Below are 57,671 nucleotides of genomic sequence, written 5' to 3'. Positions count from 1 at the left end.
CTGTACCGCTTTCGGCAGAAATGAACAAGACTAGATATGATTTGGAGGATCCGCTGCATGAGGATGAGGATTCCCCTGTTCCAGGATTGACGCATCGTTATCCGGATCGTGTTCTCTTCCTTGTAACGAACCAATGCTCCATGTACTGCAGATATTGTACACGACGCCGTTTTTCAGGTCAGGTTGGCATGGGTGTTCCCAAGAAACAGCTTGACGGGGCGATTGAATATATCCGGAACACTCCGGAAGTGAGGGACGTCCTGATCTCTGGCGGTGACGGCCTGTTGATCAATGATAAGATCCTTGAATACGTATTGAGTAACCTGCGCGCCATCCCGCATGTGGAAATCATCCGGATCGGCACACGTGCACCGGTCGTTTTCCCGCAGAGGATTACGGAAAATTTATGTAATATTCTGAAAAAGTACCATCCGGTTTGGTTAAATACGCATTTCAATCATTCACTTGAACTGACGGATGAAGCGAAAAAAGCATGTGATATGCTCTCGATGGCAGGCGTGCCGCTTGGTAATCAGGCAGTCATCCTGGCTGGTATCAACGATAGTGTCCATATCATGAAAAAGCTTATGCATGACTGTGTAAAAGCAAGGGTAAGACCTTATTACATTTATCAATGTGATCTATCTGAAGGGATTGGCCATTTCCGGGCGCCGGTTTCAAAAGGACTGGAAATCATTGAAGCGCTGCGCGGCCATACATCAGGATATGCAGTGCCAACCTTTGTGGTGGATGCTCCTGGCGGCGGCGGAAAGATTGCCTTGACCCCGAATTACCTTCTTTCGCAAAGTCCGGATAAAGTCGTTTTACGGAACTTTGAAGGAGTTATCACTAGCTATCCGGAGCCGAAGAACTATGTTGCCGGCAGTGCGGATGCTTACTTTGATGAAGTATATGGTACTGCGGATAGGAAAGAAGCCGTCGGGATTTCCGCGCTCATGACGGATGAGAAATTCAACTTGGTGCCAGAGGGCCTTCGTCGTCTTGACAAGAGAAAAGCGTATGAAAGCACTGATGAACATGCTTCCTTGAAGGATCGCCGTGATAAACGGGATGAAATGAAGGAAAAATTAAGGTTGGCCCAAGAAAAAAAGTTGGCCGCTAGCGGCTCGGTGAAATCTGATGGCAAGGAGGAATGAAGATGGACTGCTTATGGTGCAATACCCCAAACGTAGAAGAAAGTGAAAAGAAGGATTGTTACTGGATCATGCCTGACGGGAAACGCTCAATAAAAGTCCTTCAAGTTCCGGCCATAAACTGTCCTGAATGCGGAATCTATGTGTCTGATTCAATGAATCAAAAGGTGGATGAAGCCTTATCCATATATGATGTGAGTGAATATCCTGATGAGTTTACGTATGAACAGCTTCTTCAGGCACCTGTCAAAAAATTATTCAATTGGAAATAGAATGCCGGGAGAAGCGGATGTTAGGCATCTCTTCTCCCGAATTCTTTAAATAAGGGGGATACATGATGCCTGTTCAAAAGCTGCCTTTTTTCACCCAAATGGAGACCGGGGATTGTTATACGATGGAGCTCTATCATGATCATGCCAATCAGCGCTTGCGCATGGATGATTATCGGGGAAATATCAAAAAAGCGATCGATCGGGCCCTTGCCATCGCAAAGGAGCAGGGCTTTACAAAAGTGATACTTAAAGCAAGGAATGAAGATTTATCAGCGGCGTTGGGTCAGGGATTCATGCTGGAAGGAATATTGAGCAAGTATTTCAAAGGGAATGATGCCTATTGCATGGCCTTCTATTTAACGGATGAAAGGCGGACTAGCGACTTTTGGGTCAAGGAAGATATGGTCATCCAAGATGTAACCAAGGTTTCTAGACCGATTGAATCCCAGCAAATACCTGACGGTTATATCCTCCGGTCTGCTGCGGAGAAAGATGCACAAGAGCTGGCGAAGCTATATGGTGCCATTTTTGAAACCTACCCTACACCGATGAATGATGAACGGTATATCAAGAAAGTGATGGAGGAAGGGACGATCTTTAGTGTTATCGAATATGAAGGAACCATCGTGAGTGCTGCATCCGCTGAAGTGAATGAAATGTATCATAATGCTGAAATAACGGACTGTGCAACAATTCCCCAGCATCGAAAGCATGGTTTCATGAAGGTGCTCATCTCCGCATTGGAACAAGAATTATTCAGGAAAAACATTTATTGCTCATATTCATTGGCCCGATCATTGTCAATGGGCATGAACGCCGTCTTTCATCAGCTGGGTTATGAATATGGAGGCAGATTAACGAAGAATTGCAATATTTGGGATAAGTATGAGGACATGAATATTTGGGGTAAAGATTTATCCCTCAAGTAGGAGGATTTTTCTATGGCTAAATACACATGGGTTGATAAAGAAACGTGCATTGCGTGCGGGGCGTGCGGTTCAACAGGTCCTGAGATTTATGACTATGACGATCAAGGGATCGCTTTCGTCATCTTGGACGATAATCAAGGGATTGCCGAGGTTCCTGAAACCTTGCATGATGACATGCAAGATGCTATGGAAGGCTGCCCTACAGAATCCATCCTGATTCAGGATGAGCCTTTTAGTCTTTTAAGAACGTAATAGATTAATAGATAATGTGTACGAACGTTAAAAGGAGAGATGACATGACACGCAATTATTTGATTAAGCCTACTTTAGATCATGACTATCCCACTATCTCTCATGGGAATGGAATTTATCTTTATGATATAGATGGAAATCAGTATATAGATGGATCATCAGGAGCGGTCACAGCAAGTATTGGCCATGGTGTATTGGATATTGTCGAGGCAATGACTGAGCAGGCCCGCAAAGTTTCTTTTGCATATAGGTCTCATTTTACGAGTGAAGCCGCAGAGGCATTGGCCAAAAAGCTAAGTGAGTTGGCTCCAGGGGATTTGAATTGGTCATTTTTCGTGAATAGTGGATCGGAAGCGACCGAAACGGCGATGAAGATCGCGATTCAACATTGGCAAGAAAAAGGGTTTGAGCGAAAAAACCGCATAATCTCCAGGTGGACGAGTTATCACGGGATCACGATGGGCGCTTTATCGATGTCAGGCCATGTACCAAGAAGAAAGCGTTTTGTGCCGCTATTGGAGGATTTCCCTAGCATTTCGGCTCCATACTGTTATCGCTGTCCTTATAATAATGAAACTTCCGGATGCAAGCTTCAGTGTGCAAATGAACTGGAGACAGCCATTCAAAGGGTCGGATCCGAGAATATCGCCGCCTTCATCGCAGAACCGATAATCGGGGCATCCGCTGGTGCTGTAACACCGCCGGATGGCTACTATCAAAGGATTAAGGAAATCTGCGAAAACTATGACATTCTTTTTATTGCCGATGAGGTAATGACGGGAATCGGACGGACAGGAAAAATGTTCGCGATGGAACACTGGGGAGTCACTCCGGATATCATCGCATTGGGTAAAGGAATGAGCGCAGGCTATACTCCAATGGCAGCCACAATGGTTACTGACCGTGTCATGGAGCCCATTTTAAAAGGCTCGAAATCAATTATGGCTGGACACACATATAGTGCAAACCCTCTATCGGCAGCCGTTTCATTGGAAGTGCTTTCCTACATTGAGGGAAATGACCTGGTTCAGGCAGCGGAAAAGAAAGGTCAATATCTGTTTAAGAAGCTGCAAGGATTGGCTGAGAAATTCGACATCATTGGTGATGTAAGAGGGAAAGGGCTGCTCCTTGGGCTTGAGTTTGTCTCCGATCGGATTTCAAAAACTCCATTCGACTTGCAAATCGGCCTGACTACAAGGCTTGTAAATAAGGCTTTTGCGAAGGGGTTGTTAATCTATCCTGCTGCAGGTGCGATTGAAGGAATCGCTGGCGATGCGGTTATTTTATCTCCGCCATTAATCATTACGAATGAAGAAATCGACCGCCTCGTCATGATACTGGAAGCTTCCCTCGATAAGTTGCAGCAAGAATTGCACGCGGAAGGTTTGATTGAGGACATGCAGGCTATTTAGGAGGAACGGTATGAAGCAGGTCATTACGAAGAAAAACAAAATTGTGACCATGGAAGAAGCGCTGGAGCATATTTCCGATGGATGCACACTCATGTATGGCGGATTTGGTGGAGTGGGGACTCCTCCGACACTTGTACAGGGTATCCTTGACAAGGGCGTTAAGGAATTGACGTTGATTGGCAATGATACTGGATTTCCTGACATTGGCATTGGCCGGCTTGTGACAGCTGAAAGGGCAAAGAAAGTGATCGCCTCGCATATCGGATCCAATCCTAATGCCGGCAAGCTCATGACTGAAGGAAAGCTGCAAGTCGAATTTTCACCGCAGGGTACATTAGCCGAACGGATTCGTGCCGGAGGTGTAGGCTTAGGCGGGATTTTTGTCGATGTCGGGATTGGTACGATAGCCGAAGAAGGCAAGGACAAGATTGTGATAGAAGGAAAAGAATATTTGGTGGAAACCGCTTTGACGGCTGAGGTCAGCATCGTCCATGCCAAAAAGGCCGATTCACTTGGGAATTTAATGTACGACAAGACTGCATGTAATTTCAATCCGCTGGTAGCGATGGCAGGGGCCTTCACGATTGCGGAAGTGGAGGAAATCGTTCCTGCAGGCGAATTGGATCCGGAATGTATTGCCACACCAGGCATTTATGTAGATATGGTGATTCCGACAAAAGGGGTGAATTGGAAATGGGCATGGCAGTAGATGTACGAAATCGCATCGCGAAACGCGCCGCCAAGGAAATCCATGACGGGTTGATCGTCAATTTAGGCATCGGCATCCCTACCTTGGTGGCAGATCATATTCCTCAAGATATCCATGTGCTGTTCCATGCGGAAAATGGGGTTCTCGGTACAGGTCCAAGTCCTGATCCCGGAAAAGAAGATCCTGCCCTCTGTAATGCGGGAGGTTTCCCAATCACCACTGTAATGGGAGCTTCTTACTTTGACAGTGCAACGGCATTTGGGATGATCAGGAAAGGATACATCGACATCACCATCCTTGGGGCCCTGGAAGTCAGTGAAAAAGGGGATTTGGCGAATTGGATCGTCCCAGGAAAGCGGGTGCCGGGTATGGGGGGGGCAATGGAGCTTGCCCAGAAAGCTAAAAAGGTGATCGTCCTGATGAATCACGTGAATAAGCAGGGTGAATCTAAGATCTTGAAGACATGTACGCTGCCATTGACGGCAAGAAAGAGTGTGGATTTAATTATTACGGATATGGCTGTCATGGAAGTTTCAGAAGAGGGATTGGTGCTTAAGGAAGTCATGGCGCCATATACCGTGGATGATGTGATAAGGAATACGGAGGCAACGTTGAAAATCCATGCTGCTGTCAACACCATTGAATAGGTAAGAGGAGGAAAAGAGCTTGAATGAGGTTGTCATCGTTGCTGGGGCACGAACTGCAGTTGGAACTTTTGGAAAATCACTCAGGAATGTTAAAGCTACCGAATTGGGCCGTCAAGTATTGGAAGGTTTAATGGAGAATTCCGGTTTGGGTAAAGAAAAAGTCAATGAAGTGATTTTCGGACACGGCTATGTCCACGGAGGCGGACTTAACTCGGCACGAATTTCGTCGCAGCTGGCATGTTTCCCATACAGTGTTCCAGGACACGTTGTAATCAAAGCATGTGGATCAGGTTTAAAGGCCATTACCAACGCCGCTTTAACTATCGCTGCTGGTCAAGAAGACGTCATCATTGCTGGCGGAGTGGAGAGCATGAGCAATGTGCCTTATATCGTGAAAAATAGATGGGGCGGTAAATTTGGAAACGTAACGATGGAGGATGCTTTGCTGGCAGATGGATTAATATGTTCCTTGGAAAATGATCATATGGGAATCACTGCCGAGCGCTTGGCTGAAAAATATGGTATCCGTCGTGAAGAACAGGATCAATTTGCTTATCAAAGCCACAAGAAGGCTTGGAAAGCTATAGAAGAGGGTCGCTTTAATAGAGAAATTATTTCACTTAAAATCAAGGATCGAAAAGGTCTTCAAATCTTCAACCATGACGAAGGGGTACGCGAAGACATTCATCTAGATCAACTAGCCAATCTTCAGGCAGTATTCAAAAATGAAGGAACCATTACGGCAGGAAATGCCTGTCCTATGAATGATGGGGCGGCAGCTGTACTTTTAATGTCCAAGCAGCAAGCAGAAGAAAAGGGATTAAAACCGCTCTTGAAAATAAAGGCTTTTGCCAGTGCAGGAGTGGAACCTGGAGTTATGGGGATTGGACCAGTACCCGCTACTCGAAAGGCATTGGAAAAAGCAGGTCTATCTTTACGGGATATCGGACTGATTGAACTTAATGAAGCCTTTGCTGCCCAAGCACTTGCAGTGATCAAGGAGTTAGATTTGAATCCGGATATTGTCAATGTCAATGGGGGGGCAATTGCACTTGGTCACCCTGTAGGAGCAACAGGTGCAAAATTGACAGTCACACTGATGCATGAAATGTTGCGTTCACAAGTTAAGTACGGAATGGTAACGTTGTGTATGGCAGGCGGAATGGGACTTTCAGTAATCTATGAGAATATGTGTAATTAAGGAGGATAAACGTGCCGGATATACAAAAACGGATAAACCAATGGATCAAGGATCATCGGGAAGAAGGAACAAACCTATTGCAAAAAATGGTACAAGCCCCGAGTACACAAGGAAATGAAGCGGGGGCACAGGCCATCGTCGCCCAAAAGCTGCAGGAAATGGGTTTGCAGATCGATAGTTGGGAACCAGACGGCGGCGAGCTGAAAAAGCATTCTTATTTCTATTCACCGCGCAGTGAATTTTCCAACAGCCCCAATGTGGTGGGTATCATGAAAGGGACTGGAGGCGGACGTTCCATCATTTTGAACGGACACATCGATGTCGTTCCGGACGGAGACCGAGATCAGTGGGACGACGACCCATATAGCGGAGCGATTAAGAATGGAAGGATGTTTGGACGCGGCGTAACCGATATGAAGGGTGGAAATGTTTCGCTAATCCTGGCGATGCAGGCTTTGAAGGAAAATGGCATCCAATTAAAAGGAGATGTCATTTTTCAAAGTGTGATTGAAGAAGAAAGCGGCGGTGCCGGAACATTAGCGGCTGTCCTGAGGGGATATAAAGCCGATGCCGCCCTGATCCCTGAACCGACGAATATGAGGATCTTCCCGAAACAGCAGGGTTCGATGTGGTTCCGAATCCATGTTAAAGGTCGGTCAGCCCATGGCGGAACGAGGTATGAAGGCGTTAGTGCGATTGAAAAAAGCATGACCGTCATCAATCATATTCGTGCATTGGAAGAAAAGCGAAATGCACGTATCAGTGATCCGCTTTATCAGAACACGCCCATTCCGATTCCAATCAATCTAGGCGTCATTGAAGGCGGTAATTGGCCGTCATCCGTTCCCGACCTTGTGAAAGTCGAAGGAAGGATGGGTGTTGCGCCGGAGGAAACGATGGAGCAGGCGAAAGACGAAATGGCGGCCTGGTTATTGCAGCTCGGGGAAGCGGACCAATGGTTCAAGGAAAACCCGCCCGTATTGGAATGGTTCGGGGCACGCTGGGTTCCAGGGGCAATTGATGTAGAGCATGAACTGATGAATGCACTTGTTCATCAATATCGGCAGGTTGCCGGACAGGACCCGGTCATTGAAGCCTCCCCTTGGGGAACGGACGGGGGATTGCTGACACATGTCGGTGAAACGCCAGCAATCGTTTTCGGACCGGGAGTAACCGAGGTTGCCCACTATCCAAATGAATACATCCTGCTCGACAACGTGTTCTCCACAGCCGAAATCATTGCGCTCACTCTAATTCAATGGTGTGGAATGGAGAATGAGCAGGATGGGGTCACCCAATCCGGGAAGAGAGAGACTATACCGGGAAATGGCAATTGAACTGGATGGCATCCCAGCAAGTGAAGCGAACGATTAAGTCTTTCACAAAGCGGTTGTTAAAAAACTCTTTTATTCTTGAACTTTTAACTTTAAAAGAAAATGAGGTAGGAACCTTATGGACATGAATCTCATTGATAATGAAGAACCGACAGTTAAAAGGAATCCCATTGATAATCAAGAACCGACAGTTAAAAGGCAACTGAAAGCAAGACATATGACCATGATTGCCATTGGCGGTTCAATAGGAACCGGATTATTCCTGGCGAGCGGGGCAACCATCCAGAGCGCAGGGCCCGGCGGTGCCCTCGCTGCCTATGCCTGCATTGGGATCATGGTTTATTTCCTGATGACGAGCCTAGGGGAAATGGCGACATATATGCCTGTGTCGGGATCCTTTTCCACCTATGCCACACGCTTTGTTGATCCCGCATTCGGCTTTGCACTTGGCTGGAATTACTGGTTTAACTGGGCAGTCACCCTTGCCGTGGAAATAGCTGCAGCAGCCATCATCATGAAATTCTGGCTCCCTGATGTACCCAGCCTGATTTGGAGTGCCTTATTTCTTGGAATCGTCTTCACCCTCAACGCCCTATCCATTAAAAGCTATGGTGAATCTGAATATTGGTTTGCACTAATAAAAGTCATTGCCATCATTTGCTTCATCATTATTGGTTTATTGACCATATTGGGGATTTTTGGCGGAAAGGTGATCGGATTTGAAAACTTCACCATGGATGAGGCACCATTCAAGGGAGGATTTTTATCGATCATCTCAATCTTTCTAATCGCGGGATTTTCTTTTCAAGGCACAGAACTGGTTGGTATTGCTGCCGGGGAAAGTGAAGAACCCGAAAAAAATGTTCCGAATGCAATCCGCCAAGTATTTTGGCGCATCCTATTATTTTACATCGGGGCCATCCTGATACTTGGTCTCTTAATACCGTATACGAGTCCAAGCTTGTTGAACGGAAATGTCGAAAACATTTCTGTAAGCCCTTTCACGCTTGTCTTTGAACGGGCAGGGCTGGCATTCGCTGCATCCGTCATGAATGCGGTCGTGTTAACCTCCTTACTATCCGCCGGGAACTCGGGGCTATATGCATCAACGCGGATGTTATGGTCGATGGCAAAAGATCATCAAGCTCCCAAATTCCTGGCCAAAGTCAACCGCAGGGGGATCCCGATGAATGCCTTGATCATGACATCCATAATTGGGGGATTCGCCTTCTTGACCTCCATTTTCGGGGACCATGTATTTACATGGCTATTGAATGCATCCGGGCTGACTGGCTTCATCGCCTGGATCGGAATCGCCATAAGCCATTATCGCTTTAGACGAGCCTATGTTGCACAGGGTGGTGACCTAAACGAACTCAAATATAAAGCAAAATGGTTTCCATTCGGTCCGATTCTTTCATTCACCCTGTGCATACTCGTCATAGCAGGACAGAACTATGGAGCATTCCTAAGCGGCAGCATCGACTGGTATGGCGTCGCCGTCTCCTATATCGGATTACCGATATTCCTGGCAGTCTGGTTAGGATATAAGTTTTATCACAAGACCAAATTAATAGCATTAAAAGATTGTCAATTCGATAAATCAGATGTGGCTTGATACCACTGGAAAAAACCTGAGCTCCCCTTCGGGACTCAGGTTTTTTTATGAAAATTTGTATCGAAATCGAATTATATCTGCGAAAAAACGGAATATATTTGCGGAAATCGAATTATATCTGCGAAAATCGAATTATATCAACGAAAATCGAATTATATCTGCGAAAAACGGAATATATCTGCGAAAATCCAGTTATATCTGCGAAACGGCAATTATCTCATCTCAAATGATTTTTTTATAGCTGAATAATTGGGGAAGTGGTGCAATATTATTCTATGTACGATTATACTGTGGATGAAAGGAAACTGATGATGAAAGAGGCGTTTCGCGGTTCTGGAATTGGAGTCATTTTCATGGCGGTCTTCGGAACACTGTGGGCGGGTACCGGTGTAATGGGATTGCAGGGGTGGGGGTTTCCCTACGTGGAACTCGCAGCCATATTCGTGGGAATCATCATGGTTATCGTTGGCATTTCATTAATACATGCTTCACAAAAAGTGTCCAATCAAGTTTCAGGTGATGGGGCAAGACGTCTTAAGCGTATCGGATTTTTGTTTAATATGGTCTTCATTGCCGAAGGTTTGCTGATTGGGATTGCCATTGCCATCTGTAACTTGATCAACCAGACCGATCTTATACCGGGAGTCATCGCCATTATTGTAGGGATTCATTTTTTACCATTGGCGTCACTTTTCCAAATCAAGGTTTATTATGCAACAGGTGTGCTTCTCTGTTTATTGGCGCTTATTACATGGCTGATTGTGCCAGACATCGTCATGGTTGGGGAGCACCAAATCCTTGCACCGTTATCATTGCTCGGCTTTGGATGCGCGCTAATACTCTGGACCACTGGACTTACGCTATGGCTCGGAATAAAGAATTCAAGCCGAACGATAACCGATGAAGAATGAATCAATGAAAAAACCCGTCATGGTGAACGGGTTTTTTCATTTAATTTTTCATCCAGGTCAAGAGCCTGACAATTTGAAATGGTTCATTCCAAACGAGAATGAAACTTAAAAGAAAGAATGCAGCCACAGCCAAAAATTTCGACATTCCCCTTTCATTTTTATACATGGCCCCTAAGCTGCATAACAAACCAATTAGCAACGCACCGAATCCTGAAATCATAAGCAGCTCGGAGGCTTTTGAAAAAGCTAGGGAACAGGAAAATGATAGGATACCAATCACTGCAAATACGATTGACCAATTGCTTAAACGTTTCATAGAGACTCCTTTTTTACTAATTATACCAATTTGGTGTTAGTAATGAAATGAAAAAAATTGAGGTTGTCACTTATGGGAATATATTGTAATATATATAACAATATAAAATTTTAGAAGCATTGATAAGGACATGAATCATTTTTACGGTCTGCAGAGAGGGAAGGGCAGCTGCGAACTTCCTGGCTTAGGAAACTGATTTACCGCCTTTGAGCTATATCGGTGAACAAGAGTAACTGATATCGTCTAAGCTGCGTTACAGCTCCAGAGCCATGAGTATTTTTTGCTTATGGGAAATTGGGTGGAATCACGGGTAAACGCACTCGTCCCTTACATAGGGATGGGTGCGTTTTTTATTATTATAATTATTGCCATGATAAGGACATGAATCATTTTTACGGTCTGCAGAGAGGGAAGGGCAGCTGCGAACTTCCTGGCTTAGGAAATTGATTTACCGCCTTTGAGCTATATCGGTGAACAAAAGTAACTGATATCGTCTAAGCTGCGTTACAAGCTCCAGAGCCATGAGTGTTTTTTGCTTATGGGAAATTGGGTGGAACCACGGGTAAGCGCACTCGTCCCTTGCATAGGGATGTGTGCGTTTTTTTCTATATAAAAATATGGCGATGATAAGGACATGAATCATTTTTACGGCCTGCAGAGAGGGAAGGGCAGCTGCGAACTTCCTGGCTTAGGAAACTGATTTACCGCCTTTGAGCTATATCGGTGAACAAAAAGTAACTGATATCGTCTAAGCTGCGTTACAAGCTCCAGAGCCATGAGTGTTTTTTGCTTATGGGAAATTGGGTGGAACCACGGGTAAACGCACTCGTCCCTTGCATAGGGATGTGTGCGTTTTTTTATTATTAAAAAGGGGTGTTTATGTGATGGATGAAAAAATGATTAAAGTACAATTCCCGGATGGGCAGCAAAAGGAGTATCCGCAAGGGATCACAGTGGAAAGTGTGGCAGGCTCAATCAGCCCAAGTTTAAGGAAAAAGGCAGTAGCTGGAAAACTGGATAAGCAATTGGTTGATTTAAGTCACAAGCTTATTCAGGATGGTGAACTGTCGATCTTGACTCTCGATTCGGTTGAAGGATTACAAGTATTGCGACATACATCGGCGCATGTTTTGGCACAGGCTGTGAAAAGAATTTACGAAAATGTGGAATTAGGGATGGGACCAGTCGTGGAAGACGGTTTTTACTATGATTTTAAGTTAGACCACTCTTTGAGCTCAGAAGATCTGCAAGCCATTGAAAAAGAGATGGAACATATCATAAGTGAAAATCTGGAAATTAAAAGGATCGAAGTGACTTATGAAGAAGCTGTGAAGTTATTCCAGGGCAGAGGGGAGTCTTTCAAGTTGGATATAGCAAAGAATATCCCCAATGGTGAAAAATTAACGCTCTATCAACAGGGTGAATTCATCGATCTTTGCAGAGGGCCGCACCTTCCATCCACATCATTTGTAAAATCATTCAGATTGACTCGTGTATCTGGTGCCTATTGGCGGGGAGACAATCAAAATGAAGTTCTCCAAAGGGTGTATGGCGTGGCTTTTCGAAAGAATAAGGGTTTACAGGATCATTTTAAATTCCTGGAAGAAGCGGCCAAACGCGACCACCGTAAATTAGGGAAGCAGTTGGAATTATTCATGTTTTCGGAGGAAGCCCCTGGAATGCCATTTTATTTACCGAAAGGACAAATCGTTAGAAATGAATTGGAGAAGTTCTCGCGAGAGCTTCAGACTGAAGCTGATTATGACGAAGTTCGGACTCCTTTCATGATGAACCAGCGGTTATGGGAACAATCGGGCCACTGGGATCATTATCACGAGAATATGTACTTCACTGAGGTGGATCAAACAAAATTCGCGATGAAGCCAATGAACTGTCCGGGTCATATGCTTATTTTCAAAAACAGTCTTTATTCTTACAGGGATTTACCCATCCGGATGGCCGAATTCGGTCAAGTCCACCGTCATGAATATAGCGGTGCGTTGAACGGGATGCTGCGTGTCCGTACATTTTGTCAGGATGATGCCCACATCTATGTACGGCAGGATCAAATCGAAAGTGAAATTAAACAAGTGTTTCATCTGATCGATAAGGTGTATCGCACTTTCGGATTCGAGTATTCCGTTGAGCTCTCGACTCGTCCGGAGGATTCAATGGGCGAGGATTCCCTTTGGGAAGCTTCTGAAACAGCCCTGAAAAATGTTCTGGAATGCATCGGGATACAATATCAAGTAAATGAAGGGGACGGGGCATTTTATGGACCGAAAATTGATTTTCATATTAAAGATGCATTAAAACGAAGCCACCAATGTGCAACAATCCAACTTGATTTTCAAATGCCCGACAAATTTGATCTGACTTACATCGATGAAAATAATGAAAAAGTCCGTCCGGTCGTCATTCATCGTGCCATCTTTGGATCGATCGATCGTTTTTTCGGAATCCTCATAGAACATTTTGCCGGTGCTTTTCCGGTATGGCTCGCCCCGGTGCAAGTACAGATCATCCCAGTCTCACAAGTTCATCTGGATTATTGTTTACAGGTTCAAAATGCACTGAAGAATCAAGGCATAAGAGTGAAAATCGATGATCGGAATGAAAAGCTGGGGTATAAAGTCAGGGAAGCACAGCTGGGGAAAATCCCATATATGCTAGTCCTTGGAGATAAAGAAGAGAAAGAAAATGAAGTAAATGTCCGGAAATACGGGGAACAAGAATTTGAAAATATCACAATAGAAACGTTCATCAAGAAAATGGTCCAGCAAATAAAAGAACGCAGCATCTAACAAGAAAGCAGCTTAAATTGAAACTCACGAGTAAAAGCCCGAATCTCACGAGTAAAAGCGAGAAACTCACGAGTAAAAGGCCAGAATTCACGAGTAAAAGCCCGGAATTCACGGTAATTGGAATAAAAAAGACAGCCGAATAAATCGGCTGTTTCTTTTTATCTACAAATCCATACCCAGCCAACACTAGGAATGAACTGCTGGAAACCGTTACCCCCCGGGCCACCGTGCCCGCCGCCGGGGCAGGTTAATCCTAAGTAGTGTAATCAAACTATATCTAGAAATCCTCCCTTTGTGTTTGCCCTTTCAGGCTATGAAAAATGGGGGATAAGTGTCCAGCATGGACAAAGAAGGATATTAAAATAGGCGTCCTAATTTATCTATTTAATGCGAACTCACGAGTAAATACTTATGTAAATAAAACCTTTGCTGCCTGGATGGCAAAGTAAATGCCAATCCCTATAAGGGATATCCCCGAAATGATCGAGATGCCCATTAGAATGGGTTTGGATAAAAAGCGTCTGAAGGTGCTGGCGATGATGGCCATTACGAAATCCCAGATTAAGAGGCCGATAAGGATTCCTGAGCTGTATAAAAGTAAATGATCCATATCATATTTTGAAGCGGAGTTTGCGAGAATGGATCCGTAAATCCCCAGCCAAAACAAAATGGATAAAGGATTCGAAAGGGACATGATGAATCCTGTCAGGAATGAAGAGAAAAGGGAATCTTTCGCTTTTCGTGCATTCACTTCAATCTTACCTGCACTTAGCAGACTTTCGATTCCGGTATAGGTCAGGACGAAAAATCCAAAAAGCCATAAAAATGTCTTCATGAAGGAGTTGTCCAAAAAGTGGACGACACCGAAAAAGACGAGGGCTATAAAAACAAAATCCGCTAAAATGGCACCCCAGCCAAATATCCAGGCATGCCAAAAACCCTTCTTGATTCCTTTGTCCAATTGAGCAGCGTTTATGGGACCGATAGGAGCCGCCAGTGATAAACCTAATAATACAAAGCTGAAAAAAACACCCAATTCATCACCTCATCGTTTATACATCTTCGCTTATTTGAATGTATTCAAATATTTGGACTTGTACCACCTTTTTAGTCCTATTTCTTGAGTTTAGTCCGCCTTGCCTGACCTGGTATTTTTGTAACAACACAGAAAACTCCTTCATAATGTAATTTGGTCAAATGGAAAGACGCCTATTTTAGTGCATGCGCTATTCAAAGCGAAATTGGAGGAGAATTATGCCTGAATTATCAATGCCGAATAAATACAAAACAATTCTTGATACCATGCATACTGATATTGCAATAAATGAAATGAAGGATCATTTTGAAGAAGGACTTTCAAATGCGTTAAACCTTATTAAAGTATCAGCCCCTTTCGTTTTACATGAAGGTAATGGTATCAATGACAATTTAAATGGTGTGGAGCGGATTCTTACCTTTGATGCTCTGGATATTAAGGATAAACAAATAGAAGTGGTTCAATCTTTGGCAAAGTGGAAAAGAATCACTCTTTCTAGGTATGGTTTGGCTTGTGATGAAGGCATTTACACTAATATGAATGCAATAAGACGTGATGAAAAACTGGATCATTTACACTCGTTATTTGTGGATCAATGGGACTGGGAGAAAGTCATAACGAAAGAACAACGTAACGTGGATACATTAATATCCGAAGTGAAAAAAATATATAGTGCCATTAAATCGACCGAACGTTATATGTTTGAATTCCATTATCTGCTTAAGCCTGTGTTACCTGAGAACATTCACTTCATTACGACCCAGGAGTTGGAGGATTTATACCCGGATCTTACTCCGAAGGAAAGAGAGAACGTGGCAGCGAAGAAATATGGTGCAATCTTCATTATGAAAATTGGCGGAGCTTTACAATCGGGGGAAAAGCATGATGGACGTTCACCGGATTATGATGATTGGGATCTAAATGGAGATATCGTTTTATGGAACCCACTCTTGGAATGTGCTTTTGAGGTTTCTTCAATGGGCATTCGAGTAGATGAAAAGTCATTGTTAAAACAATTAAGATTATCCAAAAACGAGAATCGTAAGGTACTCGATTATCATAAGGCCGTATTGGAAGGAAAGCTTCCGTATTCAATAGGCGGGGGAATAGGGCAATCCAGATTATGCATGTTTTTGTTGAAGAAAGCACATATTGGCGAGGTTCAGGTTTCGGTATGGAATGACCAAATAATAGAGGAATGTGAAAAAAGGAATATTATTCTTTTATAAAGACGAAAGCGGGAAAACCATTTTTAAACAGAATGGTTAGACTGTAGGCAAATGGAGTTCTATCCAAATTTTTTAACATAGTTGATTGGAGCGAGTGCCCCACGTTCCAATCAACGTCCAAATTTGTACAAGCAAAAAGATAGACCATTCTTAAACAGAATGGTTTTTTTGTTTTAAAGGGAATAGGGGTAATTTTGGGAGAAGCGCAACTGAATAAATCTTTCTGCACTATAACATAATAATTTAAGACATCTAATATATGATGCAAAACAAATGGGTTTCACAAATGGTCACCTTTTATGCAATAAGTTGCTTTTATAATGGATGAGGAGTGTAAGTATGGAAGGTCATGAGAAGCAAAATAAAGATGTAAGCGTGTGGTGCTTGATTAGTATGGCATCGATTCCATTGGTTATGACACTTGGAAATTCAATGCTTATCCCGGTTTTGCCCATTTTCGAGGAAAAGGTGGGGATATCTTCATTTCAATCAAGTATGGTGATAACAAGCTATTCCGTTGCATCCATCTTTTTAATTCCCATTGCTGGTTATTTATCTGATCGATTCGGAAGGAAAATGGTCATTCTGCCAAGCTTGATCCTAGCCCTTATCGGTGGTTTGATCGCTGGTTATGCGTCATGGAAAATGGAAAATCCCTATACATGGATCATCATTGGGAGGGTATTGCAAGGGATTGGGGCGTCTGGGGCCTCACCCATCATATTGCCTTTGGTGGGGGATTTATACAAAGATGATGATGAAAAAACGAGTTCTTGTTTGGGAATCATAGAAACCTCGAATACGTTTGGGAAAGTGCTTAGTCCAATATTGGGTTCCCTGTTTGCTGCATTTATCTGGTTTTTACCATTCTTCTCGATTTCATTCTTCAGTTTAATATCTATTGTTTTGGTCTTTTTCTTTATAAAGGTACCAAAGGAGAAGGATGAGCCTAAGAAATTCAAGGATTTCTGGCATGATACGAAAAAAATATTCAAGAAGGAAGGAAAATGGTTATATACGGTTTTCCTCATTGGTGTCTTTGTCATGTTGGTTTTGTTCGGTGTTCTTTTCTTTTTGTCTGATAATCTGGAAAAAATCCATGATTTGCATGGTATCAAAAAAGGTTTAGTGATAGCGATCCCGTTATTTTTTCTTTGCGTATCTTCTTATGTTGCAGGGAAAAAAATCAAGGGGGAATTACCAGTCATGAAAAAGATCATCATGATCAGTTTAGCTGTCCTTTCAATCAGCCTTGTATTTGTCGGTTTTACTAAAAACAGGGTCGTCCTTCTATTGGTAATAACTAGCTTGGTGGGTATAGCAATTGGTGCTTTATTGCCGACACTCGACGCAATCATCACTCAAAATATAGAAAAGGAACAGCGGGGGACGATAACCTCCTTCTACATGTCATCAAGGTTCATCGGCGTTGCGGCAGGCCCTCCGGTCATGTCCCTTGTCATGAAAAATCATATCAATATGACCTATATCATTTCTGGGATCATCGGTATAGGCATCGTATTGATTGTTATGAAATTCATTAGTTCGGACAAAAAAGAAGCTGCTGCCTGATCGGCTTCAATACATCTCCAAAAAGCCGGGCTTTCCCACGGCTTTTTTTGTGAATCGGGAAATTTTTTTGGCATGTGGTTATAGGCAGAGGGTTGTCACATAAAATGTACAAGTCATGAACTAGCTCGAAGGAGTGATGCTTTTTGAGTGTACATTTACTGCTAAGTTACTTTTTCTTAGGACTTACCCTTGCAGCACCGATCGGCCCGGTGAACTCCGCTCGTATCGATAAAGGAATCAAGAACGGGTTTTGGCACGCCTGGATCGTTGGGGCAGGGTCGATGATCGCAGATGCCTTGTTCATGATTTTAGTATATGTAGGAATGGTACGATTTTTAGAAATCCCGATCGTCCAGATATTTCTTTGGCTTTTTGGCGGATTTGTGCTTATTTATTCCGGGGTGGAAAGTGTATTACGGGTTAATACGATATTATTAAATGAATACAGGAATAGAGATTCATTAATTTCCTGTTTTTTGACCGGGTTCATCATGTCCGTGACCAGTCCATTATCCATTTTATTTTGGTTGGGGATTTATGGATCTGTTTTAGCTAAAACAGCTTCAAGTTATGGGACATCCCAACTTTTCATTTATAGCGGGATGATCTTTCTTGGTCTTACCTGCTGGGATTTTTTTGTAGCGGCATTAACGAATGGATTTCGCAGGTTCTTAAATGAAAAAAGCTTAATGGCCATTTCGACCATCTCTGGATTATCATTGGTCGGCTTTGGGGTTTATTTTGCTTATCAAGGCATTTCTGCCATCCTATCATAAGCAGAATGCATTAGATTATTACATAAGGTATTTGAAAACTTCTTCCTTGCATAATTCATTGTGGCATTATCAACACTATGAATGTTGGAAGGGGGTAATGTTATGACAACAAAAGCCAATTGCAGTTCAGCGAAAGGAAAGGCTGTCCAAGATTCCAATGCTTCGGGTGAACAACAGGGCGACATGAAATGGTGGCAGCTTTCATTGGTCGGCGTAGGCTGTACGATCGGGACAGGGTATTTCCTCGGATCGACCATAGGGATTAAAACGACTGGGCCATCCATTGTATTCTCATTTGTATTGGCTGCACTGGGTACCTATATCGTTTATAATCTGCTTGCCAAGATGACGGCGGCCGATCCTCAAGAAGGTTCTTTTTGTTATTATGCCAATAAAGCATTTGGACGATGGGCGGGCTTTAGCTGTGGCTGGAATTATTGGTCCTCCAATATATTGATCATGGGAAGCCAGCTTACTGCACTTTCGCTATTATCTCAATTTTGGTTCCCGAAAGTGCCGCTTTGGCTATTTGCATCCGGTTTTGCCATTGTTTCAATCGTGGTGGTATTGCTTGGAACAAAAGGGTTCGACAGGGTGGAAAACATCCTTGCTGTAATTAAGACAGCAGCAATCGTAATGTTTATCATCATTGCAATATGTGCCGTTTGCGGCTGGTTCGGTCTTGCTGGAGCAAAACCGCCATCATTTCCGAATACGTTCAATGAATTATTCCCAAAAGGGTTAAAGGGGTTTTGGACATCCCTTATCTATGCCTTTTATGCGTTTGGCGGCATTGAGGTCATTGGATTGATGGCGATGCAGCTTAAAAAGAAAGAAGATGCACCAAAGGCAGGGACGATCATGCTCTTGGTCCTTACCATTATATATGTAGTTTCATTGGGATTAGCCGTAACCATGATTTCGTTAGGGGCATTCAGTGAAAAAGAAAGCCCATTCGTTTCGGCATTGGACAGTTACCACCTGACATTTTTCCCGCACGTTTTTAATGGTGCGATCATCATTGCCGGTTTCTCGACGATGACCGCTTCACTATTCGGTGTAACCAATTTATTGGTAACGCTATCCAATGATGGGAATGCACCCGCATTATTCATGCAAAAGATCAAGAAATTCAAAGATCTTCCGTTGCCGTCACTGGGGCTTGGAGCCTTAGGTCTTTTAGGATCGATCATCACTGCCTTGCTCCTGCCAGGAAAGATTTATGAATACATTACAACATCTGCCGGTATATTGCTTTTGTATAACTGGGCATTCATCATTCTTTCTTCATTCAAAATCTTGGAAAATAAGATGTGGAGTAAGATTACGGCGGTTTTCGGACTGCTTTTAATTTTAGCGGCCGTAAGTGGAACACTGCTTGAAAAAGAGATACGTCCAGGATTTTTCATCAGCCTTTTATTCATTGTGATCATCGGTCTTGCAGCCCTTTTCATGAAGTTCAAGGTATGGAATAAGAACAAGGCAATGGCCGCAAAAGCGAGTAAATCAGGACTTGATTAAAAAAGGAACTCGACTAATTCAAAGTCGAGTTCCTTTCAATTTGGCGCTAAATTTCAATGATTATTGGAAGGATCATTGGTTTTTTCTTAGTTTGATTAAAGAGATATTGCCCCAGTTCCTTCTTAATGGTTTGTTTAATGATGTTCCACCGGTATATTTTTTCACTTTGTAAGTCGTTGACCGTTTTCGTGACAATACGATTTACATTTTTAAGGAGGTCCTCGGAATTTTGAACATATACAAATCCACGGGAAATGGTATCGGGTCCTGAGACTATTTTTCTTTCTGTCTTGCTTAGTGTTATGACGATGACGAGCATTCCATCTTCGGAAAGCTGTTTGCGATCCCGCAGAACGATTTCTCCAACATCCCCGACGCCAACACCGTCGACAAAGGTATTGCCGGCAGCCACCTTTCTTGTTTGACGGGCAACGGAGTTTTCAATATCCACCACATCACCATTATTGATGATGAAAGTGTGGTCCTTCTCCACCCCGACAGACTCAGCTAACAATCGATGCTGGTGCAGCATCCGATACTCACCGTGAATCGGGATGAAATACTTAGGTTTCATCAGGGTAAGCATAAGCTTTAACTCTTCCTGATAAGCATGTCCGGATACATGCATGCCCGTTACAGTCCCAGAACCGTAAATGACCTTGGCACCTAGCTGGAACAGGTTGTCGATGATACGTGAAACATCCCGTTCATTTCCGGGTATTGGTGTGGAGGCAAGAATCACTGTGTCATCGGGCAATATGCTCATATCCCGATAATTCGAACTGGAAAGGCGGGAAAGGGCGGCAAATGGCTCTCCTTGACTTCCTGTACATAAAACCGCGACCCTTTCCGGAGCATAACTATCGACTTCTTGTGGTTGGATAAGCATCCCATCAGGAACCTCCAGATATCCGCGTTCAATGGCAACGGTTACGACGTTCACCATGCTTCGTCCAATCAGGGCTAGTTTCCGGTTTGTCTTCTGTGCAGCGTTCACAACTTGTTGAACACGATTGACATTTGAAGCGAATGTCGAAAGGATGACTTTCTGTTTTGCCTGCATGAAGGCCTCTTCAATATGGCTGCCAACCAGATGCTCCGAGGGACTGGAGCCGGGGCGCTCTGCGTTCGTGCTTTCCGATAGTAGAACGAGGACACCTTCACTCCCGATTTTGGCCATTTTATGAATATCGGGATACTGATCATTCATCGGAGTCAAGTCAAACTTGAAGTCCCCTGTATGAACGACCGTACCTTCCGGCGTATGCATGGTGACTCCGAGGCAATCGGGAATACTATGATTCGTTTTGAAAAAGTCCAGAACCATTTCCCCGAATTCCAGCTTTGAATCCGAATCGATCTGGATTAATTCCGTATCACCCAAAAGGTTATGTTCCTTTAACTTCAATTCAATCAAGCCAAGTGTTAAACGTGTGGCGTAAATGGGCACATTCAATTTTTTCAAGAAATAAGGGATACCGCCGATATGATCTTCATGCCCATGTGTCACAATCAAAGCGCGGATCTTCTCCTTATTCTCCTGAAGAAAGGAAATATCAGGAATGATCAAATCGACTCCTAATAAACTTTCATCAGGAAACTTTGCACCACAATCAATAATGACGATATCGTTAGAATATTGAATCACATACATGTTTTTACCGATTTCATTCACTCCGCCCAGAGCCAATATGGACAAAGCATTCTCTTTCACACTCAAGTAGATAGACCTCCCTTTATTTATGATAAGGATAGTGTTTCCTTAGGTCGCTTTTATAAAACCAACTCTTTTTTTAAATCAGGCTAATTCAAAAAGCCATAAAAATAACACCTGCCGCTTTCGGTAGGTGTGTATCTTCAATCTTCATCGGCTCAAGCAAGAATGGATGCTTTCTTCAAAAGTCTCCAATGCTTGGATCTGTGAAGCATATCCAGTTTTCAGAGTGGCCAGCAGACTTTCTATCAGAAATTCTCGCGGTTTATCTGACTGCATCAGCTCATCTTGGATGAAATCGACCAATTCAATGGCTCTTCTTCGATCTTCATCGCAAGGAATAGCTTTGTTTATCGCTTTTTTCAATTCCGTGGTGGAATGAAGCAAATCATTATGGCAAGCATCAAGCTGGTTTGTGAATTTTGGAAACCATGTATCCATTAATTCCGGATCAATGATCTGTTCCCCGCTTTCAGCCACTTCATTGACTAAATGGACAATGCGATTCATGCAATAGCGGATAATTTGTATATCCGGTGTACCGGCGGGATTAGCACGGTAACTAAAATGATTCATGTGGGTCATCATCGAATGAAAGATAATGACGCTATCTAAAAGATAGGGTTTTTTACTTTCACCGAAGATATCGATAAAACGGTTATACATCCAGCGTAAGCTCAACAATAGCGTCTTATTGATGAATTGCTTTAATTCTTCATCATTGGAAACACGGACTTCTTCGATCAGGATAAGCAATTTGCTTTGCTTGTTCACCATCAATTGCAGTTCGAGCTGCCGGATGAAAATTTCAATATCGGCGGAATCTTGACCCATCAACAGTTTTTCCCGTTCATGACGTATCTTTGTATAAAAGGAGCGGAAAATAGCTATAAATAATTCACCCTTCGAAGGGAAATAATTATAAAATGTACCTTTTGATATACCGCTGCCATCTAAAATGTCTTGAATGGACGTCGCTTGGTAGCCTTTGTCAATAAACAGCTTATGAGCCGTATCGATGACATTCTGCCTTCGATTGTTCATTATATCACCTGATTTTCATTATACTGCTTGTATAAAATTAATCGTACTCTATTTTTCATCACAGCACAAACCCTTATTTAAACCAGTAAATTTTTATTGCAAAAAATGAACTAGGGGTATATTATTGATTTTGTGAGTTTTTAATATACCGCTCGTCTAATTAAATGAACCAATAGTTTGAATGGAGGAATAGATAAAAAGTGAGTACTGCACAAATAAATGAGAAAAAAGGTTCGTATGGCATTTTGGCCATACTGATGGTCGGTGCGTTCATAGCGATACTGAATTCAACCCTTTTAAATATTGCACTGCCATCAATCCAAATAGACCTGGGAATCGAGACTTCCACAGTCCAATGGCTGACAACAGGCTACATGCTCGTGAACGGAATCATGATTCCGACAACTGCCTTTTTAATAAAAAAATATTCGGTGCGTAATCTGTTCCTGACAGCCATGCTCCTATTCTCAATCGGGACGATCGTGGCAGGTGTAGCGCATGTATTCCCGCTATTATTGAGCGCACGTATGGTTCAGGCTGCAGGTTCGGCAATCATGATGCCATTATTAATGAACGTACTTTTAACTTCTTTCCCTGTTGAAAAACGGGGCTCGGCAATGGGACTATTCGGTTTGGTCATGATGTTTGCCCCTGCAATCGGGCCGACGCTTTCAGGCTGGATCATCGAACATTATGATTGGAGAATGCTATTCCATTTCATTACTCCGCTAGCTTTACTAGTGCTTCTTTTAGGCTTCTTTAAACTTAAAGACCACAAGGAAAAAGTCGATATCTCAATTGATAAAATATCGGTCATCCTTTCAAGCTTAGGCTTCGGCGGTTTGCTTTACGGATTCAGTTCGGCAGGCAGCAAGGGGTGGGATAGCCTTGAGGTATACGGAACACTGATTGTCGGTGCCATCTCCCTGATCCTTTTCATAACACGCCAGCTTAAAATGGAAACACCAATGCTTGAGTTCAATATCTTCAAGCACCCGATGTTCGCTTTATCCGCAACGATCTCAATCGTACTGAACATGGCGATGTTCTCGGGGATGATCTTAATTCCGATGTACACACAAACAGTACGTGGCATTTCACCATTCGATTCTGGATTATTGATGCTTCCAGGTGCGTTATTAATGGCCCTCATGTCACCGGTCACCGGTAAGCTTTTCGATAAGTTCGGTGCCCGCATCCTTGCTTCAATCGGTTTGCTTATCACCGTGGTAACTACGTATTTGCTAAGTAAATTATCAATGGAAACCACGTATACAGAAATTGTAATCCTGTTTTCCGTTCGTTCCTTCGGGATGTCAATGTCCATGATGCCGATCATGACAAATGGTTTGAACGCGTTGCCAGCCCGCATGAACCCGCACGGTACAGCCATGAATAACACACTGAACCAAATTTCCGGTGCGATCGGTACGGCATTGCTCGTTACGGTCATGTCTAACCGTGCAGCTTCTACTGCCGAAGATTTAATGACGAAAGCGATGAGCAAATTAACGAGCCAGCCCACCGCTGAGATGATGGGCCAAATGAAAGCCCAAATCGGGATGCAGGCAATGCTGGATGGAATTAACTTCTCCTTCTTTGTATCTACCTTCATTGCCGGTGTGGCGCTGATTCTGGCATTATTCATTAAGCGTGCTTGGCCGGCTGAAGAAAAACCAGCTGTGAAAAAAGATCAAACCGCTTAAATGAAACAATAAAAGGCCCTATGCCACCTGAATCGTTCAGGCAGCATGGGGCTTTTTCTATTCTGCCTTTCACGTTAGGCCCATAACGGAATGTAATTCAGGCTGCTGGGGAATGAAGCCAAAGGATGAATAAATGGATGAAGGCAGGAATAGAAGGTGTGAAGGCAGAAATGAACAGATGCAGGATGAATAAATGGGTGAAGGCATAAACGTATAATTTACTTATAGTCAACATAGTATTTTAGAGGTTTTTTTAAAAATAGATCGGGGTTCAAAATGGTGATTCCGATCCTGGGAGTGAACGGAGATGGAAATTAGGGTTAATCAAATTGAGTTGAATGGACTCACGTTTCAATATCGGGAGTGCGGGGATGTTTCTGCTCCACCGCTTGTTGTTCTTCATGCACTGGGAAAAAGTTCGGAATCATGGGATGAAGCGGCTGCCGCATTAGGAGAAAGTTATCGTGTTTTAGCTTTAGATCAACGGGGCCACGGTGGGAGTGCGAGAACGAATACATATACTTTTGAATCGATGCGTGATGATTTGCTTCTTTTTGCAGATGCGCTTGATTTGGGAAGGTTTTCGCTAATGGGGCATTCCATGGGGGGGACGGTTTCCTATCTTTTCTCGCAAACCTTTCCTTCGAGGATAGAAAGGTTGATTGTCGAAGATACGCCGCCTCCTTTCTCGGATAAACCAATGGAGATTCCTTCTGGGCCTTCTGTCCCACTGCCGTTTGATTGGCAGGTAGTGCCTTCGGTTCTACAGCAGCTTAATGAACCCGATCCCGAATGGTGGGAACGCCTCACCGATATTATGATGCCGACGCTTGTTATAGGGGGCGGGGCCAGCCATATTCCCCAAAACAAATTGCAGGAGGTTTCCGAGCTTATCCCGAATTGCGAATTGGTGACGATAGAGGATGCCGGACACTTTGTCCATGAAGATGATTTATCAGCTTTCTTGTCTGTTGTAAAAAGGTTTCTTTCCAAAGGGCAGGCGATTTAAAGCAGAAATAAGAGGGTTGCTGGTGCAGCCCTCTTATTTCTGCTTTAAATGGTTTATTTTAAAGACGGCATTTACCGATTTATTATTAAGGATTTCCAGCAGCTGTTCAGCCATATAGTCAGCGCTATATTTAAATCCAGTGTTGACCCATTCGATGATCATGCCCAATATCGCATATGCTTGGTAACTGGAGGCAAGTTCTTTATTGATTTTAGGGTTCGGCCGGTAATCTTCCAGGTCCTCCACTGGAAGCTTCTTCAACTCATTACAAATCCGTTCCAGTAATGTAGGCCATGCATTCGACTTTAGGATCAGGGTATAAATGTTTGCATGGTTAGCGACATGTTCAAATATTTTGATGACCGAAGCCGTTAGTTCATTGATGGTGAAAGTTTCGGCGTTCTTATAAGGTTCCCGGTAAGATATGATCAAATCGGCAATCACATCCTCCATGACCTCTTCAAGCAGTTCCTCTTTGTACTGATAGTGTTTATAAAATGTACCCCGATTAAGGTCGGCGAGTTCTACAATATCAGTAATCGATATCTCCCTGAAATCCTTACTTTGCATTAAAGAAATGAGGGATTCTTTCAAAGCCATTTTGGATTTCCTGATCCTTCTATCAATCCCAGTATTATTATCAGTCATTTTCTTCATCCTTTGTTCGTTATTGTGCTTTTAATAAACATAGTTACTACTTTCTGTTCATTATTAAACATTGAGGACAGCATTTGCTGATTGTATAAGCCTACTGAAACTAATTATACTATAAAGGAAGGTAGATAATGAACATCTGTACAATAAGTAACGCTTCACTAGAATGAATGGGGGAGTTCAAATGAAATTACAAGACAAAGTTGCCGTTGTGACAGGAGCAGCATCAGGCATGGGGAAACAAATTGCCATAGATTATGCTCGAGAAGGAGCTAAAGTCGTCGTATCGGATTTAAATCTTGATGGTGCGAACGATACGGTGGAAGAAATAAAAGCGAATGGCGGAGTGGCCTTTGCCATTAAAACGAACGTAGCGGTGGAGGAAGATATTCAACATTTGATCGATACCACGGTCAGTACGTATGGAACGGTGGATATTTTGGTGAATAACGCGGGTATCATGGATGGCATGGAACCTGCTGGGGACATTGAAGATTCTAAATGGGATCGGATTTTTGCCATTAACACGACAAGCGTCATGCGTTCGACTAGAAAGGTGATGCCGATTTTTTTAGAAAAACAAAAAGGGGTCATCATCAATATTGCTTCTGCTGGCGGGTTGTACGGTGCCCGGGCTGGTGCTGCTTACACCGCCTCTAAACATGCAGTCGTTGGTTTCACGAAAAACACGGGCTACATGTATGCCAATAAAGGGATTCGCTGCAATGCTATAGCACCAGGCGGAGTAGAAACCAATATTGCTTCCAGCATGACGAATATAAATGAGTTTGGCTTCTCTCGCCAACAACTGGGTATGGCGATCAATCCACGAAACGGCAAACCTGAGGAAATCGCTAAAGTGGCATTATTCCTTGCTTCAGACGATTCCAGTTTTGTTAATGGTACTGTCATTACGGCAGATGCTGGTTGGAGTGCATACTAAACCATGAATTAAAAAGAATCCATGCACTCCTGCCAGTAAGCAGGGATGCATGTTTTTTTGAGTGGAGCCTTGGCAGGATATTTGGGTGGGGATTGTGGTTAGCCAGAAGTTTCCATAAGGAAGGTTTTGACTTCATCGGGTGATTTCAATCGAAAGTGGATTAGTGGGGGCTGGATAGTTCCGCTACTATCCAGTTTTTCTCAAAAAGAATTATGCTATCAATGGATTTAAAAGATAAGTTGAACTCTGAAATCTCGGAAGCAAAATAGGTTCCCTGAAAAAATCCACTTTCCTTATGAAATAGAATCATTGAGTGATCCATTAGTTTGCTGCGGTACCTCGCAAACAATATATTAATGTTCGTGAGAATATTGAAGGACTTTCTGACGGACGTAATCAAGATGCTTGTACATTTGGCTGAATGCTTCATGTGGATCATGTGCTGCAAGTGCAGCATAGATGGCTTTATGATACTTCACAGTCAGTTCCCGTTCCCTGAATTGAATCAAGCTATTTATTTTATTATGAGTGATCAATAAGGAATCGATCATGCCTTCAATGATGGGATTGTTCGCACTTAAAGCGATGATCTTATGGAATTCTTTATCGGCCTCTCCGTAATCGTTGTCTTCACTATTGGCAATCGTGTCAATCGTAACCTGCAGTTTCTCCAGTTGCTCGTCTGTGATCTTCTCGGCAGCCATTGTTACTAATCCTAACTCCAAAGCCATTCGCGCTTCGATGATCGCTGGTAAATTATCCGTAGCCAGCGCAAGCATGACAGAGAATGGATGTGTACCGATTTTATCGTTAAAAAAGGTTCCTTCACGCGTTTTCCGCGTAATGACCCCTAGTGTATCAAGGGCACTGAGCGCCTCACGTAAAACAGGCCGGCTTACTTCAAGTTCTTTCATAAGTTCCATTTCAGGAGGCAGTTTGTCGCCCGCTTTCATTTGTCCAGTGACGAGCAGATGCACAATTTGATCCACGACTTGTTGTGAAAGAGTGTTGCGATGTACCGATTGTACGCCTAATTTCTTTGACGATTCTTCCATTGTGTAACCCCTTTTCTGTTAAATCCTATATGTATTCCTACTGTAAGACTAATTATATAATATAATACACTTATTTGCATGTAGACCTATGTCCAAAAAAAGTAAAATGCGCCGCTCTAAAGAGAGAGACGCACGCATTGTTGGAAAAAAATCATCTGACAAGGCAAGGTGATTTCGGATTGAACTTCCATCCGGAAACCAAGTATTGCATAGCCATTGAATCATCACGGGCACCAAGTCCTTTTTGTTTATAAAGCTGATGTGCCTTCTCGATTTGTTCCATATCCACTTCAATTCCAAGTCCGGGTTTGGAAGGGACATCGACCATTCCGCCGACAATTTTAAAAGGTTCTTTCGTCAAACGCTGCCCATCCTGCCAAATCCAGTGGGTATCGATCGCAGTGATTTTTCCTGGTGCGGCTGCAGCAACGTGTGTAAACATGGCAAGTGAAATATCAAAGTGATTATTCGAGTGTGATCCCCAAGTCAGGCCCCAGTCGTTACACATTTGAGCGACACGGACGGATCCTTGCATCGTCCAAAAATGCGGATCGGCAAGAGGAATGTCCACTGATTGAAGTTGAATGGAGTGCCCCATTTGCCTCCAGTCCGTTGCAATCATATTCGTAGCGGTTGGAAGGCCCGTTGCACGCCTGAATTCCGTCATGATTTCCCGGGCGGAAAAACCATTCTCCGCTCCGCATGGATCTTCCGCATAAGCCAAAACATGATGTTGATCGCGGCAAAGTTTAATCGCATCCTCAAGCAGCCAGCCGCCATTTGGGTCAAGGGTGATCCTGGCTTCAGGGAAGCGTTCAGCAAGTGCCGTCACCGCTTCGATTTCTTCTTCCCCGCGCAAAACCCCGCCTTTCAATTTAAAATCATTGAATCCATAGCGAGAGTGGGCGGCTTCTGCCAAGCGGACGATCGATTCGGGTGTCAGCGCTTCCTCATGACGGAGGCGAATCCAGTCATCTTCCGCTTCCGGTTCGCTTAAATAACCAAGATCTGTTTTATTGCGGTCGCCTACATAAAATAAGTAGCCCAGCATTTCCACTTTATCACGCTGCTGTCCTTCGCCGAGAAGGGCTGCGACTGGAACACCTAAATGTTGGCCAACTAAATCAAGAAGTGCCGCTTCCAATGCTGTTACGGCATGAATGGCAATACGAAGATCGAACGTCTGAAGGCCGCGCCCCCCAGCATCCCGGTCCGCAAACTGCTTGCGGATGGCATTTAGAATGTTGTTGTATGTCCCAATGGATTGGCCCACAACCAATTCTTTAGCATCTTCGAGTGTCTGGCGGATTTTTTCGCCTCCAGGAACTTCACCTACACCCGTATTACCTGCATTGTCTTTTAGAATGACGATGTTCCGGGTGAAGTAAGGAGCATGGGCACCACTTAAGTTCAAAAGCATGCCGTCATGGCCCGCAACTGGAATGACGCTCATTTCTGAAATTACCGGTGTGCCGATTTTTACATGATCCTTTAGTAATTGATTGTTCATGATTTTTCCCCCTATATCAGAATATTTAGTCGATTATGATTTTAACTTTACACGTTTAATTTCACCAACTAGGAATAAATAACTTAAAATCGCGACAAGAGCATTGGCACATACGAAGACTAGCGCACCATTAAACGACCCTGTCGTGGCAATGATATATCCGATGATAATCGGTGTTGTAATGCCGGCAATGTTTCCGAATGTGTTGAAAAGCCCGCCGCTGACACCTGACATTTCCTTTGGTGAGGTATCGGCCACCACCGCCCAGCCGAGTGCCCCGAATCCTTTACCGAAAAACGCAAGGGCCATAACGAAAATGACAACCCATTCCGTATCTACATAGTTTGCTGCCACCAAGCTCATCGATAGAATCATCCCAACAACAATTGGCACTTTTCGGGCGACAGTCAATGAGAATCCCTTCCGTAACAAGAAATCCGAGAATGTCCCTCCGAGAATGCCGCCAAAAAATCCGCAAATGGCCGGAAGGGAAGCGACGAATCCAACTTCAAGAATGGTCATGCCCCTTTCTTGTACTAGGTACACAGGAAACCATGTCAGGAAAAAGTACGTTAATGTCGTAATGCAATATTGTCCGAGATAAACACCTAACAGCATGCGATTTGATAATAGCTGCTTAATATGATTCCAGTTGACGCCTTTCTTTTCCTCCTTATTTGTACTGGTTTGATCCATATTGATCAAGGCGCCGCCCGCTTCGATATATTCAAGCTCGGCTTTGTTGATGCGAGGATGTTCCTTTGGGCCATATATCGTTTTCATCCAGATGAAAGCAACGATGATCCCTAAAGCACCCATAAAGAAGAAGACGTATTCCCAACCGAATTTATACGTAATGTAACCCATGATCGGTGCAAAGAGAACGGTTGCAAAATATTGGGCCGAATTGAAAGTGGCAGCCGCGGTTCCGCGTTCATGGCTTGGGAACCAGGTGGCAACGATGCGGCTGTTAGCCGGAAAGGAAGGGGCTTCCGCCAATCCAACTAAAAAGCGCAGTCCGAACAATACCATGACAGCCGTTCCCGCAGAACCGAAAAAACCGAGAAACCCTTGTAAAAGCGTAAAGGTGGACCATAACGTGATACTCCAAAAATAAACTTTTTTCGAGCCAAAACGGTCTAAAAGCCATCCGCCTGGAATTTGTCCAGCTACATAAGACCAAGCGAAAGCGGAGAAAACATAGCCCATCATGACTGAATCGAGACCAAGCTGACCAGACATGTCCGTACCCGCAATGGATAGCGTCGCACGATCCGCATAATTCAGGGCTGTAACCATAAAGAGCATAAAGACAATGAACCATCGTGTGCGTGTTTTTTTCTGGGCACTTGGCAGTTTAGGAGATGGTTGAAAAACTTTTTCTTCAGCGTTCATATACTCACTTCCTTAATCGTATTTTATTATATTTTCTAATTGATACCGCTTACAATGTTAACTGTTTCCTCCTTCGTGAAAATTCTTAATATTTAGTTTTGTCCAATGGTAAGACAAATAAAATTGTTTGTCAATGGCTTTTTTTCTTAAAAGTTTTTTCATTTTAGCTCCTTCATTAGCGTGTTTTTTTGTATATATTAGAAGCGAAATTAACGAGGGATGAAGTAGCGCATCATTTTTCAGAAAATAAAAAAAATACAATTGACCAGATGGTGTATTTGTCTTACAATAAAACAATAATACACAAGGGGGAATAAAAAATGAATAAGATCCGCAAGGCACCTAAAGGAATTCTCGGATTTCCCGTGGCACCATTCACAACGAGTAATAAGCTTGATGAACAAGCACTCGCCCAAAATATCCAATTTTTATTAGATGAGGGACTAGAAGCTATTTTCGTGGCATGTGCAGCAGCGGAATATCCATCATTAAGTAAAGAGGAATATGAAGCGATGGTTGAGGTAGCCGTATCCGTCACCGCTGGAAAAGTACCTGTATACACAGGGGTAGGCGGGAATATTCAAACTTCCCTCGAACTTGCCAGAATATCTGCGGATAAAGGGGCAGATGGTTATTTAATATTACCTCCATATCTCGTTACTGGAGAACAGGCTGGTCTGTCGGCTTATTTCAAAGCCATCGCAGAGAGTACAGACTTGAATTCCATCGTATATCAGCGTGATAATGTGGCATTTTCACTTTCAACTTTGGAAGCGCTTGCTGAGGTCCCGCAGGTAGTCGGCGTCAAAGACGGTCTGGGCAATATGGAGTTGAATGGACTCCTTACACAAACCTTCGGAAAACGTTTCGGCTGGCTGAACGGAATGCCGCTTGCGGAAGTTACCATGTCGGCCTACGTTCCACTTGGCTTTGATTCCTATTCATCGGCGATATCCAATTACATCCCGCATATCTCACGTAAGTTCTATAATGGCATCCTGAGCGGAGATCAAGAGACGGTCAATGAAATTTACCAGCAGGTCATCATGCCGATCAACAACATTCGCCGTCAGCGAAAAGGGTATGCCGTTTCTCTCATTAAAGCAGGTATGGAGATTATGGGAATGCCGGTTGGGCAAACAGTCAGATTACCGATTCTTCCGGTGGAAAAAGAACATTATGCAGAAATGCAAACGATATTAGAGAATGCTTTAGATCGTTTTCCAAAAGAAACACCAATTCAATCAATCTAATAAGGGTGGGGATTATATATGATAACTACAGTTCAAACAAAAACGTATCTTAACTATATTAATGGTGAATGGGTTGCTTCCATTTCGAATGAAGTTGAAAAAAGTTTAAACCCGGCAGATAAACAGGCAATTGTCGGTTATGTACAAAAATCCACCAAGGAAGACCTGGACCTGGCAGTGGAAGCAGCGAAAAAGGCGAAAGATAAATGGCGCAAACTAGCTGGTTCAGAGCGCGGGGAGTATCTGTATAAAGCAGCGCAGATTCTTGAAAAGAGGATTGATGAAATCGCAGAATGTGCAACACGGGAAATGGGCAAGACATTTGCTGAAACAAAAGGGGAAACGGCACGCGGTATTGCGATCCTGAAATACTATGCAGGAGAAGGAATGCGTAAGGTGGGGGATGTCATTCCATCCACCGACAGTTCTGCGCTTATGTTCACGACGCGCGTTCCGCTTGGTGTTGTCGGCGTCATTACACCTTGGAATTTCCCGATCGCCATCCCAATCTGGAAGATGGCTCCTGCCCTCGTATATGGGAATACGATTGTGGTGAAGCCAGCCACCGAGACGGCGATCACCTGTGCGAAAATCATGGAGTGTTTTGAAGAAGCCGGTTTCCCGGCGGGCGTTGTCAATATGGTTACAGGTCCGGGCAGTGTCATAGGGCAGGGCATCGCCGATCACGAAGATATAAACGGGATTACCTTTACCGGCTCAAACGGAGTCGGAAAAAGGATTGGACAAGCGGCGTTAGCACGCGGCGCGAAATACCAGCTTGAAATGGGCGGGAAAAACCCGGTGATCGTTGCAGCGGATGCGGATCTTAACCTGGCTGTAGAAGCAGTCATTACAGGTGCGTTCCGTTCAACGGGGCAAAAATGTACCGCGACAAGCCGTGTCATCGTTGCAGCTGAAGTTTATGAAGAGTTCAAGCAGCTGCTGGTGAAGGAAACGAAAGGCATTTCCATCGGGGATGGATTGGACAGCGGGACATGGATGGGACCATGTGCCAGCGAAAGTCAATTGAATACGGTTCTTTCCTATATCGAAAAAGGAGTGGAAGAAGGTGCTGCACTTCTAATTGGCGGGAAGCGTGCTGAAGAAGGCCCTCAGGCGAATGGCTTTTATGTAGAACCTACGATTTTTGATAATTGCACGTCAGATATGACAATTGTACAGGAAGAAATTTTTGGTCCGGTGATCGCCTTATTGAAAGCTGATTCAGTTGAAGAAGCCCTGCACCTTGCGAACAGCGTGGAATATGGCCTTAGTGCTTCAATTTTCACAGCCAATATCAAACATCTGCTTTCATTTGTTAATGATATGGAAGCGGGATTGATCAGGGTCAACGCCGAGAGCGCAGGCGTTGAATTACAGGCGCCATTTGGCGGCATGAAAAACTCCAGCTCCCACTCCAGGGAACAAGGAGAAGCCGCAAAAGAGTTTTTTACTTCCATTAAAACGGTGTTTGTCAAATAAGGGAAAAAAACAGTAGTTTAACTGAAAATTACCGGCACGTGTATGTTTAGTGATGTCTGTTTGCTTTTTTAGAATGAAGGAGTGGTGAAGTGGATACGAAAACGCAACTGACGGAGGTACCGCTTTATATTAAGGTGAATGGGATCGACAATGTCGCCATCGTGGTTAATACGGGAGGCTTGGATCAAGGAACCGTATTCCCTTGTGGGCTTGAATTGAAAGAAAGAGTGCCACAAGGCCACAAAGTGGCTTTAATGGACATAGTCGAAAATGAAGCCATCATACGCTATGGGGAAGTTATCGGTTATGCGGCTAAATCAATCAGTAAGGGATGTTGGATTGACGAATCATTGGTGATACTTCCGTCTTCTCCGGATTTAAAGGAATTGCCGGTAGCAAATGATATTCCGAAAACTTTACCCCCGCTTGAAGGGTATACATTCCAAGGGTTCCGCAATGAAGATGGCAGTGTTGGAACCAAGAACATATTGGGCATTACAACAAGCGTCCAATGTGTAGTGGGCGTGCTGGATTTCGTCGTGAACCGGATAAAAAAAGAGCTACTCCCGAAGTATCCCAATGTTGATGATGTTTTCGCCATAAATCACAACTATGGATGCGGAGTCGCTATCAATGCACCGGAAGCGGTCATTCCCATTCGCACGATACAGAACCTTGCGAAACACCCGAATTTCGGCGGGGAAGCCTTGGTAGTTGGACTGGGGTGTGAAAAACTGTCTCCAATGAGAATAAATCCAAGCGGGGACGATTCAGATATCATTTCACTTCAGGATCAGCAGGGATTTGCGGGGATGGTCCAATCCATTATGGAAATGGCCGAGGAACGTTTAATCAAGTTGAACCGCCGGCAGCGGGAAACATTTCCGGTTTCCGAATTAGTCATCGGCACCCAGTGCGGAGGAAGTGATGCATTCTCTGGTGTCACAGCTAACCCTGCCGTAGGATATGCCACAGATCTGTTAGTCAGGGCAGGGGCAACCGTTCTATTTTCTGAAGTCACAGAAGTACGGGATGCGATTCATCTATTAACGCCTCGTGCAGTGAATGAAGAAGTGGGGAGAGCTTTAATAAAGGAAATGGATTGGTATGATAACTACCTTGCTTTAGGTGATGCCGACCGAAGTGCCAATCCGTCGCCAGGAAACAAAAAGGGCGGGTTGGCCAATGTAGTGGAAAAATCATTAGGCTCCATTGCCAAATCCGGAGGCAGCCCCATTTCAGGCGTTTTGGCCCCTGGTGAAAAAGCAACGGAAAAAGGGCTGATTTTTGCTGCTACACCAGCTAGTGACTTTGTTTGCGGAACGCTTCAGCTAGCTTCCGGCATGCACCTTCAAGTATTTTCAACTGGAAGAGGCACACCTTATAATCTCGCAATGGCTTCCGTCATCAAAGTATCTACACGAAATACATTGACCGAGCAATGGAAAGATCTGATCGATATAAATGCTGGAACGATCGCTACTGGTGAAGCAACCATAGAGGAAGTCGGGTGGGAAATATTTCACCTTATTCTGGAAGTGGCCAGCGGTAAAAAGAAAACCTGGGCAGAACATTGGGGCCTGCATAATGATTTGGCACTGTTCAATCCTGCACCAATTACCTAATAGTGAATGAATTGAAGGACTTCCTTTTATAGGGGGTCCTTTTTTTGATGGTCCATTTTTTACAGTTGCATTATTTTTCCTCCAGAAAAGAGGACCGCCGGACTATTGGCAGAAGTTATTAATGAAGGAATGATTTACATCAGGGTGATACGGAAGTACATTATGAGGAGGGATACCATGGTCACATTCAGGAAAGCGACGGCAAAAGACTTAAGTGAAATCGTACGGATGCTTGCGGATGATGCATTGGGGAGGGAGAGGGAGCGATATGAAAATCCGCTTCCTGAAGGCTATCTAAAAGCATTTGAATCCATTGTTGCAGATGAAAAAAATGAATTGATCGTTGCGTGCCTTGGTGAGGAAATCGTTGGAGTGCAGCAAATCACTTTCACACCTTATATTACCCATCAAGGGAGCTGGAGAGCTACGATCGAAGGAGTTCGGACGGCATCTGCAGAACGGGGGAAAGGCATTGGAAGCAAGTTGATTCAATATGCGATTGACCGTGCAAAGAAGCGGGGCTGCCATATCATTCAGCTCACGACTGATAAAAAGCGGGAAGAAGCGCTGCGATTTTATGAACGGTTAGGATTCAAGGCCACTCATGAAGGCATGAAAATGAAGCTTTAATTCACGGTCTTTTGTCCCCATTTTTTGTGCACGACAATTCGTCTGGCATTATTTGTTAAAATTATGCATGAGATATTAATAGATGTATATAGGATTTAAAAACTGATGAAAGGGGTGAGCTCGATGGAAAACGAAGCTTGTATTCAGAAGAGGTACGGTGTAATTAGTTTTACTTCATTCATCATTGGAATCATTTGCTTTTTTACTGTTTTTATTACACCTATCAGAATAGGAAATATCGAAAACTTGACTGGTGGTTATATCACATTTTTCCTTACGGTTGCCGGCATCGTCCTCTCTGTCATGGGAATTTTGAAAAAAACGGAGAAAAACATGATTTCCATCATCTCATTGGTTTTCTCCTCATCATTCTTTATATTTTGGGTAATCATCATCACTTTGTTGTTAACGGGTGAAATAGAATGGCCACGCAGAATAATAAGATAAAGGGATTGAATCAGGATGGTGGATATAGTTCTGACTAAAAGGGGATTATTCAATGATAAGAGGTTTATATGAAGCACATTTACCGGTTAGTAATTTGAATCGTTCCATTGAATTCTATGAAGGGCTTGGTTTGCAGTTGGATCATAAGGTTGAAGACAACCTGGCTTTTCTATGGATTGATAAGGATAAAAGTTGGCTGGGGCTTTGGGAAACGGAAAAAGTAGAGGTTGAGTATCATCCCTCCCTACGGCATATCGCTTTTCAAGTATCATTGGCTGATCTAAAGAGCTCAGTCGCATGGCTTAAAGGTAGAGGCTATGCGCCAAGAGAGGCTTTTGGATTTCTACCAGTTGAACCTTTCGTGATGCCTCACGGGGAATATGCCCACGCTAAAATTCACTTTAATGATCCTGACGGAAACAGTTTGGAGTTTATTAGTAAACTAGTGAATCCAAAAAAAATCAAGAATCGTATGTATTTAAGTGAATGGGAGCAGCTAAATGAATGCAGAAGTGAAAATAGCTATTGACAGATGAACGGAAATTTCAAGAATAATAATCATTCAAATATGCTTTATGTCAGAACAGAATGGAGAATCATAGAATGAATGTCAAAGCGGAATTATATTGGAATGAATATTGGCAAGGGAAAGATGAAAAACCCCAGTCTGTCAGTGCATGGCAATTCGGGGCAGATCCCGATCATTTGGCTCAGTTAGTGATGGATGGGATAAAAACGGCTACATGCTCTGGGCATGTTTTTTACGGAGAGGAAAATGAACCACTACCATCCGTGGGTGATTACAGCATTATCTTAAGCAGTGAGGATTTGCCCTTAGCCATCATACAAACAGTGAAAGTCGAAGTATTGCCCATGAATGAAGTGAGTGAAGAGTTTGCGATTGCAGAAGGGGAAGGAGATCGTACCTATACTTACTGGTGGGATGCTCATGAGAAATTTTTTAAAGAAGAACTGGACAAAATCGGCCACACCTTTAAAGAAGATATGCTGCTGGTGTGTGAGCGTTTTGAGTTGATAGATGTAAAGTGAGTGTGGACGGCTCGGTCGGATAGAGCAATAAGTGTTTTTGTTCAATGATTTGCTATAATAGTTCATTGGATTAAAAAACTTATAGAAAGATAGGTATTTGCATGAAAAAGAAACTGATATTCATTGGCTTGGGAACCCTGGTTGTTTTCCTGCTGTTGCTTGGTACGTATAAATTAATGAATTCGAGAACCTATCAGGTGTTCGGTGGATTAACGGATAATGTCGAGACGAATGAAAAAGTGGTCGCTTTGACTTTTGATGACGGCCCATCGAAGAATGTAAATGAGATCCTGCCGTTGTTGGCTAAATACGATGTGAAAGCTACATTCTTCCTGATCGGTAACGAAATCGAAAAGTACCCGGAGGAAGCTGGGAAAATAGCGGAAGCGGGACATCAGATTGGGAATCATACGTATTCGCACAGGCGGATGGTGTTCAAATCGCCTTCTTATATCAAGGAGGAAATCGAGAAAACGGATAAATTGATTCAGAACGCCGGATATAAGGGTGAAATTGATGTCCGGCCTCCAAACGGGAAAAAAATCATAGGTTTGCCTTATTATTTAAATAAAAATGATAGAGAGACCATTACCTGGGATCTGGAACCAGATAGCTATTACACTACCGCTTCTGACAAAGTGAAGTATGTGAAGGAAAATATAAAACCAGGTTCGATCATCCTGATGCATCCGATGTATGATGATACGGGTAAAGAGCTTCAAGCGATTGAAGGGATCTTACGAGAGTTAACGAACGAAGGGTATACGTTTGTGACGGTCAATGAACTTCAGGAAATGTAGTTTTTGGTCCAGACGATTTTCGAAGAATCGGGTTGCTGCGGCAGCCCTTTTTTATTTGATATAAAGAATAGTACAAAACATGAACTGCATATTGTTTCTTAACGGAAGGTTGTTGTTAGGGCTTGGATTCGCATGAATTTTTTCCTTAGTGGAAATAAAGCTATTAAAATGGGGCTGGTTACTTGTATCGGAATAAAAACACCGCTCTGATCATGATTTTGTGTTTCCTGTTATTCCTATTTCTTGTGGTGCTCTTTTTTCGCCACATCACGGTATACTTCGTGTATAGCTCGGGCATAGGCCCGTTATTACTTATCGGGATAATGGTTTTGGCTATCGTTATGCTTTTTATCAGAGGGTATAAATAATCGAGTTTCTTCATTTTTTAGGTTTGTGCATTTTGAACGTTGATTTCCACTCAAGGCACTCGCTTTCCGCGGGCGGTCCGCCCTCGGCGCCTTTGCACCTGCGGGGTCTCCCCTGGACACGTTTTTCCCGCAGGGGTCTCGTACCTTACGTTCCAATCAACTTTGTTTTGAAATTTAGAAACCCCTTTTGTCTAAAAACTGGAGGCTGCTGTGCAGCCTTTTTTTATGTGGAAAAAGTTCTCCGCACCGATAGACATAAAAAAATATAAAAATCAATAAAAAATTAACACTCCAACATTAGTAATATATGGTAAGATTTGAAATGGAATTATTTTCTTATAAATTTTATTCAGGGGTGATTAGTGCGTGGAGTTTTTTACTAAGTGGTCGTTTAAGAACAAGGCTGCCGTTTCATTGGTAACCATATTTATTTTGATGATAGGAGTTGTCAGTTATTTTAAACTGCCGATGGAGTTTTTACCATCTGCCGATAATCCACAAGTTACGATTATCACAATGGGGCAGGGCACCGATTCGAAAACGATGGAAGCACAAGTTACAGATCCGATTGAAAGGGCAGTTACGGGCGTTAAAGGAAAGAGTTCCATATACTCCACCACTGGGGATGGTTTTTCTAAAGTAGATCTATTCTTTGAAGCCGGATCGGATATGAAACAAGCGAAACTGGATGTTCAGGAAGCTTTAGGCAGTGTGGCATTGCCGCAAAGCATGGCAAAGCCTACTGTTACACAGTTAAATACGTCAATGATTCCCATTTCATTTGTATCAGTTACTTTTAAGGATGGGTTAACAGCTGAAAATATAGACTTTGCCAAGAAAGAATTGGAGCCTTTGTATAAAGATATTAAAGGGGTTTCGGATGTACAGACATTCGGGGTTTCGCAATCCATTCTTTCAGTCAAAGTGGATAATGAAGAATTGGCTAAAAAGAAAGTCTCCATTCAAGATGTCATGAGCGTCCTTAACGGTCAGAATGCAGCTCTGGCCGTAGGCGAAAGAGTGATTGATGGGAAGGCAAGTAACATCAAGGTGATCGGTGATTTAACAAGTATTGAAAAATTAGAAGCGCTGAAGGTCACTCCTAATGTCGCACTTGGACAGATAGCAAAAGTTCAAGAAGCGAATGATGGCAACCTCATCAGTCGTTTTAATGGAAAGGAAAGCATTGATTTAAGCATTATCAAGGACAGTCAATCAAATGCTGTCACAATCAGTAAAGAGGTTGAAAAAGTAGCGAAAGAAATTAATGAAAAGTATAGTGACCAGAAATCGACCATTTATTTATCTACTGCTGATATGGTGGAGACGTCCGTTCAGACGATGGTAAAAGAAGTTCTGCTAGGTGCGCTATTCGCTACGATTGTAATCATGGTCTTTTTACGGAATGTACGATCTACATTCATTACAATCGTATCCATACCGCTATCTCTTGGCTTTACGTTATTTTTGCTGTCATTGTCGGGAGTGACGCTGAACATTTTGACGCTGGGCGGTGTCGCTGTAGCGATCGGGCGCTTGGTGGACGATAGTATTGTCGTTATTGAAAACATTTTCCGGAAAATGCAGCAGGAGAAGATTTCAGTCGAATTGGTGATGGATGCAACGAAAGAGGTGGGAGTGGCAATCACAGCTTCAACCCTTACGACTGTAGCCGTTTTCTTGCCGGTTGCTTTATTGAATGGAGGGCTTCAGGAGTTTCTTCTTCCTTTTGCTTTGACTGTTACTTATTCTTTGCTGGCTTCATTAATTGTGGCATTGACGGTTGTTCCGTTAATGAGCGCAGGATTGCTGAAAAGGACGGAGCTGCCAAAACATCGACCGGCCAAGCGTTTTACAAAGCTGGTTACTTGGTCACTAAACCATAAATGGGTTATCCTGATTGTTGCGATGCTGTTGTTTGTCGGTTCCATTGGTACATATTTTGCCATGCCAAAAGGGGCGATTGATAATTCTTCAGCAGACTATGTCTCTGTGACATTAACTTATCCAAATGATCAGCCCTATGAGAAAGTAAAGGAAAAAGCGATTGAACTCGAAGAAACGATGCAGGGTATGAGTGAAGTGGATAATATTTTCATGCAATTAGGAAACTCGCCCGAGACAGCACAATATGGCGAAGTCGCATCACCTACAGAAGCGATTTTCGGCATCCTGGTAAAGGATAAAGCAAATGTAGATGCAATCCTGAAAAAAATGGAAAAGGAACAAGAAAACTATCCTGATGCGAAGCTTACTGCCCAAGCCTCTTCCTTTATGATGGGAGCATCAAAGACGAACATTACGATAGATGTGATTGGCAGTAATACAGAAGATTTGGAACGGACGGCCAATAATGTCAAAGAAAGAATTCAGGATATTAAAGGAATCGAAGAGGTTACAACGAACCAGGATGAAAAGAAAACCATTTATTCATTCACGGTAGATCCAGCTAAAGGCAATACAGAACAAATCGGCCAACAATTGGGTATCATGCTTAATAAAACGCCTATCGGCCATATAACTTTACAGGATAAGCAAACTCCTGTCGTCCTTGAACCAATCTTGGATCCTAAAAAACCAGAGGATTTAAAAAGCATTCCGATCATGACAGACGGGGGTCTAGCCCCAGTGTCAAAAGTTGCTTCTTTAAAGAGCGAAGAGAGCGCAACAACGCAGTTCCATAAAGATGGAGAAACATATCTCCAATTAACGGCAACGGTCGATCCGGCTAAGCTGTCCGATATTGCAAGCAAAATAAATCTCGAGATATTTGGAGATAAAGAGAACAAAGGCCTTGATATTCCGGATGATGTAGAGATTTTAGTCGGCGGAGCCAGTGCTCAGCAGACAGATGACTTTTCCGATTTATTCCTTACGATGTTAATATCGATCGGCATTGTCTTTTTAATCATGGTTATAACCTTTAAATCGATCAAAGCACCGATTGCCATTCTATTCTCCTTGCCATTCGCTGCCATTGGAGCGGTATTAGGATTGGTCATCAGTCGAATTCCAGTTGATATTACAGCACTGCTCGGTGCTCTCATGTTAATAGGAATTGTTGTGACAAACGCGATTGTGCTTCTGGATCGAGTCAAACAAAACGAAGAAAAAATGATCATCCGTGAAGCGATCGTCGAAGCGACAGCCACAAGATTCCGTCCAATCATAATGACGGCTGTAGCAACGATTTGTGCCATGCTGCCGCTTTTATATAAAAAGGCGGAAACAGGAAGCTTGGTTTCACAAAGCTTGGCGATCGTTGTCATTGGCGGGCTAGCTGTTTCCACACTGCTCACACTGATCGTCATTCCATGTATATACGAATTGCTGTACTATAAAAAATCGAAAAAACAGAGAAGGAAAAAGAGAGAACCCGTTAACGAACAAATCGATATGTAAGGATATGATATAAAAAAGTTTGTAGAGAAAAGCGACATTTTCTTTACAAACTTTTTTTCTTTAAAAAATAATGGTTGACTTTCCTTCAACCTGTAACTAAAATGATTACAGCAGGTGGTAAACAATCGCAGGAAGCAATCGACTGTACAGTTACTGAATGCCATGTAATTATATTGATTTTTTTTGCTCTGCATTGTAACTATTCTGGTTACAAGTTTAACTGATATTGAAAAGTGAGGGAATATATGATGACAGTGAAAATTAAAGCATATTCTGATTTTATTTGTCCATTTTGTTTTTTAGGTAAAGGGCCTTTGGACGAAATCGTGAAGGAAAAGGATGTAGAAGTGGAATGGATGCCATTTGAATTGCGTCCGAGTCCATATACGAAAATTGATCCATGGAAGGAACCCGATAAGCTGAATTCATGGGATTCTTACATTCTTCCTGTTGCGAAAAAGCTAGGGGTTGATATGCGTTTACCCCGTGTCTCCCCGCATCCATATACACATTTGGCATTCGAAGGCTGCCATTTTGCAAAGGAGCACGGAAAAGGGAACGAATTCCACAACAGAGTATTTACCGCGTTTTTTCAAGAGGAACAAAATATTGAAGATATTGAAGTATTGACAAAATTAGCGGGTGAAGTTGAGCTTCCTATAGATGCCTTTAGAGAAGCGTTAGTGTCCCGAAAGTATCGGGAAGTGCACCAGCAAGCACTCAAACATGCTTATGAAGAAGCAGATATCAGGGCTGTCCCGACGTTTATTATTGGTGATGAAGTCATTCAAGGACTAGCCAGCAAAGAAAGGTTAGCGCAAGTCATTGAGAAGGAAGAAGCAAAAAATAAACGGAATGAATTTGATGGCTTGCAATGTGATGGTAGGGGGAATTGCTAAAAGCTTTTTATTAAATAAAATGAAATGAAACATAAAATTGGAGGACTCAAAATGTCAGCAACTACAACAAATCTAAAAGAAGCAATCATCAATCGCCGTTCCATCCGTAAGGTGAAAAAGAACGATAATATTTCGAAAGAAAGAATCAATGAATTGTTAAAAATCGCTTTACATGCACCAACTTCATTTAATATGCAAAGCGGACGAGTGGTTGTGGTGATGGATGACCAGCATGAAAGGTTCTGGGATATTGTAAAAGAAACACTTCGTTCCCGTGTCCCGGAAGAGAGCTTTGCGGCTACTGTGGAACGATTGCAAGGATTTCGTGATGGAGTGGGAACCATTCTATTATTTGAAAATCAAGAAACGATAGAACAAATGCAAGAAAAAGCCCCCTCCTATAAAGAACAGTTTCCTTATTGGTCCCATCAAGGAAGTGCTATGCTGCAGTATGCAATATGGATGACTTTGACAGCGGAAGGCATAGGGGCATCTTTACAGCATTATAATCCGATCATTGATGAAGAAGTGATGAAAACTTGGGATCTTCCAGGGAAATGGTCGTTGATTGCTCAAATGCCATTTGGTGAGCCGAATGAACAACCAGGAGAAAAAACGTTCCTGCCTTTCGAAGAAATTGTGAAATTTTATTAATTATAAGATTAAAGATTTAGGATTATAGATTATTAGATTAATCAAAAGCCCGTTTACTCTATGAGTAAAAAGGGCTCTTTTTTTTGTGGAATGAGTTTGAACGTCCCAGCAGCATTACAGAAACAGGGAAGGTGAACTGAAATATACGTTCCTAATATTCATCAGCATATAATAACGGAGGTAAATAATTGACATTGAGAATCATTTTCATTTATAGTGAAGTGTGTAATGAAATTAATTCTCAATTAAGAAGGTGATATAGATGAAGGTATTCATTGGTTATGTCAGTTTATCCGGTAATACCGAGAAAATGGCTATAAACATAAAGAATAGAATGAAGGCTGTCGGCTGTGAAGTATATATGGAAAGATTGGACACTGTTGAAGTTGATGCTTTAAAGGATTTTGATTTGGCCTTTATCGGTTTATATACATGGAATCTTGAAGATGTACCGTATGAAGCAAACGAGTTTTATGAAGAAATTGATCAAGTGGACTTTACTGGAATGAAAGTTGCACTCTTTGGTGCTGGCGACCTTACCCATTCGAAGCCCTGCGCCGCGTTAGATATCCTTTCTGATAAAATGAAGCGATTTGGATTTGACGTATATGATCGAGTGTTGAAAATACACCATGAAAGCAGTACATACGAACAATGTAGGAAATGCGAAGACTTTGCAGAGCATGCCCTTATATGGGGTAGCAATAGGAAAAAGTGGAGATTCTTCATGTGGGATCGGATGCTAGGCAGCCGCCAATACCTAAAGTCTGTATTTCTGTTAAGGAGGGTCCTTGATGATTACCCAATCAAGTGCAAAGGGAGAATCAAAAAAAGAAGAACTTATACAAGAACTTCTGAAATTCGGGATTTTTAAAAAATATAATAAACAACTATACGAGCTTCCAATCGTAGTTTTACAGAAGGAATTCAATCACTTGAGAGGTGAATTAAAAAATGTCTAGAAGAAGGAAATCTTATACTCAACTGCTAAAAGAAAACCGCGAACTTCTGTTGCATGACAAAATCGAAGTGGAACGCATCTATACAAAAATCGATCAAAAAGCCATCAATGAAAAAAAGGGCGGTAAGCAAGTACAATCATGATTGGTCAAAATTTGAACGTTGCCTCCAGTCACTAGCTTTCCAAGGGTGATCCGCCCTCGGAGCTCTTTGCGCCTGTGGGTTCACAGCTTGGATACGCTTTCCCCGCAGGAGTCTCGAACATCGTTCCAATCAACTTTGTGTTTTAAAAGAAAAAACGGCGGGCTCGTCTTATTCCAAACCCTATTTAAGACAAGGATATCCTTCATATTTTTTCTGTAATCCTTAAAGGATGGAAGAAATATGCGACACTCCTGCCGAAAAACTGGCTAGCCGAGACCCCGGAGACGCTTGCGTCGAGGAGGCTTGGCAGACAGTCGGCGGAAAGGGAGCGGATTTCTGAAATCAGCTGGAACGTTTGTTAGGAAGAACCGGAAGGACTGGTGGAGCGCTTAGAAGTGAAAATGCCTTTATGATTTTTTTATTCAAAAAAAACGGGACTTCCATCATATACTGGCTTTTGGAAATGCCACGATGAATCGTATTTACCATTTTTTTATAATTAAAGTAATAAAACACCAATAAAATAACTCCTTGCGTTATAATGAATGGGCTCCAAGGGAAGTGTCAGAAACCTGCAGGAGTGATCATTTGAATGGAGGTTATATGTGTTGAAGAAAAAATTATTGGTCATGATTCCAACAGTTGCCTTGATGTTGGCCCCTTTAGGAACGGGGACTTCAAATACCGAAGCGGCATCAAAGGGAAGTCAAATCCAGAAAATCGAAACGAAGGCGGAAACGCGCCCGACCCTCAAGAAAGGCTCACGTTCAAGTTATGTAAGAGACTTACAGCAAAGCCTTAAAGATGTTAAATATCATGTAGGTGTTGATGGGATTTTCGGTACCCAAACACAAAATGTGGTAAGGGAGTTCCAAGTGGATCATAACTTAGCTTCAGATGGTATCGTCGGACCGAAGACATGGGCTGCTTTAGATGAAAATAAGGTGGAAAGAAGACAGTTCACGGAGAAAGACGCGATCGCGTTAGGGAAGAAGAAGCTGGGCAGCAATATCGTATTCAGCGGTGATGGCAGATTGCTGAAAGATGGCAAGGGAAAATCATATTACAACTTTAAAGCAGCTAATAAAGATTGGATCGATCAAGGCGGCACAGGAACGATTGGGTGGTTCCACATTTATAAAGATGGCCGTGTAGTGGAACAATAAAGGAATACATGCTACATGCAAAAATGGTTCTCACTTTAAGTGGGATTTTTTTTATGTAAAGCATCAAGAAGACTAAATGCATCTATTTTTGGCTATAAATAACAAGTAAATACAGATATAATAGTAAATGGACAGCAATTTGGTATAGTGGGCAGCGGTCACTCCTTTTCAGAAAGGGGGTGTCGCTGGTGATTTCTATTATGGACGGACTGATGCTAATGATTTCATTTGCCTCTTTAATCGTCGCAGTAATCGCGGTTACATTAAAAAAGTAACCCCCTCCATACCATCCGGCCAGATGTATGTAGGAAAAGGGTTACTTTCATGATCGAGTAGCAACTGACTTACCACAGAAAGCCGCTGCTCTTTATGCAGTTTGCTGTTCATTGAGACGCTGGTTTAACCAGTGTCTTTTTTTTATATTTATTATTATATCCTCATTTTCCCTATACATTCAACTAAAAAACCTGGATGTAATCTTGAATAAAAGTAAAATCAATTAGATTTTCGTTAAATTCTTGCCGTTTTCCAGTTTGAATGATTTCATCCCTTTATAAGAAACAATCGCAGGAATCATACAAAGCAAGGCCATCGGTAAACAATAAAGAAGATAGAGATGCCCTCCGCTATCGAGCAAGGGAATGAAGGCTAATGCAACAAAAAGTAAAGTGAAAAAAATGATCGTGAAAATCCCGAAAGATTGATGATAGAATGCATGTATTTCCCTTCTTCGTTCATCCTGGTTGGGTAAGGTCTTAACTGCTTTGTGCGTTCGAAGGAATAGGTACAAGGAGAACATTAGAAATAAAGCGGAAAATGGCAAAGCGATCGCAAATAATGAAACGTCAAGAATGGAAAGATAAAAGCTGGATAAAAAGAAAACCTCTGATACCCCTAATGCAAAACAATAATTGAAGATACTTATTCTATCAGGTTGTTTAAGCATGAAATCCCTCCTTCTATATCATATTATGCAACTGCTTTCATGTTCACCACTTTGTCACATTTAAAAGGAAAAAAATTCTTCCGGTTCCACTCATCGCCGCTCGCTGCCCCGTCGTGTGTATCAAACCTGCCGATGTTGAATAGAGTCTTTGCATTTTACGAATAGTAATAAAATATCGCTTAAAGGGGGGTGCTCAATGACTGTAAAAACGGCAATAAAGGGATTAATGCTTGTTCTTCTATTATATTTCCTTTATGTAGTTGTGACGGCTGTTGTTCTTTTCCCCAAAGCAGAAAAGGAAGAAGACAGGCCGATTAAACAGGTAAGTGAATATATGGGAGAGAAGGAAGCTACCGTGGATCGTGTCCTTCTTTTCGAAGACGGTTATGAGTCTGGACTCGCAAGAATGCGAATGATCCAGGAAGCAAAGCATTCAATCGATATCGCCTACTATGCTTTTGGAAAAGGTGAATCAACCGAGCTTTTTCTTGGAGCCTTGATTGATGCGGCTGACAGAGGTGTCAAAGTCAGAATCCTTCTGGATGGAATGGCTCATGGGCTTAGAGGCCAATTAAGCAGTGCCCGTTATGCATTGGCTTCACATGAAAACATTGAATTAAGATACTATGAAACCTTTAAGCCATTTAAGCCGTGGACCTGGCATAATCGCCTTCATGACAAAATCATCACGGTAGATGGAAAGCTAGGCATCATCGGAGGGAGGAATATTGCCGATAAGTACTTAGCAAGCAAGCCGCCGAGGAATTTTGTCTATGACAGGGATGTACTCATTTTCAATGCTAAAGAGGAGAAAGATAGTGTAATCGTTGAAATGAAGGACTATTTGAATGAATTATGGACCCATCCGTTTACGAGCGATGTTTTTTCGGACCTGTCAAAAAGGCAAATGGAAAAAGGAAAACGCGAAAGAAATGCATTAGTGAAAAAATACAGCAAAGCTTTGCGCACTGAAACCGATTTCGTGAAACCAGTCGTCGATTGGAGCAAGGCAACAACACCTACTAAAAAAGTGTCCTTCATTCATAATCCGATCGAACGGTTCAACAAATACCCTATAGTGTGGAGATCTTTATTGGGTATTGCCGCGAACGCCAATCAATCGGTATACATCCAAAGCCCCTATATTGTCCCTGCGGATGCCTTGAAGGAATATGTACCTAAGCAATTGGATTCAAAGGCTGATTGGACCATACTTACCAACTCGGCTGCCTCAACCCCGAACATGATCGCTTTTTCCGGTTACTTGGCTTTTAGGGATCGCGTCGTTGAGACGGGGGCAAGGGTATATGAATATTCAAAGCCTTATTCTTTGCATGGTAAATCGATTGTCTATGATCAACGATTAAGTGCAGTGGGTTCCTACAATTTGGATTCTCGATCTGCCTTTTTAAATACAGAATCGATGGTGGTCATCGATAGTGAAAGATTTGCATCACAGTTAATAGGAGCCATCGATTCAAAGATCAAAAATAGTACACTCATTGCGGACAATAAAAAATATATACAACCGCCGGAAGATCAAAAAAGGGAAGAGTCTTTTTTTAAGGCCACCTTTTTAAATGCCCTATCGAAAATTACGGTATATTTCAATAGGTTCATTTGAAACATGACTAAAAAGACAGCAATCACAGTGATTGTTGTCTTTTTATCCTTTTGCGGAGATTATCTTATGAATACATATGTAATTTGCTATACTTGAGCAAGCTAACTACAACAATTAAGGAGAACGGAAACATGCAAACATTACAACACCTATCGAAACATATTGCCTACCTGCCGCCAGTTCAGGAAACGGATCGCCCGGTTCTTGCCGCCGTGACGGGAAACAAGAAAACGCTCATCATCGATGCCGGTAACTCTGTCAGGCATGCACAGCTTTTTGAGGACGAATTGCACCGGAATGATATAAGCGGGAATCTCCTCGTGCTTACCCATTCCCACTGGGACCATGTATTCGGATTGGAGAATATCGAGATTCCGGTGATTTGTCAGGAAAAAACATACAAGAGCATTAAAGATATGCAGCAGCTTTCATGGGAAGATCGGGCCCTTGATCAACGTGTCGAAGAAGGGACGGAGATTGCCTTTTGTGCCGATGCAATCAAATTGGAACATGGGACGAATAGAGAGATTTCCCTTCCCCTGCCCGATATCATCTTTGAAAAAACGATGACGATCGATCTAGGCAATATAACCTGTGTCATCGAACATGTCGGCGGCGACCATGCCAATGATTCCTGCATCATTTATATACAGGAGGAAAAGACCTTATTTCTGGGAGACTGCCTGTATGCCAATCTTTATGCGGAAAAATGGAATTATACGGCTGAACAGGCTTTGCTGCTTCTTAAGAAAATAGAAGCCTATGATGCCGAAACCTATATACTTTCCCATCATGATCAGCCTCGCACGAAACTGGAGATGGAGGCGGAGCTTAAGCTAATGAAAGAATGTGCCAGAGCAGTGGTCGAACATCGGGGAAACCGGGCTTTAATGGAGCAGGAATTGGCTAAAGAATTAAAGCGGGGTTTAACTGAAGACGAGCTCGAAACGATTGGATTTTTCGTGAATGGGTATGTTGAGTGACTGAACTCTAAAGTGGGGTATGAGCTCGGCATTATTGGGCTCATACCCAGGCCGATAAATAAGAGATAATAAGCGTTATTAGTGCTGAAAGGATAAGAACTGATAGGATGCCTGATATGATTTTTCCTGCTTTTGCTCCTCTATTATCAGGATATATATGACCAATAATAAAGGAGGGGATGAAAAATATAGCCGAATAGAACACAGTATAATGAATACCTGAATCTCCATTTGACCATGCGCTAAGTCCGATAGTATGTAAAATATGATCTCCCATGCAAGATTTATCGCCAAATTCAAACGTAAACAATATTCCCAATAAACATAGCACGAAAGAAAGTGAACCTAATCCGATATCTTTTGTTTTCTTAACTTCAATGTTTGTCATGTTCTTTTTCCTCCTTGCATTAAAAACCAAATTATGGTTTTGTAAAATAACTCAGCAAGCACTTAAATCCCTACACCTGTACCAGAACCCAGATATATTAAAACTGCACCTCCAATGTCTAACAATTAGGGTGCAGTTCAAATTAATTATGAGCTTTTTCTAGAGCTAGTTTTATCCCGAAACCAATCAAGACCGTCCCGGTTATTCCCTCGAATATCGCTTGGGTTCTAGGCTTTTTCATAAAAGCACTGATCTGGTTCAGCAGATAGATATAAAATACAAACCACAACGCAGTTAAAACGGTATACGTCATGCCCATGATCAGGAACGGTAAAAACGTATCATTCCCCGGATTCACGAATTGAGGCAAAAACGTTAAAAAGAAGACGGCCACTTTAGGGTTCAGCAGATTGGTAAGGAATCCTTGCTTAAAGCATGACTGGTTTTCGTACTTACTTTTGACCGTCGTTTCCGCCGCTGCGGCCACTTGCTTATTCCTTAATCCCCATAGTGTCTTGAAGCCTAGATATACCAAGTAAACGGCACCGGCATATTTGAAGATGGAAAATAATAAAGCGGATTTCACAATGATCGCTGAAAGTCCGAACACGGCAGCAGATGTATGAATGAGCAGGGCACAGCATGTGCCGAACATCGTTTTAAAACCTCCCGAAGTCCCCACGGTAACGGTGTTCCTTGTGGCTATTGCTGTATCTGGACCGGGTAAGATGATGAGAAGGATGCACATGATGATGAATAAATAAAAGTTTTCCATATTCGGACCTCCACTCTTAGTGATGAATTCTGAAAATTATAACATAGATGCACGTGGTTTAGGGAGATAAATTTGATAGCTGATGATTACAACAAAAAACAAGCCAAATCAGTTTTTGATCTGGCTCGTTTTTTGAAAACATTTTATTTAGGGCTTTTTCAACACAGCACGTACCGGACTTCCATCCGCTTCAACTAAAGGAAGAGGGAGGGCTGCCAACTCATAATTACCCGGTCCGATGCCGTCTAATACAAGTCCTTCCAAAATGTGAATGCCATGATCGGCAAGTTCATGGTGGGCAGACAGCTCTTTACTATCCAGTGGATCTACTGATGGTAAATCAAGTCCAATAAGACGGACGCCGTGTTCTGAAAGATATGCCGCTAATTCTGGTTGGATATGTGGAATGGTTTGTGGAAACACACTTCGATCCTTCCATGCATCCGTGCGAATTAACAGACGGGTAACACCTTGTAGATCTATATGGGATAATTCGTTGACTCCGATGCTTGTCTTGTTTGGTAATTGGATAACTCGGGCATTTCCCATATATAAGTCGAGATCCAAATCAATCACTCTTTTTCCATCATCATCAAAATGAAAAGGTGCATCAATATGGGTCCCGGTATGGATACTCATATTGATTTGACCTACATTGACAGATCCGCTCTGTTCTTTACTCCAATTGACTTTATAAGAGAAAGGTGTATCTCCAGGCCAGACTGCAACGTTATCATCCAGACGTTGTGAAATATCAATCCATGTCCCCATGCATTTACCTCCAGTTCTTCTGGCTGTTTCTTGAATATCTTATAGCTTCGTTCTTAGACTCCATAGTTCTGGGAAAAAGTGTTGATCCAGTGCTCTTTTTAAATACGTCACACCTGATGATCCGCCCGTTCCTTGTTTATTACCAATGATCCTTTCCACTGTGGTCATATGATTAAAACGCCATAATTGCTGTTGATGGCCGATGTCCACTAACTTCTCGCCCAGCTCATATAAGTCCCAATATTGCTCAACATCGCGGTAAACTGTCAGCCATGCCTCTTCTACACTGGCATTTGGTTCATATCTTTGGGACCAATCCCTGCTGAGGGCTTCTTGATCAATAGGTAATCCGCGTGCCACAAGAGCATTGATCGCCGCGTCATATATACTTGGCTCATGAAGGGCCTGCTGCATTTGCTCGTATAAATCCGTTTGGTGCTGATAGACGGATAGCGTATGGACATTCTTGTTTCCTAATGCAAATTCAATCAAACGATTCTGGTAAGATTGGAATCCGGAAGATTGTCCCAGTTTATCCCTGAACTCCATGTATTCAGCCGGTGTTAAAGTTGAAAGGACATTCCATGACTGGATCAATTGCTGCTGAATCCTCGAAACCCGCGACAGCATTTTAAACGAGGGTTCCAACTTGTTTTGGCGGATGGACTCTGTTGCTGCTGTCAATTCATGTAAAATGAGCTTCATCCATAGCTCACTCGCCTGATGGATAACGATAAATAGCATTTCATCATGATGATCGGAGCATCTATGCTGACTGGTTAAAATCTTATCAAGGTGGAGGTAATCTCCGTATGACATCGATTTTTGAAAGTCGGTTTGAATTTCTTTCTCTAGACCCGTTATTGTTTGTTCATTTTTATCTGTATTCTTCATTCCGCAATCTCCTCACTTTTCGCAAAAAACTATTTATTCCGCCATTCTATTCTATCTTCTTTTCCAGAGATTCTTCCATTACATTATGGTTAATATTTCTTCCTTTTGAAATAAAATAAGCAACAGCTAAAAAAAGTAACCAAGGAATCCCGAATTGAAGCATGATTTTGAAATCCGTAAACCATGACGTAATCATCAAACTGAATAGAAGAACGGCTCCTAGTATCGTTAAATAGGGGAAGCCGATCATCCTAACAGGTAATTTGCGTCCGCCGGTTTTCTCCCATTTCACCCTGAAAAACAAATGGGAAATGAAGATCATGAGCCATGTGAACATGGCACCGAACATGGAAATCCCCATCATGAAAGCATAGGATGAACCAGGAAGTAACGCATGAACGCCTGCAGCGATGAAAATCCCCGTTGAAGAGACAGCAAGGGCTTTCGTAGGAACACCGCTTTTGTTTAACTTTCCTAAAAAAGTAGGTGCATGTTTTCCGCGTGCCAATGAAAACATCATCCGTGTTGAAGCATAGAGCTGAGCGTTCATGGCAGATATGGCAGCCGTTAGAATAATAAAGTTCATGATCCCGGATGCACCTGGAATGTTCAGGATTTCCATCACTTTTACGAATGGGCTTACCTCGATCCCGGCCGTTTTCCAAGGAACGATCATCAGCATGATGCCGATTGTCAGCACATAGAAAGTGGATAAACGGAACACAGTCGCTTTTAATGCTTTTGGGACGGCGGCATCGGGATCTTTTGCCTCCCCTGATGTAACCGCTATCAATTCAGTTCCAAGAAAGCTGAATAAAGAAATAAATACGGCTATCCACATCCCCTTCAAACCAAATGGGAAAAAACCGCCTTCATTCACGAAGTTTTCCGGTCCTATATGCGGCTGTTCGGATGAACCGAACAGTACATAGGCTCCAAGTAGGATAAAACCAACAATGGCACTTATTTTAATAAAGGAGAACCAATACTCAAATGTCGCGAATGTATTCACGCTGGTAGCATTTACATAAATCAGGACACCTGCAAACAACAAAATCCATACGATTCCCGGCACGTTCGGAAACCAATAATTCATATATACGCTGACTGCACTTACTTCAACCCCAACAGCCAAAACATTGCCAATCCAATAGGAATAGCGGACAAGATAGCCTGCCATTGGACTCATGTACTTTTCCGCAATGGCCCCAAAAGATCCGGAAGTAGGGTGGGCAACCGTCATCTCGGCTAAACAGCCCATCAATAGTAAGACAATGAACGCCCCAAGAGCATAGCTGAGCAATACACTTGGCCCTGCCGCTTGAATCGCAAGTCCGCTGCCAAGAAATAGCCCCGTCCCGATGGCACAGCCCATCGCGATCATGGAGAGCTGACTTGTTTTCAGCTCTCGCTTTAATCCTTTTTCTGGCTCATCTTTAAAGTTCAATTGAGTATTGTTTTTCTCCATAGTTCATCTCCTTTTTATCAAAAAGATTTTATCCTGCCCTAATTAATTAACCATTTGAGGGATGAGCCCCCTCTGGCGGAACTCCGGGTTATGCGACCACTTCACGCTCATTCTTGTATTTTTCATATTGTTTTTCTGACATGATTTTCTTGAGTATTTGTACAACTTCCCAAACTTCCGCATAAGAAGTATAGAGTGCAACCGGGGCGAGGCGAATGATGTTAGGTGCACGGAAATCGGGAATGACACCGTTCTCTTTCAATGCCTTGCATATCCGTGCAGCTTCTTTATGCTCTAGGCTTACATGACCCCCGCGGCGGATGTCATCTCTGGGAGTTCCAATGAAAAATCCCATGTCTTCCAATTCGAATTCGACTAAATCCATTAAATATTGATTGATTTTCAGGGATTTTTCACGAATATTTTCAATTCCAGCTTCTATGAAAATGTCCAAAGACCCAATCAAAGGTGCACAGCTTAACACATGCGGCGTGCCAATTTGATAAGCTCCTGCTGATTCAGCTGGTGTTAAAGTATGTTCCATATCGAATTGTTTATCTTTTTTGGAGCCGAACCATCCAGCCAATCCAGGCATCGTCCCAAAATGTTTTCGATTTACATATAAACCGCCAACACCGCCAGGACCGCCATTTAAATGTTTATAATTACACCAATACGCAAAATCCACATCCCATTCGCTGAATGAATGCGGGATTGCACCGATGGAATGACATCCGTCAAATCCGATTACAATGCCTCTTTTATGAGCTTCATCAGTCAATCGTTTCATATCCAGTATTTGACCGCTGCGATACAGGACCGTTGGCAAGATGATCAAAGCGATGTCATCGGTCATTGCTTCGATGATGTCATCCTCTTCAAGAAATCGGCCATCACGGCTTTTCACGCGGATGAGATCGGTTTCCGGATCGTATCCATGTGTACGCAGCTGACTTTGAAGAGCATAAATATCAGTCGGGAAGGTTAATTCATCAGCCAAAATCTTTCTGCGCATTCCTTCAGGCTTATAAAATGTAGCGACAAGCTGATGCAGATTTACAGTTGTGGAGCCGGTTACTATAACTTCCTCGGGAGAAGCTCCGACCAATTGGGACATCTTCGCGCCCAATTTCTCAGCCATGAAAAACCATGGGTGATTCCCTTGCGTCCATCCATCAATCCCATGCTCTTTCCAATCTTCCAAAGACTCCAGAAGTGTGCGTTCAGCCCTTTTCGAAAGAAGCCCCAATGAGTTTCCATCCATATAGATGGAATCCGGTTTTAAATAAAACTCTTCCCGAAAACCTTTAAGCGTATCATTCTCATCCATTTGTTTAGCGTGATCCAATGTATATTCAGAAACCATAATCATCCCCCTATATTAGTTTTTTTAAATTCTAGGAGAATCGTACCAAAGAATATGACACGGTGTCAATAAGTTAATTCAGAAAATTATAAACATTCAAGCTGACATTCCAACAAATGTTTTTTATTTTATGGAAATCCTTTATGCTAGAAGATAAAGGGAGGAATAAGCATGGAGTATAGCAAAACAGGGGATAAACGGCATTTACGCTCGATCATGACACGACAAAAGCTATTGGAAGCTGCAAAGGAAATATTTCTTGAAGAAGGTTATCAAGCTGCGCTTATTTCCCAAATGATCAAAAGAGCAAACATCGGATACGGGACAGCCTATGTTCATTTTAAAGGGAAAGAGGATCTGTTAATTGTATTAATGGAAAATGTAATGGAGCAATTCTATGAAATTGCCGAGACCTCTTTCTTTCCAAAATCAAAAGACGAGGCAAAACATATCATCAACAGACAAGCTAATGCATTTTTGAAAATGGCAGAAGCTGAACGCAACATGATGCAGGTCTTCGAACAGGCCATTGGGATATCAACCATTATTTCAGATAAATGGAAAGCGATCCGCATGAAGTTCATTCAGCGAATCTCAAAAGACGTGGCCTATGCACAGCAAAATGGACTGGCTAGAGCTGAACTAAACCATGAGCTTGTCGCAAGAGGATGGTTTTTCACAAACGAAATGTATCTATGGGAAATCGTGCGAAACGAACATCAAAGTTCAGTAGAAGAAATCGCTCAAACCATCACCTCAGTCTACGTCGAAGGCTTATATGTGTAATGATGATGGCAGCTAACCAATCTTCCGATTATATACAATCGGAAGATTTTTTTATTTTCAAAACTCACGAGTAAATAGCGCAAATTCACGAGTAAACTGCCCAAACTCACGAGTAAAACAGCAAAATTCACGAGTAAACTGCCCAAACTCACGAGTAAAACAGCAAAATTCACGAGTAAAGTGCCCAAACTCACGTGTAAAGCCGCGGAATTCACGAGTAAAGTGCCCAAACTCACGAGTAAATAGCGGAAACTCACGAGTAAACTGTCTAAACTCAGGAGTAAATGCAAATTCACGAGTAAAACCGCATAATTCACGAGTAAACTGCCCAAATTCACGAGTAAAGTGCCCAAACTCACGAGTAAGTAGCGGAAACTCACGAGTAAAGTGCCCAAACTCAGGAGTAAATGCAAATTCACGAGTAAAACAGCAAAATTCACGAGTAAATTGCCCAAATTCACGAGTAAAACAGCAAAATTCACGAGTAAACTGCTCAAACTCACGAGTAAACTGCCCAAACTCACGAGTAAATTGCTCAAACTCAGGAGTATATCGCTCAAACTCTGGTATATATCGCTCAAATTCACCTATATATCACTCAAACCCACGAATATATCGCTCAAACTTACAAGTAAGGTGCAAATTCCCGAGTAAAATACCCTCCTCATTAGCATCGGACTTATAGCGTCTACGCCTTAAGTCTTACTAGAAAATATAGCTAAGGCTCATTATACGAACTTGTAAAAGTAGATAAGATATAAACATAGAAAGGAGGACGAAAACAATGAAGAAGTTTGGTTTATTTATTGTAGGACTGATCGCACTTTTCCTGTTGCTGGCGAACGTTGGTCCACTGATCAGCCTGGCGATTTGCTTGGCGATCCTATACTTTGGGTTCAAGCAGTTCATGAAGTCCGAATCGACAGGGGCGAAGATTGCGTGGGGATCAGTCTCCATTATCGTGCTGATCGTTTCTATTTCCCATATCCCGGCAATATTGGGACTGGTGGCAGCTTATGTTCTTTACCTGGTTTATAAAAAATGGAATGAAAATGATGAAAGTGCTCCATCGAAAGAAAGTGACCCATTCTCAAATTTTGAAAGAGAGTGGAAAGAGTTGAATAAGAACTAATAGAAGGGATGTAATTGGAATGGGTAATTTATTTTCAAGAATGAAACAAACGATTTCGGCTGATTTTCACGATCTGTTGGATAAAAAGGAGCAAAAAAATCCAATTGGGATGTTAAATCAATATTTGCGTCAATGTGAGCAGGAGACGGAAAAGGTCGGTAAGTTGCTTGAACGTCAGTATCTTCTGAAAGAAGAGTTTACGCGTGAATATAATCAAGCGCAAAATCTGGCTGAAAAACGTAAGCATCAGGCTGAGATTGCCAAGCAGTCGGGAGAGACCGATTTGATGGAGTTTGCTGTAAAGGAAAGCCTGCACTATGAAGAGCGTGCGCAAAGTTTGAAAGAGGCGCATAAAAGTGCAGAGGTTCAGTTGGCTGAGCTGGAGCGGAAATATGAAGAAATGAAACATAAGCTGAAGGATATGCATCTAAAGCGGTTGGAACTGATGGGCAGGGAAAATATTGCCCGGGCAAACAACCGGATCAATCGGGTTTTGGACGGAGGCAGTTCCGAAGCCAAACCGGTAGCGATGTTTGAAGAAATGGAGCATTATATCGATCGCATCGAGCACCAGGTCCATACAGATTATAATCGGCATACGATCGATGCCAGGATTGTTCAGCTTGAAAAAGAATTGGAACAGAAAGAAGCGTAAAGTTTTTTTAAGGAATCTCTGTCATCCCCTCGCCTTTTGGAATGGAGGGCGGGGGAAAACAGGCTGTCAGAACGTGACAATTTCATGGTATTCTTAAAAGGCACGGGTTTCTGTGCCTTTTAAGAATATCGTGATCATATAAAGGGGAGGCGAACCGATGTTGAACAAGATGAAGACGGACTATATGGGATGGATACTTCTCATCGGAGTCGTCCTGATTTTTTTAGAGATTGCATTTACGGGTGGAGGTCTCCTTTTTTCCCTCGCTTTTTCAATAGGA

General features: G+C 42.6%; 56 protein-coding genes and 3 other annotated features (2 of these 59 cut by a window edge). Of the genes, 40 read left to right on the top strand and 16 right to left on the bottom strand.

Annotated elements, in window-relative coordinates; translation table 11 throughout:
- From kamA to AC2YHV_RS07410, 11 genes are all read left to right on the top strand, one after another.
- Positions 1-1,157, top strand: the 3' portion of a protein-coding gene (kamA, locus tag AC2YHV_RS07460; protein WP_063577638.1) for a lysine 2,3-aminomutase. 274 nt of this gene lie to the left of the window's left edge; the window shows 1,157 of its 1,431 coding nt (coding positions 275-1,431); the start codon falls outside the window, past its left edge; its stop codon occupies positions 1,155-1,157.
- A 2-nt stretch (positions 1,158-1,159) separates the two neighbouring features.
- Positions 1,160-1,426: a YokU family protein gene (locus AC2YHV_RS07455; protein ID WP_048688594.1), complete on the top strand. Its 267-nt coding sequence runs from the start codon at positions 1,160-1,162 to the stop codon at positions 1,424-1,426.
- A 65-nt stretch (positions 1,427-1,491) separates the two neighbouring features.
- Positions 1,492-2,355, top strand: coding sequence for a putative beta-lysine N-acetyltransferase (gene ablB, locus AC2YHV_RS07450; protein WP_328110653.1), 864 nt, complete (start codon positions 1,492-1,494; stop codon positions 2,353-2,355).
- A 12-nt stretch (positions 2,356-2,367) separates the two neighbouring features.
- Positions 2,368-2,607 (top strand): ferredoxin, encoded by a 240-nt coding sequence (locus tag AC2YHV_RS07445; protein WP_063575319.1) that lies wholly within the window; start codon positions 2,368-2,370, stop codon positions 2,605-2,607.
- Positions 2,608-2,651: 44 nt separating this feature from the next.
- Positions 2,652-4,019, top strand: a complete 1,368-nt coding sequence (locus AC2YHV_RS07440) for an aspartate aminotransferase family protein (RefSeq protein ID WP_487372926.1) — start codon at positions 2,652-2,654, stop codon at positions 4,017-4,019.
- 10 nt (positions 4,020-4,029) lie between these two features.
- Positions 4,030-4,728 (top strand): CoA transferase subunit A, encoded by a 699-nt coding sequence (locus tag AC2YHV_RS07435; protein WP_307730120.1) that lies wholly within the window; start codon positions 4,030-4,032, stop codon positions 4,726-4,728.
- The gene (locus AC2YHV_RS07430) at positions 4,713-5,375 is read left to right on the top strand and encodes a 3-oxoacid CoA-transferase subunit B (protein WP_487372925.1); all 663 of its coding nucleotides are present in this window, start codon (positions 4,713-4,715) and stop codon (positions 5,373-5,375) included. The genes AC2YHV_RS07435 and AC2YHV_RS07430 overlap by 16 nt, the downstream gene beginning before the upstream one ends.
- Before the next feature lie 19 nt (positions 5,376-5,394).
- Positions 5,395-6,576, top strand: coding sequence for a thiolase family protein (locus AC2YHV_RS07425; RefSeq protein WP_487372924.1), 1,182 nt, complete (start codon positions 5,395-5,397; stop codon positions 6,574-6,576).
- An 11-nt stretch (positions 6,577-6,587) separates the two neighbouring features.
- Positions 6,588-7,913 (top strand): peptidase, encoded by a 1,326-nt coding sequence (locus AC2YHV_RS07420; RefSeq protein ID WP_487372923.1) that lies wholly within the window; start codon positions 6,588-6,590, stop codon positions 7,911-7,913.
- 121 nt (positions 7,914-8,034) lie between these two features.
- The gene (locus tag AC2YHV_RS07415; RefSeq protein WP_487372987.1) at positions 8,035-9,528 is read left to right on the top strand and encodes an amino acid permease; all 1,494 of its coding nucleotides are present in this window, start codon (positions 8,035-8,037) and stop codon (positions 9,526-9,528) included.
- Between the two features lie 275 nt (positions 9,529-9,803).
- On the top strand, positions 9,804-10,439 hold the full coding sequence (locus tag AC2YHV_RS07410; RefSeq protein WP_487372922.1) for a DUF7010 family protein: 636 nt from the start codon (positions 9,804-9,806) through the stop codon (positions 10,437-10,439).
- 40 nt (positions 10,440-10,479) lie between these two features.
- Here AC2YHV_RS07410 and AC2YHV_RS07405 read toward each other — a convergent pair whose 3' ends face one another.
- Positions 10,480-10,755, bottom strand: a complete 276-nt coding sequence (locus AC2YHV_RS07405) for a hypothetical protein (RefSeq protein ID WP_106026137.1) — start codon at positions 10,753-10,755, stop codon at positions 10,480-10,482.
- A 110-nt stretch (positions 10,756-10,865) separates the two neighbouring features.
- Positions 10,866-11,086, top strand: a binding site (T-box leader).
- A 30-nt stretch (positions 11,087-11,116) separates the two neighbouring features.
- Positions 11,117-11,338, top strand: a binding site (T-box leader).
- A 31-nt stretch (positions 11,339-11,369) separates the two neighbouring features.
- Positions 11,370-11,592, top strand: a binding site (T-box leader).
- A gap of 59 nt (positions 11,593-11,651) precedes the next feature.
- Between AC2YHV_RS07405 and thrS the strand changes: the two genes are divergently transcribed.
- Complete coding sequence (gene thrS / locus AC2YHV_RS07400) at positions 11,652-13,559, top strand: threonine--tRNA ligase (protein ID WP_487372986.1); 1,908 nt, start codon at positions 11,652-11,654, stop codon at positions 13,557-13,559.
- A gap of 409 nt (positions 13,560-13,968) precedes the next feature.
- On the opposite strand, the gene AC2YHV_RS07395 is transcribed toward thrS, so the two are convergent.
- A complete protein-coding gene (locus AC2YHV_RS07395; protein WP_487372921.1) occupies positions 13,969-14,595 on the bottom strand; it encodes a LysE family transporter in 627 nt (208 codons plus the stop codon).
- Between the two features lie 233 nt (positions 14,596-14,828).
- Here AC2YHV_RS07395 and asnA point away from each other — a divergent pair, with 233 nt between their 5' ends.
- The 4 genes from asnA (at position 14,829) to AC2YHV_RS07375 (ending at position 19,693) form a co-directional block, all read left to right on the top strand.
- On the top strand, positions 14,829-15,824 hold the full coding sequence (asnA, locus tag AC2YHV_RS07390) for an aspartate--ammonia ligase (RefSeq protein ID WP_487372985.1): 996 nt from the start codon (positions 14,829-14,831) through the stop codon (positions 15,822-15,824).
- Between the two features lie 339 nt (positions 15,825-16,163).
- Entirely contained in the window at positions 16,164-17,396 is a 1,233-nt protein-coding gene (locus AC2YHV_RS07385) for an MFS transporter (protein ID WP_487372920.1), read from the top strand.
- A 143-nt stretch (positions 17,397-17,539) separates the two neighbouring features.
- On the top strand, positions 17,540-18,172 hold the full coding sequence (locus AC2YHV_RS07380; protein ID WP_487372919.1) for a LysE family transporter: 633 nt from the start codon (positions 17,540-17,542) through the stop codon (positions 18,170-18,172).
- 102 nt (positions 18,173-18,274) lie between these two features.
- The gene (locus AC2YHV_RS07375) at positions 18,275-19,693 is read left to right on the top strand and encodes an amino acid permease (protein WP_098865505.1); all 1,419 of its coding nucleotides are present in this window, start codon (positions 18,275-18,277) and stop codon (positions 19,691-19,693) included.
- A 46-nt stretch (positions 19,694-19,739) separates the two neighbouring features.
- Here AC2YHV_RS07375 and AC2YHV_RS07370 read toward each other — a convergent pair whose 3' ends face one another.
- Both AC2YHV_RS07370 and AC2YHV_RS07365 read right to left on the bottom strand, forming a co-directional pair.
- Positions 19,740-21,413: a ribonuclease J gene (locus AC2YHV_RS07370; RefSeq protein WP_106026133.1), complete on the bottom strand. Its 1,674-nt coding sequence runs from the start codon at positions 21,411-21,413 to the stop codon at positions 19,740-19,742.
- A 144-nt stretch (positions 21,414-21,557) separates the two neighbouring features.
- Complete coding sequence (locus tag AC2YHV_RS07365) at positions 21,558-22,451, bottom strand: TetR/AcrR family transcriptional regulator (RefSeq protein ID WP_487372918.1); 894 nt, start codon at positions 22,449-22,451, stop codon at positions 21,558-21,560.
- A gap of 257 nt (positions 22,452-22,708) precedes the next feature.
- On the opposite strand from AC2YHV_RS07365, the gene AC2YHV_RS07360 reads away from it, so the two are divergent.
- Both AC2YHV_RS07360 and AC2YHV_RS07355 read left to right on the top strand, forming a co-directional pair.
- Positions 22,709-24,157, top strand: a complete 1,449-nt coding sequence (locus tag AC2YHV_RS07360; RefSeq protein WP_487372984.1) for a DHA2 family efflux MFS transporter permease subunit — start codon at positions 22,709-22,711, stop codon at positions 24,155-24,157.
- 307 nt (positions 24,158-24,464) lie between these two features.
- A complete protein-coding gene (locus AC2YHV_RS07355; protein WP_487372917.1) occupies positions 24,465-25,166 on the top strand; it encodes an alpha/beta fold hydrolase in 702 nt (233 codons plus the stop codon).
- 33 nt (positions 25,167-25,199) lie between these two features.
- Here the strand turns inward: AC2YHV_RS07355 and AC2YHV_RS07350 are convergent, their stop codons facing one another.
- Positions 25,200-25,814, bottom strand: a complete 615-nt coding sequence (locus AC2YHV_RS07350; RefSeq protein ID WP_054399846.1) for a TetR/AcrR family transcriptional regulator — start codon at positions 25,812-25,814, stop codon at positions 25,200-25,202.
- A 190-nt stretch (positions 25,815-26,004) separates the two neighbouring features.
- Here AC2YHV_RS07350 and AC2YHV_RS07345 point away from each other — a divergent pair, with 190 nt between their 5' ends.
- Positions 26,005-26,763, top strand: coding sequence for an SDR family oxidoreductase (locus tag AC2YHV_RS07345; RefSeq protein WP_264639305.1), 759 nt, complete (start codon positions 26,005-26,007; stop codon positions 26,761-26,763).
- A gap of 353 nt (positions 26,764-27,116) precedes the next feature.
- Here AC2YHV_RS07345 and AC2YHV_RS07340 read toward each other — a convergent pair whose 3' ends face one another.
- The 3 genes from AC2YHV_RS07340 to AC2YHV_RS07330 all read right to left on the bottom strand — a co-directional run bounded on the left by AC2YHV_RS07340 (position 27,117) and on the right by AC2YHV_RS07330 (position 30,723).
- Positions 27,117-27,818 (bottom strand): FadR/GntR family transcriptional regulator, encoded by a 702-nt coding sequence (locus AC2YHV_RS07340; protein WP_034309657.1) that lies wholly within the window; start codon positions 27,816-27,818, stop codon positions 27,117-27,119.
- A gap of 151 nt (positions 27,819-27,969) precedes the next feature.
- Positions 27,970-29,328 carry a glucarate dehydratase gene (gudD, locus tag AC2YHV_RS07335; RefSeq protein WP_057276896.1) on the bottom strand — a complete coding sequence of 453 codons (1,359 nt, stop codon included), beginning with the start codon at positions 29,326-29,328 and terminating at the stop codon, positions 27,970-27,972.
- Positions 29,329-29,361: 33 nt separating this feature from the next.
- Positions 29,362-30,723, bottom strand: a complete 1,362-nt coding sequence (locus AC2YHV_RS07330) for an MFS transporter (RefSeq protein WP_487372916.1) — start codon at positions 30,721-30,723, stop codon at positions 29,362-29,364.
- Positions 30,724-31,043: 320 nt separating this feature from the next.
- Here AC2YHV_RS07330 and kdgD point away from each other — a divergent pair, with 320 nt between their 5' ends.
- The 15 genes from kdgD (at position 31,044) to AC2YHV_RS07255 (ending at position 45,603) form a co-directional block, all read left to right on the top strand.
- Positions 31,044-31,976: a 5-dehydro-4-deoxyglucarate dehydratase gene (gene kdgD / locus AC2YHV_RS07325; RefSeq protein ID WP_034309652.1), complete on the top strand. Its 933-nt coding sequence runs from the start codon at positions 31,044-31,046 to the stop codon at positions 31,974-31,976.
- 18 nt (positions 31,977-31,994) lie between these two features.
- A complete protein-coding gene (gucD, locus tag AC2YHV_RS07320; protein WP_191928656.1) occupies positions 31,995-33,458 on the top strand; it encodes an alpha-ketoglutaric semialdehyde dehydrogenase GucD in 1,464 nt (487 codons plus the stop codon).
- A gap of 89 nt (positions 33,459-33,547) precedes the next feature.
- Complete coding sequence (gene garD, locus AC2YHV_RS07315; protein WP_239858789.1) at positions 33,548-35,083, top strand: galactarate dehydratase; 1,536 nt, start codon at positions 33,548-33,550, stop codon at positions 35,081-35,083.
- 177 nt (positions 35,084-35,260) lie between these two features.
- Positions 35,261-35,713, top strand: coding sequence for an N-acetyltransferase family protein (locus AC2YHV_RS07310; RefSeq protein WP_487372915.1), 453 nt, complete (start codon positions 35,261-35,263; stop codon positions 35,711-35,713).
- Between the two features lie 123 nt (positions 35,714-35,836).
- Positions 35,837-36,160 carry a hypothetical protein gene (locus tag AC2YHV_RS07305; protein WP_413001726.1) on the top strand — a complete coding sequence of 108 codons (324 nt, stop codon included), beginning with the start codon at positions 35,837-35,839 and terminating at the stop codon, positions 36,158-36,160.
- Between the two features lie 52 nt (positions 36,161-36,212).
- Positions 36,213-36,689: a VOC family protein gene (locus tag AC2YHV_RS07300; protein ID WP_487372914.1), complete on the top strand. Its 477-nt coding sequence runs from the start codon at positions 36,213-36,215 to the stop codon at positions 36,687-36,689.
- A 74-nt stretch (positions 36,690-36,763) separates the two neighbouring features.
- Positions 36,764-37,210, top strand: coding sequence for an ASCH domain-containing protein (locus AC2YHV_RS07295; RefSeq protein WP_487372913.1), 447 nt, complete (start codon positions 36,764-36,766; stop codon positions 37,208-37,210).
- Between the two features lie 101 nt (positions 37,211-37,311).
- Positions 37,312-38,010 (top strand): polysaccharide deacetylase family protein, encoded by a 699-nt coding sequence (locus tag AC2YHV_RS07290; protein WP_487372912.1) that lies wholly within the window; start codon positions 37,312-37,314, stop codon positions 38,008-38,010.
- 734 nt (positions 38,011-38,744) lie between these two features.
- The gene (locus AC2YHV_RS07285) at positions 38,745-41,780 is read left to right on the top strand and encodes an efflux RND transporter permease subunit (protein WP_487372911.1); all 3,036 of its coding nucleotides are present in this window, start codon (positions 38,745-38,747) and stop codon (positions 41,778-41,780) included.
- Between the two features lie 248 nt (positions 41,781-42,028).
- A complete protein-coding gene (locus AC2YHV_RS07280) occupies positions 42,029-42,679 on the top strand; it encodes a DsbA family oxidoreductase (protein ID WP_098865522.1) in 651 nt (216 codons plus the stop codon).
- A 51-nt stretch (positions 42,680-42,730) separates the two neighbouring features.
- A complete protein-coding gene (locus AC2YHV_RS07275) occupies positions 42,731-43,333 on the top strand; it encodes a nitroreductase family protein (RefSeq protein ID WP_487372910.1) in 603 nt (200 codons plus the stop codon).
- Between the two features lie 262 nt (positions 43,334-43,595).
- Positions 43,596-44,207, top strand: coding sequence for a flavodoxin domain-containing protein (locus AC2YHV_RS07270; protein ID WP_487372909.1), 612 nt, complete (start codon positions 43,596-43,598; stop codon positions 44,205-44,207).
- The gene (locus tag AC2YHV_RS07265) at positions 44,128-44,295 is read left to right on the top strand and encodes a Fur-regulated basic protein FbpA (RefSeq protein ID WP_278088656.1); all 168 of its coding nucleotides are present in this window, start codon (positions 44,128-44,130) and stop codon (positions 44,293-44,295) included. Before AC2YHV_RS07270 ends, AC2YHV_RS07265 begins: the two co-directional genes overlap by 80 nt.
- Positions 44,288-44,437: an FbpB family small basic protein gene (locus tag AC2YHV_RS07260; RefSeq protein ID WP_106026119.1), complete on the top strand. Its 150-nt coding sequence runs from the start codon at positions 44,288-44,290 to the stop codon at positions 44,435-44,437. The genes AC2YHV_RS07265 and AC2YHV_RS07260 overlap by 8 nt, the downstream gene beginning before the upstream one ends.
- Before the next feature lie 605 nt (positions 44,438-45,042).
- Positions 45,043-45,603, top strand: a complete 561-nt coding sequence (locus tag AC2YHV_RS07255; RefSeq protein WP_057276876.1) for a peptidoglycan-binding domain-containing protein — start codon at positions 45,043-45,045, stop codon at positions 45,601-45,603.
- 499 nt (positions 45,604-46,102) lie between these two features.
- Here the strand turns inward: AC2YHV_RS07255 and AC2YHV_RS07250 are convergent, their stop codons facing one another.
- Entirely contained in the window at positions 46,103-46,549 is a 447-nt protein-coding gene (locus AC2YHV_RS07250; protein ID WP_487372908.1) for a hypothetical protein, read from the bottom strand.
- 196 nt (positions 46,550-46,745) lie between these two features.
- On the opposite strand from AC2YHV_RS07250, the gene AC2YHV_RS07245 reads away from it, so the two are divergent.
- Together AC2YHV_RS07245 and AC2YHV_RS07240 are read left to right on the top strand one after the other, a co-directional pair.
- Positions 46,746-48,173, top strand: coding sequence for a phospholipase D-like domain-containing protein (locus tag AC2YHV_RS07245; protein WP_487372907.1), 1,428 nt, complete (start codon positions 46,746-46,748; stop codon positions 48,171-48,173).
- A 131-nt stretch (positions 48,174-48,304) separates the two neighbouring features.
- Positions 48,305-49,156 (top strand): MBL fold metallo-hydrolase, encoded by an 852-nt coding sequence (locus AC2YHV_RS07240; RefSeq protein WP_098866057.1) that lies wholly within the window; start codon positions 48,305-48,307, stop codon positions 49,154-49,156.
- Positions 49,157-49,196: 40 nt separating this feature from the next.
- Here AC2YHV_RS07240 and AC2YHV_RS07235 read toward each other — a convergent pair whose 3' ends face one another.
- From AC2YHV_RS07235 to kynU, 6 genes are all read right to left on the bottom strand, one after another.
- The gene (locus AC2YHV_RS07235) at positions 49,197-49,544 is read right to left on the bottom strand and encodes a hypothetical protein (protein WP_487372906.1); all 348 of its coding nucleotides are present in this window, start codon (positions 49,542-49,544) and stop codon (positions 49,197-49,199) included.
- Positions 49,545-49,686: 142 nt separating this feature from the next.
- Positions 49,687-50,319, bottom strand: coding sequence for a LysE family translocator (locus tag AC2YHV_RS07230; protein ID WP_098866059.1), 633 nt, complete (start codon positions 50,317-50,319; stop codon positions 49,687-49,689).
- Between the two features lie 147 nt (positions 50,320-50,466).
- Positions 50,467-51,090, bottom strand: coding sequence for an arylformamidase (gene kynB / locus AC2YHV_RS07225; protein ID WP_487372905.1), 624 nt, complete (start codon positions 51,088-51,090; stop codon positions 50,467-50,469).
- 39 nt (positions 51,091-51,129) lie between these two features.
- Positions 51,130-51,984 (bottom strand): tryptophan 2,3-dioxygenase, encoded by an 855-nt coding sequence (gene kynA / locus AC2YHV_RS07220; protein WP_063575355.1) that lies wholly within the window; start codon positions 51,982-51,984, stop codon positions 51,130-51,132.
- Between the two features lie 46 nt (positions 51,985-52,030).
- Complete coding sequence (locus tag AC2YHV_RS07215; RefSeq protein ID WP_057276868.1) at positions 52,031-53,452, bottom strand: amino acid permease; 1,422 nt, start codon at positions 53,450-53,452, stop codon at positions 52,031-52,033.
- 88 nt (positions 53,453-53,540) lie between these two features.
- Positions 53,541-54,818 (bottom strand): kynureninase, encoded by a 1,278-nt coding sequence (gene kynU / locus AC2YHV_RS07210; RefSeq protein ID WP_098866064.1) that lies wholly within the window; start codon positions 54,816-54,818, stop codon positions 53,541-53,543.
- A 171-nt stretch (positions 54,819-54,989) separates the two neighbouring features.
- Here kynU and AC2YHV_RS07205 point away from each other — a divergent pair, with 171 nt between their 5' ends.
- Positions 54,990-55,604, top strand: coding sequence for a TetR/AcrR family transcriptional regulator (locus tag AC2YHV_RS07205; RefSeq protein WP_487372904.1), 615 nt, complete (start codon positions 54,990-54,992; stop codon positions 55,602-55,604).
- Here AC2YHV_RS07205 and AC2YHV_RS07200 read toward each other — a convergent pair.
- Positions 55,580-56,185 (bottom strand): hypothetical protein, encoded by a 606-nt coding sequence (locus AC2YHV_RS07200; RefSeq protein ID WP_487372903.1) that lies wholly within the window; start codon positions 56,183-56,185, stop codon positions 55,580-55,582. The genes AC2YHV_RS07205 and AC2YHV_RS07200 overlap by 25 nt on opposite strands.
- Before the next feature lie 203 nt (positions 56,186-56,388).
- On the opposite strand from AC2YHV_RS07200, the gene AC2YHV_RS07195 reads away from it, so the two are divergent.
- The 3 genes from AC2YHV_RS07195 to liaF all read left to right on the top strand — a co-directional run.
- Positions 56,389-56,736 carry a lmo0954 family membrane protein gene (locus AC2YHV_RS07195; RefSeq protein ID WP_063575358.1) on the top strand — a complete coding sequence of 116 codons (348 nt, stop codon included), beginning with the start codon at positions 56,389-56,391 and terminating at the stop codon, positions 56,734-56,736.
- 19 nt (positions 56,737-56,755) lie between these two features.
- Positions 56,756-57,391, top strand: a complete 636-nt coding sequence (locus AC2YHV_RS07190; protein ID WP_034309579.1) for a PspA/IM30 family protein — start codon at positions 56,756-56,758, stop codon at positions 57,389-57,391.
- A 157-nt stretch (positions 57,392-57,548) separates the two neighbouring features.
- Positions 57,549-57,671, top strand: the 5' portion of a protein-coding gene (gene liaF / locus AC2YHV_RS07185) for a cell wall-active antibiotics response protein LiaF (RefSeq protein WP_063575359.1). Its footprint extends 624 nt past the window's final position; 123 of the gene's 747 nt are visible here — the first part of the coding sequence; it begins with the start codon at positions 57,549-57,551; its stop codon lies beyond the right edge, outside the window.

Source organism: Peribacillus sp. SRI_006, assembly GCF_057586375.1.
This window is presented reverse-complemented; position numbering and strand designations above follow the sequence as displayed.

What these genes read in the sequence shown, in the direction of transcription:
- AC2YHV_RS07440 (WP_487372926.1), top strand. Translation starts at nt 2,652, where the DNA reads ATGACACGCAATTATTTGATTAAGCCTACTTTAGATCATGACTATCCC.
- AC2YHV_RS07430 (WP_487372925.1), top strand. Translation starts at nt 4,713, where the DNA reads ATGGGCATGGCAGTAGATGTACGAAATCGCATCGCGAAACGCGCCGCC.
- AC2YHV_RS07250 (WP_487372908.1), bottom strand. Translation starts at nt 46,549, where the DNA reads ATGCTTAAACAACCTGATAGAATAAGTATCTTCAATTATTGTTTTGCA.
- ablB (WP_328110653.1), top strand. Translation starts at nt 1,492, where the DNA reads ATGCCTGTTCAAAAGCTGCCTTTTTTCACCCAAATGGAGACCGGGGAT.
- AC2YHV_RS07280 (WP_098865522.1), top strand. Translation starts at nt 42,029, where the DNA reads ATGACAGTGAAAATTAAAGCATATTCTGATTTTATTTGTCCATTTTGT.
- AC2YHV_RS07340 (WP_034309657.1), bottom strand. Translation starts at nt 27,818, where the DNA reads ATGGAAGAATCGTCAAAGAAATTAGGCGTACAATCGGTACATCGCAAC.
- AC2YHV_RS07235 (WP_487372906.1), bottom strand. Translation starts at nt 49,544, where the DNA reads ATGACAAACATTGAAGTTAAGAAAACAAAAGATATCGGATTAGGTTCA.
- kynU (WP_098866064.1), bottom strand. Translation starts at nt 54,818, where the DNA reads ATGGTTTCTGAATATACATTGGATCACGCTAAACAAATGGATGAGAAT.
- AC2YHV_RS07360 (WP_487372984.1), top strand. Translation starts at nt 22,709, where the DNA reads ATGGTCGGTGCGTTCATAGCGATACTGAATTCAACCCTTTTAAATATT.
- AC2YHV_RS07330 (WP_487372916.1), bottom strand. Translation starts at nt 30,723, where the DNA reads ATGAACGCTGAAGAAAAAGTTTTTCAACCATCTCCTAAACTGCCAAGT.
- AC2YHV_RS07290 (WP_487372912.1), top strand. Translation starts at nt 37,312, where the DNA reads ATGAAAAAGAAACTGATATTCATTGGCTTGGGAACCCTGGTTGTTTTC.
- thrS (WP_487372986.1), top strand. Translation starts at nt 11,652, where the DNA reads ATGATTAAAGTACAATTCCCGGATGGGCAGCAAAAGGAGTATCCGCAA.
- AC2YHV_RS07260 (WP_106026119.1), top strand. Translation starts at nt 44,288, where the DNA reads ATGTCTAGAAGAAGGAAATCTTATACTCAACTGCTAAAAGAAAACCGC.
- gudD (WP_057276896.1), bottom strand. Translation starts at nt 29,328, where the DNA reads ATGAACAATCAATTACTAAAGGATCATGTAAAAATCGGCACACCGGTA.
- AC2YHV_RS07300 (WP_487372914.1), top strand. Translation starts at nt 36,213, where the DNA reads ATGATAAGAGGTTTATATGAAGCACATTTACCGGTTAGTAATTTGAAT.
- AC2YHV_RS07270 (WP_487372909.1), top strand. Translation starts at nt 43,596, where the DNA reads ATGAAGGTATTCATTGGTTATGTCAGTTTATCCGGTAATACCGAGAAA.
- AC2YHV_RS07190 (WP_034309579.1), top strand. Translation starts at nt 56,756, where the DNA reads ATGGGTAATTTATTTTCAAGAATGAAACAAACGATTTCGGCTGATTTT.
- AC2YHV_RS07295 (WP_487372913.1), top strand. Translation starts at nt 36,764, where the DNA reads ATGAATGTCAAAGCGGAATTATATTGGAATGAATATTGGCAAGGGAAA.
- AC2YHV_RS07445 (WP_063575319.1), top strand. Translation starts at nt 2,368, where the DNA reads ATGGCTAAATACACATGGGTTGATAAAGAAACGTGCATTGCGTGCGGG.
- AC2YHV_RS07305 (WP_413001726.1), top strand. Translation starts at nt 35,837, where the DNA reads ATGGAAAACGAAGCTTGTATTCAGAAGAGGTACGGTGTAATTAGTTTT.
- AC2YHV_RS07230 (WP_098866059.1), bottom strand. Translation starts at nt 50,319, where the DNA reads ATGGAAAACTTTTATTTATTCATCATCATGTGCATCCTTCTCATCATC.
- kynA (WP_063575355.1), bottom strand. Translation starts at nt 51,984, where the DNA reads ATGAAGAATACAGATAAAAATGAACAAACAATAACGGGTCTAGAGAAA.
- asnA (WP_487372985.1), top strand. Translation starts at nt 14,829, where the DNA reads ATGCCGAATAAATACAAAACAATTCTTGATACCATGCATACTGATATT.
- AC2YHV_RS07385 (WP_487372920.1), top strand. Translation starts at nt 16,164, where the DNA reads ATGGAAGGTCATGAGAAGCAAAATAAAGATGTAAGCGTGTGGTGCTTG.
- kdgD (WP_034309652.1), top strand. Translation starts at nt 31,044, where the DNA reads ATGAATAAGATCCGCAAGGCACCTAAAGGAATTCTCGGATTTCCCGTG.
- AC2YHV_RS07415 (WP_487372987.1), top strand. Translation starts at nt 8,035, where the DNA reads ATGAATCTCATTGATAATGAAGAACCGACAGTTAAAAGGAATCCCATT.
- AC2YHV_RS07435 (WP_307730120.1), top strand. Translation starts at nt 4,030, where the DNA reads ATGAAGCAGGTCATTACGAAGAAAAACAAAATTGTGACCATGGAAGAA.
- AC2YHV_RS07410 (WP_487372922.1), top strand. Translation starts at nt 9,804, where the DNA reads ATGTACGATTATACTGTGGATGAAAGGAAACTGATGATGAAAGAGGCG.
- AC2YHV_RS07215 (WP_057276868.1), bottom strand. Translation starts at nt 53,452, where the DNA reads ATGGAGAAAAACAATACTCAATTGAACTTTAAAGATGAGCCAGAAAAA.
- AC2YHV_RS07205 (WP_487372904.1), top strand. Translation starts at nt 54,990, where the DNA reads ATGGAGTATAGCAAAACAGGGGATAAACGGCATTTACGCTCGATCATG.
- AC2YHV_RS07195 (WP_063575358.1), top strand. Translation starts at nt 56,389, where the DNA reads ATGAAGAAGTTTGGTTTATTTATTGTAGGACTGATCGCACTTTTCCTG.
- AC2YHV_RS07310 (WP_487372915.1), top strand. Translation starts at nt 35,261, where the DNA reads ATGGTCACATTCAGGAAAGCGACGGCAAAAGACTTAAGTGAAATCGTA.
- AC2YHV_RS07245 (WP_487372907.1), top strand. Translation starts at nt 46,746, where the DNA reads ATGACTGTAAAAACGGCAATAAAGGGATTAATGCTTGTTCTTCTATTA.
- AC2YHV_RS07375 (WP_098865505.1), top strand. Translation starts at nt 18,275, where the DNA reads ATGACAACAAAAGCCAATTGCAGTTCAGCGAAAGGAAAGGCTGTCCAA.
- AC2YHV_RS07355 (WP_487372917.1), top strand. Translation starts at nt 24,465, where the DNA reads ATGGAAATTAGGGTTAATCAAATTGAGTTGAATGGACTCACGTTTCAA.
- AC2YHV_RS07405 (WP_106026137.1), bottom strand. Translation starts at nt 10,755, where the DNA reads ATGAAACGTTTAAGCAATTGGTCAATCGTATTTGCAGTGATTGGTATC.
- AC2YHV_RS07350 (WP_054399846.1), bottom strand. Translation starts at nt 25,814, where the DNA reads ATGACTGATAATAATACTGGGATTGATAGAAGGATCAGGAAATCCAAA.
- AC2YHV_RS07265 (WP_278088656.1), top strand. Translation starts at nt 44,128, where the DNA reads ATGATTACCCAATCAAGTGCAAAGGGAGAATCAAAAAAAGAAGAACTT.
- AC2YHV_RS07275 (WP_487372910.1), top strand. Translation starts at nt 42,731, where the DNA reads ATGTCAGCAACTACAACAAATCTAAAAGAAGCAATCATCAATCGCCGT.
- AC2YHV_RS07240 (WP_098866057.1), top strand. Translation starts at nt 48,305, where the DNA reads ATGCAAACATTACAACACCTATCGAAACATATTGCCTACCTGCCGCCA.
- kynB (WP_487372905.1), bottom strand. Translation starts at nt 51,090, where the DNA reads ATGGGGACATGGATTGATATTTCACAACGTCTGGATGATAACGTTGCA.
- gucD (WP_191928656.1), top strand. Translation starts at nt 31,995, where the DNA reads ATGATAACTACAGTTCAAACAAAAACGTATCTTAACTATATTAATGGT.
- AC2YHV_RS07365 (WP_487372918.1), bottom strand. Translation starts at nt 22,451, where the DNA reads ATGAACAATCGAAGGCAGAATGTCATCGATACGGCTCATAAGCTGTTT.
- AC2YHV_RS07455 (WP_048688594.1), top strand. Translation starts at nt 1,160, where the DNA reads ATGGACTGCTTATGGTGCAATACCCCAAACGTAGAAGAAAGTGAAAAG.
- AC2YHV_RS07345 (WP_264639305.1), top strand. Translation starts at nt 26,005, where the DNA reads ATGAAATTACAAGACAAAGTTGCCGTTGTGACAGGAGCAGCATCAGGC.